Below are 56,833 nucleotides of genomic sequence, written 5' to 3'. Positions count from 1 at the left end.
CTGGAGTAGCTGGTCTCGCGCGGCGCGTACTCCTGCCGCCCGTCGACGCGGCCGCCGACCCGCTCGACGATGGCGACCGCGTCGGCCGCGGCCTCGAGCGGCGCGTCGACCGTCAGGTAGAGGTAGCCGGTCGTGACGATCGAGCGGTCGCCCGCATCCGGGTCGCCGCTCTGCTCGCCGTCGAGGTCGCCGCCGGCTCCACCGCCGTCCTCGGCGACCGGGGCCTCCTCGCCGAAGTCGGGTGCACCGATGCCGGGCATGCCGCCCGAGTCGCTCGACTCGCTGACCGCGGCGCAGCCGCCCAGCAGAAGGGCGGCGAGGGAGGCCACCACCAGGAGGCCGGCGGGGCGGGGCAGCAGGCGTGGAGTGCTCATGCCGCACACGGTAGACCCGCACGAGAGCCCGGCACCACCCAACGTTTCGCGGCGATACGCGATCGTGACCGCTCGGCTGCCCGTTCGCGAACCTGTGCCGTACCCGTGAGAACCCAGAGCGATGGGAGGGAAAGTCACCATGCCCCGGCGCCGGCGGATAACTTCTGATCATTCCTACGCGACTAGGGGTGGACGCGAAGGACGAGGGGGTCGGCTCAGCCGGCCCCCTCCTCTCTTTCCGGGGACCTCGTGCCGCATCCGTCATAATCGGCGCATGGCTGGCTGGCGATGGTGGCGACGGGATGCCCCGCTGCTGTCCGTCACCGCCGACACCGGTTCCGGGCCGGTCGTGGTGATGATCCACGGCATCGCCTCCTCCTCGGTCACCTTCGTGCACCTCGTGCCGCTGCTCGAGGCCGATCACCGCGTCATCACCATCGACATCCTCGGCTTCGGCGCCTCGCCGAGCCCCGAGGGGGCGACGTACACCCTCGATGAGCACGCCGCAGCTCTCGACCGCACGATCCGCTCGCTGGGCCTGCGCGCGCCGTTCACGCTCGTCGGCCACTCTCTCGGCAGCCTGATCGCCGCGCGCTACGCCTCGACCCATCGGCGCGCGCTGAACCGTCTTGTGCTCGTCTCCTCGCCGATCTACCTGCCGCCCGCCGTGCTCGGCGACCCGCTCGACCGCGCCAGCATGGGCGCCTACTTCACGGTCTACGAGTTCCTCCGCAGCAACCCCGTCTTCACGCAGCGCACGGCCGCCGCCCTCGCTGCCGTGGCACCCATCAAGAACGTGCTCGAGCTGACGGAGAAGAACTGGCAGCCGTTCATGCTCTCGCTGCAGAACGCCATCGAGTCGCAGACCACGCTCGCCGACCTCGCGCGAGTGGCCGTGCCCGTCGACCTGGTCTACGGCGCCCTCGACCCCTTCCTCGCACCGGGCGGGCTGACGATCGTGCAGCAGCTGCGGCACGTGCGCACCCACCGCGTGCCGGGGGTCGCGCACCTCGTGCGGCCGAAGCTCGCGCAGGCCGTCGCCCGCGTGCTGCGCGAGCCGCCCGCCGCGCTCGACTGAGCGCCCGCACGGCGCCCCCACCCGCCGGTGCCCGCGGCCCGCGCCGCCTAGGCTGGAGGGCATGAAGACCTCCGTTCTCGGGCGCACCGGCGCCACGGTTTCCGCGATCGGCCTCGGCACCTGGCAGCTCGGTGCCGACTGGGGCGATGTCTCCGAGAAGGATGCCCACGCGGTGCTCGACGCGGCCGTCGAGTCGGGCGTCACGATCTTCGACACGGCCGACGTCTACGGTGATGGCCGCAGCGAGTCGATCATCGGGGCGTACCTGCGCCAGCATCCCGATGCCGGGGTGTTCGTCGCCACCAAGATGGGCCGCCGCCTGCCGCAGGTGCCCGAGAACTACTCGACCGCGAACTTCCGGGCGTGGAACGAGCGCAGCCTGAAGAACCTCGGCGTCGACACCCTCGACCTCGTGCAGCTGCACTGCCCGCCGACGCCCGTGTACTCCACCGACCGGGTCTACGACGACCTCGATCAGCTTGTTGACGAGGGCACGATCCGGCACTACGGCGTGAGCGTCGAGACGGTCGAGGAGGCCCTGACGGCGATCGCCCGGCCGAACGTCGCGAGCGTGCAGATCATCATCAACGCGTTCCGGCTGAAGCCGCTCGACGCCGTGCTGCCCGCCGCGATGGAGGCCGGCGTCGGCATCATCGCCCGCGTGCCCCTCGCCTCGGGCCTGCTCAGCGGGCGGTACACCGCTGACACCGTCTTCGCCGCCGACGACCACCGCACCTACAACCGCGACGGCTCGCACTTCGACCAGGGCGAGACGTTCTCGGGCGTCGACTACGCCACCGGCGTCGAGGCCGCGCAGGAGTTCGCGGCGCTCGCCGCCGAGCACGGCCTCGCCCCGGCGACGGCTGCACTCGCCTGGCTCACCGAGGTGCCGGGCGTCAGCACGGTGATCCCCGGTGCGCGAAACCCCGAGCAGGCGCGCGCCAACGCCGCCGCAGGATCGGTCGCCGAGCTCGGCGCCGAGTTCCACGCCCGCGTCGTTGAGCTGTACGACCGGCGCATCCGTGCGCTCGTCCACGATCGGTGGTAGTCGACCGATGACCACGCGCTCCACCCCTGGCGCGAACCCCGGCCCCCGCGAGGGCTCCGGCTCGTCGGCCGAACGGCGCGGCCTGGGCCGCACGTTCGCGAACGTCTTCACGGCCAACCTCGCGTCGAGTCTCGGCGACGGCATCGCCCGCACCGCCTCGCCGCTGCTCGCCGCACGGCTCACCGACGACCCCGTGCTCATCGCGGGAATCGGCGCGGTGGCGATGCTGCCGTGGCTGTTCTTCGCCCTCCCCGCCGGAATCCTCGTCGACCGGATGGACCGCCGTCAGGCTCTCGCTCTCGCCGCCGGGGTGCGCACGCTGCTCGCCGTCGCGCTCGTCGTGCTCGTCGCGATGAACGCGCTCACCATCTGGTGGCTCTACCTCGTGATCTTCGTCTACGGCGTCTGCGAGACCCTCTACGACGGGGCCATCCGCGCGGTCGTGCCGAGCGTCGTGTCGAAGCAGAACCTGCCGCGCGCCAACGCCCGCATCGAGGGTGCCGAGCTCGTGGTGCAGAACTTCGCGGCGGCCCCGCTCACCTCGGCCCTGTTCGCCGTCGCCGTGCTCATCCCCATCGGCGGACTCGTCGCGGCGTTCGGCCTCGCAGCCCTGCTGGCCGCGCTGCTGCCCGCCGTTGCCTCGGGCAGGCAGTTCCACGCGGCCGTCGCGACCGGCGAGGTCGCCGAGGTCGTGCCGTTCCGGCGCCAGCTCGCCGACGGCTGGCACTTCATCATGGGCAACCGCATGCTCCGCACCCTGTGGTTCGTCAGCATCCCGGTCGCGATCCTGTTCTCGGCATCGGGGGCGACTCTCGTGCTGTTCGTCCTCGACACGCTCGCCATCCCGGAGGCGGCGTTCGGGCTGTTCCTGCTCTCCGGTGCCGTCGGGGGAATGCTCGGCTCGGTCGTGGCCTCCCGCCTCGCCCGCCGCTTCGGGCTCGGACCGGTCATGGCCGCGATGAACCTGCTTGCCGGAATCCTGGTGCTGCTCACGGGGCTGTTCCCCGTGCCGATCGCCGCGATCATCCTCTTCGCGCTCGGAGCGTCGACGACGACGATCTGGAACGTGCTGATGATGTCGTTCCGTCAGGCGATCATCCCCGGCCGGCTGCTCGGCCGCGTGCACGGCACATGGCGCACCCTGCTGTGGGGCACGATGCCGATCGGCTCGCTGCTCGGCGGCACGCTCGCGCTCATCGACCTCACCGTGCCGTGGATCGTCGGCGGAGCGGGCATCACGGTGCTCGGGCTGATCTTCTATCGCTTCCTGATGACGCTGCCCAACCCGGAGGACATCGACAACGGGGATGCGCCGCCGCCCATGACCGGAGCGAATCCGGTCGTGCCGGCCGCCTGACCGGAGGCCGCGCGTGCTCTACGACCTCACCCGCCACCCCTTTCCGCCCGCTGCGCGGCGGATGGCGCTCGGCGCGCGCACCGTACTCGCCGCCGCGGGCGAGCAGCGCTTCGTGCGCGTGCGCCTCGTCGAGGCCGAGCCCGGAGAGCTGTCGGGCTTCATCGCGCCCGGCGGCGGCGACCACGTGCGTGTCGAGGTGGTCGACGGAGCCGACCGCACGGAGACGATCGTCGCGCACTCGGTCGAGGAGGGCTGGGTCGACCTCGACGTGCTCGTGCACGGTGGCGCGCGACCGGGCGTGATCGGGCCCTGGGCGGCGGAGGCTCCGATCGGGTCGCCCGCCGTGATGCGTGGCCCAAAGGGCTCGGTCGTGCTCACCGGCACACCCGGGGAGGTCGTGCTGGCGGGGGACGACAGCGCCCTGCCCGCGATCCGCCGCTATCTCCGGATGCTCGGCCCGAGCATCACCGGGCACCTGCTGCTCGAGACCGGGTTCGACCCTGCTGCGCTCGGCCTCGTGATGCCGCGGGGGTTGCGCGTGAGCATCCTGGCGCCCGACCCGCAGGCTCCGAGCGCAGCGCTCGCCGCGGCGCTGGCCGCTGTACCACCACCGACCGACCCGCTCGAGCGCTTCGTCTTCGCGTGCGGCGAGCAGTCGCTCGTCGCCCCGGCCCGGGCCGCCCTCGCGGCCTGGGGCATCGACGTCGAGCGCGCCGTCGCGAAGGGCTACTGGCGCCGCTGACCGGGCGGCCGTCGCCCTCAGACGTCGGCGAAGGCGAGCAGGTGATGCAGGGTGGCCTCGGGGTCGTCGCGGTGAACGCTGTGCCCGGCGCCCTCGATGACGACGGCCGACATCCGCGGATTCGCCGCGAGCACCTCCTCGGCGAGCGGCCCGGTGAACATCGCGCCGCGCGCCGGGTCGGCGGCCAGCACCAGAGTCGGCGGGGTGAGTCGGGCGACGTGGCTCCGGACATCCCAGTCGTCATTGTCGAGCACCATGCGCTCGAGCGCGAAGCGCGACGCCCCCTTCGCCGCCCGCACGCGGAACTCGACGTCCAGGGGGTGCCAGTGCGGGAACTCCGCGGCGATGCTCTCGACGGTCGCGGCATCATGATTGGCGAGCTGCCCGGCGAGCACCGCGTCGCGAACGGCCTTCTCGAGCGCGATCGCCGGGTCGAGCAGCACGAGCCGTCGAGCCCAGGCTGCATCGAGCGCGGCCGCCTGCGCCACCGCGGCCCCGCCGATCGAGTGCCCCACCACGAGGTCCCAGCTCGCGCCGCCCTCGGGACGGGTGCCCAGCAGGTCGTCCGCGATGTCGTCGATGCGGTAGCGGGATGCCCGCGGCGCGTCGCCGTGCCCCCGCAGGTCGACGGCGGTGGCCGACCAGCCGCGCTCCGCGAGCCCCTCGGCGAGCCGCCACTGCGTCTGCGCCGATGAGCCGAGGCCGTGCACGAGTAGCGCGCGTCGGGAGGAATCGGCGGGGCCCCAGTGCAGCCGGGGGAGGGTCACCGTGCTCATGGGCTCGACCCTACTCGGCGCGGCCGGCGTCGCCGCGAGAATCCTGAGCGCGGGAATCGAGGAGAGTCCCGCGGGGTTGGGCCCAGCATGTCCCGCGTCATGATCATCATCGGTTCCGTCCGCCCCGGCCGCATCGGCCTCCCCGTCGCGCACTGGGTGCGCGACCGCGTCGAGGCCGCCGGCCACGAGGTCGACCTCGTCGACCTGGTCGAGCTGAACCTGCCGTTCATGGACGAGCCCGAGCACCCTGCGAAGCGCGCCTACACGAAGCCGCACACGATCGCCTGGAGCGCCCGGGTCCAGCAGGCCGACGCGGTGCTGCTGGTGAGTCCCGAGTACAACCACAGCTACAGCCCGGCGCTCAAGAACGCGCTCGACTTCCTCATGCTCGAGTGGCAGGGCAAGCCGGTCGGCGTGGTCAGCTACGGCGGCGGCTCCGGCGGCCTGCGCGGCGCCGCGGCGCTGGATGCGGTGCTCACCACCATCGGACTCGTGCGGGTGCCCGTCGACGTCGCCATCAACTTCCCGCACGCGCACGTCGCCGAGGGCGTCTTCACGCCCGACCCCAAGCACGACGCGACCCTGACCAAGATGGTCGAGGCTCTCGGCCGCTACGCCGAGGCGCTGACGCCGCTCCGCGCGCTCTAGCTGACGGTCTCGACCGGCTCCGTGTCGGGCAGGGGCGATGCGTCTCGCCCGCGCAGGTCGGGGTGCCAGCCGCGGAACAGGATGGCCACGAGCATCCCGATCACGGCGAAGGCGATGGCCGCCCAGAAGCCGCCGATCGCGCCGAAGCCGTCGATCAGGAAGCCCGCGATGGCCGAGCCGAGCGCGGCGCCGATGAGCTGCCCGGTGCCGAGCCAGCCGTAGGCCTCCGCCGTCTCGCTGAACTTCACGCTGGCCGAGACGATCGCGAACATGACGGCGAGCACCGGCGCGATGCCGATGCCGGCCACGATGAGCGCCAGCGCGAGCCACCAGAACTCGAGGGCGAACGGTGCGAGCAGCATGCCGACGACGACGATCGCGAAGCGGTTCGCCATCGCCCACGGGCCGATCGGCAGATGCCCCATCGACAGGCCGCCGACGAGCGAGGCGATGGCCCAGAGCCCGAACAGGATGCCCGCCTCGGTGCCGCCCTCGCCGAACACGGCGACCACCCCGACCTCGATCGAGGCGGCGGAGCCGATGAGCAGGAACCCGCCCACAGTGGAGAGCACGACCGCGCGGTTCTTGAGCACCATGCCGAGCTTCCGGCGGCTCGGCGGAATCCGCACCTTGCCGACCTCGGGAGAGGCGATGAACCAGATGCCGCCGCCGACCATGAACGCGCCGGCGACGCTCAGCGCGGCGACGGGGGAGAACTGGGTCGCCAGCACCACGGTGATGAACGGGCCGGTGACCCAGATGATCTCCTGTGCCGAGGCGTCGAGCGAGAACAGGGGGGTCAGTTGCCGGCCGGAGACCATCTTCGGGTAGATGGTGCGCACCGCGGGCTGGATCGGCGGGGTGGCGAGGCCGACGATGAGGCCCACCAGCATGTACGCCCACAGCGGCAGCAGGAGGAACGCGATGACGAAGACCCCGGCCGCGCAGATGATGAGGGTCACGATGAGCACCGGGCGCATCCCGAAGCGGCCCATCCAGCGGCTGGTGAGGGGGCCGGCGACGGCCTGGCCGACGCTCGTGGCGGCGAGCACGAGCCCGGCGGCGCCGTACGAGTCGAAGATGCGCTCGATGTGGATCAGGAAGGCGAGCGAGAGCATCCCGGAGGGCACGCGGGCCGTCAATTGGGCAGCGATGATGCGCGCCACGCCGGGCGTTCTCAACAGGTCTCGGTAGCCGCTCACAAGGGTTTCAGCCTACGGCCCGCGGGGTGTCGGAGGTTGCCCACAGGCTGTGGAGAAGTCGGCGGAGTTATGCACAGCTGGGGACGACACGCCCACTACATATTGGGTGGGAACTTTGTCAGACCCCCGATATATAGTGATGGAGCCGCGCGAGGGGATCAGCGCAGCAGGCCCGGATTTCCGGGCTTTTTCCGACAGCAGGCGGCTGAGCACGGCCGCGAGAGACCAGGGCCGGCGAGGCCCCGAGAGGGAGAGTGGGCACGTGAGCAGCATCACCGTGGTGAAGCGCGATGGAAGCCGTGAGCCGTACGACGCCAACAAGATCAACCTGGCGATCGAGCGCGCGGCCGAGGGCCTGCCCGACCAGGTCGCGTGGGTCACGCAGATCGCGAGCGAGCTCGAGCTGACGCTGTTCGACGGCATCACCACCCAGCAGCTCGACGAGGCGGTGATCCAGGTCGCCCTGCAGAACGTCAAGGACGACCCCGCCTTCGACGTCGTCGCCGCGCGCCTGCTGCTCAAGACCATCTACAAGCGCGTTCTCGGCGACTACGAGAACGCCGCCGAGCTGCGCGAGCTGCACCGCGCCCACTTCGCCGACTACATCCGCCGCGGCGTCGACGAGGTGCTTCTCGACTCGCGCTTCCCCGAGCTGTTCGACCTCGACGCCCTCGCCGACGTGCTCGACCCGCAGAACGACGAGCTGCTGAAGTACATCGGCGTCGTCACCCTCAACAACCGCTACGGCATCAAGGCGCGCAACGGCGAGCCCCTCGAGACCCCGCAGTACTTCTGGATGCGCGTGGCCATGGGCCTCTCGCTCAACGAGGCCGACCCCACCTCGCACGCCATCGCCTTCTACTCGAAGATGTCGAAGCTCGAGTACCTCGCCGCCGGCTCGACCCTGGTCAACGCGGGCACCAGCTACCCGCAGCTGTCGAACTGCTTCGTCATGGAGATGCAGGACGACATCGAGCACATCGCCAAGAGCGTGCGTGATGTCATGTGGCTCACGAAGGGCACCGGCGGAATCGGCCTCTCGGTCACCAAGCTGCGCGCCCAGGGCTCGCCCATCCGCTCGAACAACACCACCTCGACCGGGCCGATCCCGTTCATGCACACGATCGACTCGGTGCTGCGCGCGGTCAGCCGCGGCGGCAAGAAGTTCGGTGCCCTGTGCTTCTACATGGAGAACTGGCACATGGACTTCCCGGAGTTCCTCGACCTGCGTCAGAACTCGGGTGACCCCTACCGCCGCACCCGCACCGCCAACACCGCGGTCTGGATCAGCGACGAGTTCATGAAGCGCGTGCAGAACGACGAGGACTGGTACCTCTTCGACCCGCTCGAGGTCGCCGACCTCAACGAGCTGTACGGCAAGGAGTTCTCGAAGCGCTACGCCGAGTACGTGGCGATGGCCGAGCGCGGCGAGCTCAACATGTTCAAGAAGATCGGCGCCCGCGAGCAGTTCAAGCAGATCCTCATCTCCCTCCAGTCGACCAGCCACCCCTGGCTGACCTGGAAGGACACGATCAACAACCGCGCCATCAACAACAACACCGGCACGATCCACCTGTCGAACCTCTGCACCGAGATCTGCCTGCCGCAGGACCGCGACAACATCTCGGTCTGCAACCTCGCCTCGATCAACCTCTCGCAGCACCTGATCCAGGACGAGCAGGGCGGCCGCATCGACTGGGCGAAGATCGACGAGAGCGCCCGCCAGGCGGTGCGCCAGCTCGACAACCTGATCGACATCACGGTGTCGAGCGTCGACGAGGCCGACCACGCCAACCAGACCAACCGCGCCATCGGTCTGGGGGTCATGGGCTTCACCGACGTCGTCGAGAAGCTCGGCTACTCGTACGACTCGGAGGAGGCGTTCGACCTCATCGACGAGATCATGGAGCACGTCTCGTACGCCGCCATCGACGAGTCGGCCGACCTCGCCCGCGAGCGCGGCTCGTACCAGAACTTCGCGGGCAGCCGGTGGTCGCAGGGCCTCGTTCCGATCGACACGATCGACCTCACCGAGGCCGACCGCGGTGTCGAGGTGCAGGTCAACCGCACCACGCGTCTCGACTGGGATGCCCTCCGCGAGAAGGTCAAGGGCGGCATGCGCAACGCCACCCTGATGGCGATCGCCCCGACGGCGTCGATCGGCCTCGTGGCCGGCACGACCCCGGGTCTCGACCCGCAGTTCTCGCAGATCTTCAGCCGCTCGACCAGCTCGGGCAAGTTCCTCGAGGTCAACCGCAACCTCGTCGAGGCGCTGCGCGAGCGCGGGCTGTGGGAGCGCGTGCGTGAGGACATCCTGCGCAGCCAGGGCGACATCCAGGGCATCACCGCGATTCCCGAGGAGATCCGCGCGGCCTACAAGACGAGCTTCCAGCTCTCGCCCTACGCCTTCCTCGAGGTCGCGGCGCGGGCGCAGAAGTGGATCGACCAGGCCATCAGCCGCAACATGTACCTCGAGACCCGCGACGTCGACGACATGGTCGACATCTACACGGCCGCGTGGAAGAAGGGCGTGAAGACGACCTACTACCTGCACATGAAGCCGCGCCACACCGCCGAGCAGTCGACGGTCAAGGTCAACAAGGCCGAGGCCATCGCCGGCACGGGTGCGCCCAAGAAGGGCTTCGGCGCTGCCGCCGGCGCGTCGGCGGGCGATGCCGCTGCCGAGCCTGCTGCGGCGCCCGCGCGCAAGGGCTTCGGCTTCGGCGGCGCGGTGAAGGCGGGCGAGTGATGTCCGACTCCACCCCGTCCAGCACCCTCACCACCACAGAGCTTCTCGGCTACCAGGTTCCGATCGACCCGATGGACGAGCTGCAGTGCGAGAGCTGCCAGTAGGCGGCTCGTCGCACCATCCACCCCACACACCTATCAATCCGCTCCAGAAGCAGAAAGACGCGAACACATCATGGGAATCCTCGGAACCGGAATCCAGGAAGGCCTGCTGCTCAAGCCGGTCACCTACAAGTGGGCTATGGACCTCTACGACCAGGCGGTTGCGAACACCTGGTTCCCCAACGAGGTGCAGCTCGGCGAGGACATCGCCGACTTCAAGAAGATGACCGATGAGGAGCGCCACGCGATCACGTTCCTCATGTCGTACTTCAACCCGAACGAGCTGCTCGTCAACAAGGCGCTCGCGTTCGGCGTCTACCCCTACGTCAAGGCTCCCGAGGCGCACCTCTACCTCGCGAAGCAGATGTGGGAGGAGGCGAACCACTGCATGAGCTTCGAGTACGTGCTCGAGACCTTCCCGATCGACCGCGCCGCGGCCTACGACAGCCACATCGACGTGCCGTCGATGGCGCGCAAGGAGGAGTTCGAGGTCACGTTCATCCGCCGCATGACGGAGGACACGCTCGACATCACGACGACCGAGGGCAAGCAGGACTTCATCCGCAACCTCGTCGCCTACAACGTCATCCTCGAGGGCATCTGGTTCTACTCGGGCTTCATGGTCGCGCTGTCGTTCCGTCAGCGCAACCTGCTGCGCAACTTCGGTTCGCTCGTCGACTGGATCGTGCGCGACGAGAGCCTGCACCTCAAGTTCGGCATCAACCTCATCCTCACGGTGCTGGAGGAGAACCCCGACCTGCAGACGCCGGAGTTCGCCGCCGAGATCCGCCAGATGATCCTCGACGCCGTCGAGATGGAGGAGGCGTACAACCACGACCTCCTGCCCAACGGCATCTTGGGCCTCAACGCCAACTACATCAACCAGTACGTCAAGTACCTGGCCGACCGTCGCCTCGAAGAGCTCGGTTTCGAGCCCGAGTACAACGTGTCGAACCCGGCGAAGTGGATGGCGACGGCGAACGACACCCTGCAGCTCGTCAACTTCTTCGAGTCGACGAACACCTCGTACGAGGTCAACGCCAAGACCTCGGCCTAGCCCCGGCGCTCGCGCCCTTTCCCACCCCCCAGTCCGCGGCCCGTGCCTCACGCAGATCTGCTCTTCCTCGGAGGAGTCGTCTACGCGGGGCCGGGCCGCGGTGCTGTTCCGTCGGCCGTGCAGGTCGCGGTCGTCGACGGCCGCATCGCGGCGGTGGACGCCGACCTGAGCGCGTGGCGCGGCCCTGCCACCGAGGTGGTCGATCTGGCGGGCGGGATGCTGCACGCGGGTTTCGTCGACGCGCACATCCACCCCATCCAGGGCGGCCTCGAGCGGCTCGGCTGCGATCTCAGCGAGGGCTCGTCGGCCGAGGACTACGCGCGGCTCATCGCGGACTTTGCGCAGCTGAACCCGCCCCGAGGCTGCGACGCCTCGCGCGCCTGGATCACCGGCGGCGGCTGGGCGATGAGCGCCTTCGCCGGCGGCACGCCGAGTGCTGCCGAGCTCGACGCGATCGAGCCCATCCGACCGGTCTTCCTCTACAACCGCGACCACCACGGCGCCTGGGCCAACTCGGCCGCACTCGCGCTCGCGGGTATCGCCGCCGACACGCCGGACCCGGCCGACGGTCGCATCGAGCGGTTGCCCGACGGCAGCCCGCAGGGCACGCTGCACGAGGGCGCCGCCGGGCTCGTCGCCGCGGTCGCCCCGGCCGCGACGCCCGACGACGAGTACGCCGCCCTGCTCGAGGCGCAGCGCTACGCGCACTCGTTCGGCATCACGGCGTGGCAGGACGCGATCGTCGGCGACTACTTCGGTGCTTCGGACACCGCGTTGGTGTACCGCCGCGCCCTCGCCGCGGGGCGCTTGACGGTCGACGTCGTCGGCGCCCTGTGGTGGGATCGCGCTCGCGGAGTCGAGCAGGTGCCCGAGCTCGTCGCACGCCGCGAGGCGCACTCGGCCGAGCTGGGGCCCGCCTCCCGCTTCAGGCTCAGTGCCGTGAAGATCATGGCCGACGGGGTCGTCGAGAACGGCACGGCGGCGATGCTCGAGCCGTACCTCGGGGCGGCGGGCGAGAGCGAGCATCCGACCGGCATTGCGTTCGTCGGCGGGCAGGCGCTCGTCGACGCGATCATGGCGCTCGACGCCGCCGGCTTCAGCGCCCACGTGCACGTGATCGGCGACCGCGCGGTGCGCGACGCGCTCGACGCGTTCGCGGCGGCCGCGTCCGCGAACGACTGGGCGACTCGGGCGCCGACGGATGCCCGCCGCCACCACCTCGCCCACCTGCAGTTCGTGCACCCCGACGACGTGGCGCGCTTCGCCGAGCTCGGCGTCACCGCCAACATGCAGGCGCTCTGGGCCTGCAACGAGCCCCAGATGCGCGAGCTCACGGTGCCGCTCGTCGGCGCCGAGCGCGCGGCGACGCAGTACCCCTTCGCGAGCATCCTGCGGGCCTCGGCCCCTTCGCGTCTCGACCAAATGACGGAGAATCTCGGGGTCGAGGTCGAGTTCACGGCGCGAGGGAGGCAGGACTCCGTCATTCGGCAGGACGGTCGCCCGGTCGGGGTGGATGCTCGCCCGCGCCTGTGCGCCGGCAGCGACTGGCCCGTCTCGACTCCCGACCCCTGGCAGGCCATCCACGTCGCGGTGAACCGCACGCTGCCCGCCGACGACCCCGAGCACGACCCCGAGACCCTGCTCGCGCACGAGGCGCTGACTCTCGCCGAGGCCCTCGACGCCTACACCGCGGGCTCAGCGTTCATCAACGGGCGAGGGCCGGGCGACGCCGAGGTCACGGGCATCATCGAGGTTGGCGCGGTCGCCGACCTGGCCGCGACGGACCGCGACCCGTTCGCGGGGACCGTGGCGAGCATCCACGCGACGCGAAACGTCGGCACCTGGGTTGCCGGGCGTCGCGTGTTCGGCTGACCTTACGCACTCACGGTCCCCCTCCACCGACAAGTGCTACCGTGTAGCACATGGAGCGGATCGGGGTGCGCGAGCTGCGGCAGAACGCGAGCACGTACCTTGACCGCGTGAAGCAAGGCGAGTCGATCGAGGTGACTGAGCGCGGGGTGCCGGTGGCGATCATCGGGCCCGTGCCGATGGTGAAGAAGTCACGAGTGCAAGAACTGATTGACGAAAGGCGCATGACGCCGGGGCGCGGGGGCTCCGCCGCGTGGCTCGCCGCGAATCCTCCCACCCCGATCAACCCGGAGTACGGCGGGCCGTCGATCGCTGACCTTCTCGATGAACAACGCGAAGAGCGGCTCTAGGTGCTGTATCTCGATACGTCTGCCGCGGTGAAGCTTCTGATCGACGAGAAGGAGTCGTTCGCACTTCGGGCGTACCTGAGTGACCACGACTGGGCTTCCAGCGCACTGGTGCGGACCGAGCTGGTGCGGGCACTCCTTCGCGTCGACCCCTCCGTCGTGCCACGGGCGCTCGACCTGCTCGCGCAGGGCAACCTGCTGGTCATCGACACCCCGGTGCTCGACACGGCAGCGCGGCTCTCGCCGCCGTCACTGCGCAGTCTCGACGCCATTCACCTCGCCAGCGCACTGGAGCTGCGCGACGAGTTGACCGCGTTTGTTGCCTACGACGACCGCCTGCTGGCCGCGGCGTCGGCGCTCGGGATGCCGGTCGCATCTCCAGTCCGCTGATCAGAGTGCTGAAAGCGGCAGCGTTGAACGCGGTAGGCGGCGACTTTCCCTTACGCGGTGGCCGTATCGTGACATTTGATCATGAAGGCCACTTTGCGCAGGTACGATGCCCTCATGACGAACCGGTCCACTCGCGCGATGGCTTCGCTCACCGTTGCAGTCGCCGTCATTGTCGGTGTCGGCGGGTGCACTGGAGCCGAACCTGGCCCGCCGCCCCCTCCGCAGCTGTCTGAGCAGGAAATGGATGCGGCGTACGCCGAGTTTCTCGACCAATCGTGGCAGCGAGTTGAATCGGCGTTTCCCGACGCTGAGCGCCCCGACGTTGACCTTGTGCGGTTCATCGATCAATCGGAATGGGCCGAGGTGATCGTCGCGTGTTTGGTCGAGCAAGGGGTCGACGCAAAGGTCAGCAACGACGGCCAAGGCGGATACGAGAGTCAAGGCGTGGTGGGCCAGGAGCTCTCCATGGCCATCGCTGCCTACGTCTGCGACGCCAAGTACCCGGTCGACCCGTCCTTGACGCAACCCCTGACCGACGCAGAGTTGGACTACGTCTACGACTACTTCGTCAACGTCCTCAATCCGTGCCTAGAGCGGGAGGGCATCGAGGTGACCGAGCCCCCTTCTCGCCAAGCCTTCAAGGATTCGTTGTTGACGGTCGACTCGTGGACGCCCTACTTGGCCGTGTTGGAGAACCCTGGTCAGGATGAGTGGACTCGACTGAATCGAGTGTGTCCTCAAGCCGCGCCAGGTCTGCGCGGGTCGTAGCCCATGACTTGATCGTGATAGAGGGTCGGGTGATGCCCCGCTTCTGAAGGCCTCTGTGGGCACTGGTCCACAAGTTCATAGAACTCTTCGTTCAACGGGCTCTCTATAGCCAACTCGGTGCAGGGGGGCAACCTCTCTCTGCTGGGTAGTCCTGCGCGCAGACCGCGAGTGACGATGGTTCGCCGATCCGGAGTTCCGCATCTTCGGGACAGCGAATCAACTCGACCGTGTACTACAAGTGGCGCAACTTAAGCTGACTCTGCGTGGGAGGGCCTGGGCGTGTCTCCTAACTGCTTCAGCCAGAGTGTGATGGCACGCAGGACGGCTCCACCGCGGTAGGTGAGGGCGAGTTTGTCGTAGCGGGTGGCGAGTCCGCGCCACTGCTTGGTGTCACTGAATCCGCGTTCGACGACGTTGCGGTGGCGGTAGTCGATGACGTCATAGCTCACCGGTCGGCCGCCGTGCGAACCGCGTCGGCTGCGGTGGCCGCGCTGGTCGGCGGGCTCCGGGATGACGGCGACGATGCCCCGGCTGCGCAGGTGGTGCCGGATCGCCCGCGAGGAATAGGCCTTGTCGGCGCGCACTCGATCGGGGCGGGACCGCGGTCGACCCGGACCGCGACGGGCGACGTGGAGATGCGCCATCAAGACCGGGAACATCGGCGCATCGCCGGCCTGTCCAGGCCCGACGAGCACCACAAGCGGCAGCCCGTGGCCGTCGACCAACTGGTGGAGCTTGCTGCTCAAACCTCCACGTGACCGGCCAATTCCATGATCAGCAGGCTCCCTGCGCAGATTCCTGTAATTCGACAGGTCCCCCTGTGTCCCGGGTGAGATTCGTCGAGTGCTGATGAGCCCGGTTGACCGTCGAGTCCACACTGACCGACCAGTCGATCTTGCCCACGGAGTCCGCTTCGCTCAGCAGCTCGGCGTGGATTTTGTCCCACGTGCCGTCGCCGGAATAGCGCCTGTGTCGCTTCCACGCCGTCTGCCACGGACCAAACTCCGCCGGCAGGTCACGCCACGGCGAGCCCGTCCGGAACCGCCAGATGATCGCCTCGACCACCCGCCGATGATCCTGAAAAGGTCGACCGCCCTTCGCCGAGGCCGTCGGCATCAACGGCTCCAAACGAGACCAAGAAGAATCAGAGAGAAGACGAGTGCGCGACATCCCTCAACCCTGCCGCCGATCAAACCAAAAGGTTAGGAGACACGCCCTAGTAGCCCGGGTCGATGGCGTACTGCGCGCGGATCGGGAAACTCTCTATAGCCTGGAGTTTGAGCGGCCACTGTCACTCGACAGGTTGCGGAGCAGACCGATTAGAACGAGTGTCGAAGCGATAGTTCACCAGGGAAGTGAACCGTTGGTTCCCTCGTATAGTTGGCCCGAGTGGCCAGCCACTGGGAGAGGCAACGGGCGGACGAACATATCCCCCACAACCCAAAGTTCCGCGGCTGGAATTTGCGTTTATTGCCGCGGAACTCTGGCCGGGCTTTCGTTCGGAGTATCGACTTGGAGCCGTTGTGACGCGCCTAGATTTCGCTCGAAGCGCAGCTGCAGATGGTTCTGCGCATCGCACAACTTACATTGCGTGGACAGCCGATCAACCGCAAAACCAGCGTGCGTTCGAGACCGCTCCAGGTCCGTTGTCCACGTAAGCGCTGACTGCGGAGCTGTTGTTTGTCCACCTCGTGACCTTTGTCTCGGGAAGCAGCAGGATCCAGTAGGTGCGAACTTGGTTCGCGCTAGTGGCGTACTGCTGCTTGACGTGGTTCGTGACCAAGTTCGAGCTGGCAGAGGTGTGGCCCACGCCGCTCAAGCAGTAGTACGCGTTGATGAACACTTTCGCCGCATACGCTGGGGTTGCCCCCAGCCCTACGACAAGCGCGACCGTGGCTAGCGTCGTCGTAAGGGCGGCTGTGTCGACGACGCTTGAGTTCTGGACGGTTCCGACGCTGGAAAAGTGAACGGTTGCGGGCAGTCTAGCCAGCGGTGTTGTCGGTCGTGGTGCGACTGCTGGGGAGACTGTCGATGCCTCGGCCGCGCAGTCGGTAGCTGGCGCCCTTGAGGGTGAGCACGTCGGCGTGGTGCACGATGCGGTCGATCATCGCCGCGGCGACGGCTTGGTCGCCGAAGACGTTGCCCCAGCTGGAGAACGGCAGGTTGCTGGTCAAGATGAGCGAGGCGTGTTCGTAGCGGGAAGAGACGAGTTGGAAGAACAGGTTCGCGGCGTCTTGCTCGATGGGGAGGTAGCCGACCTCATCGACGATGATCAGCCCGTAACGCCGCAACCGCGCGAGCTCTTGCGGGAGGCGACCTTGCCGGTGGGCGTCGGTGAGGCGGGTGACCCAGTCCGTCGCTGTCGCGAAGAGCACGCGATGCCCGGCGCGGGCCGCGACGATCCCGAGCGCTGTCGCGAGGTGCGTTTTGCCGGTGCCGGGCGGGCCCAACAGCACCACGTTGCGAGCCTCGGTGAGGAAGGCCCCCGAGGCCAGTGCTGCGATCTGCTGACGTGTTGCCGGTTGAGCGTCCCAGTCGAAGTCTTCCAACGTCTTGCGGGTCGGCAAGGCTGCGGCTTTGATCCTCAGCTCTGCTCCGGAGGCGTTCCGAGCGGACACCTCGCGCTCCAGCACGGCGGCGAGGTAGTCCTCGTGCGTCCAGCTGGCATCTCGGGCTTGGTCAGCCAGGCGCGTGGCGGCCTCCACGATCCGGGGCGCTTTGAGCGCGGCGGCGAGATAGGTGATCTGCTTCACCGACTCCGAGGACGTCTTCGAGGTTGCCATCAGCTGACCTCACCGGTCAGGCCGAATGCGCGGTCGTAGTCGCCAAGGTCGCGGGCCAGATCATCAGCAACGCGAACCGGGCGTGGCTCCTGAAACTGTTGACGCAAGCGTGCCGCACGCTCAACGTGGACCGGATCGGTGATCGTCATCCCCCGCGCCCACGCTCGGGGGTGATCGGCGACCAAGCGTCCCGCGGCGCGAACCCGGACGCGGTGCAGGTCCGCGGTGACATCGACGAGTTGACCGATCACGCTCGGATCGACGGAGTAGTCGTTGGTGTCCAACCGAACGTAGTAGTCGCGTCCCAACCGGATCCTGGAGCGCCACCCCAAATGCAACGGGATTGGCGGCAGGGGCAGCATCGCGGCACGATCAGCATCGATCCTCTCGATCGGGCGCGCCTTGATCGTGCGCACCACCCGCGAGTTCGCGCGAGTGAGCCAGTCGGAGAACTGAGTGTTGAAGTCCGCCGGGGAGATGAAGGAACGGCCGGGCATGAATGAGGTCTCGAACCAGCCGTTGCGTCGCTCCACGATGCCCTTGGACTCCGGATCTCTGGGCGGCAACAACACCAACCTCGTCGCCAACGTGCCCATGAAGGAGGCAACACCATCGGCGCCAGACCGACCCCGGCCGATGCCAGGCTCGTTATCCCAGATCAGTCTGCGCGGCACGCGACCCAACTGCTGGATCAGCTCCCACGATGCCAACAAGAGATCCTCCGTCTTGCGAGTCGGGATCATCGTGGCGACGGTGAACCGGGAATGGGCGGCGGTGATCACCAGCACCGGCAGCAGCTTCAGCGTGCCGTCCTCCAACAGGATCTTCCGCGGCGGGAACCACAGATCACACTGCGCAGCATCTCCTGGCTCCCAGGTGAGCCGGTCCGCGGGATCAATCCGGCGATGATCCGGCCTCAGCCGCTTCACGTTCTGACGGAACCAGCTCATCGACCCCGTCCACTCGACCCGCTCCGCGAGCACCACAGCCGGCAACTCGGGATTGTCTTCCAACAGTTGCCGCACCCGCGCCTCGACGGGGCTGAAGGACGACGAGGCAGGTTTGCGCTGATACCTCGGCGGGGAATCTGACTGCACCGCCTTCACCACCGTGGTCCGCGATATCCCCAACCGCGCCGCGATCCGCGCCTTCGGCACGCCCTCCGCAGCCAACCTCCGAATCAATGCCCAATCTTCCAAAGTGATCACTCTCCAATCGTCGAGTGTTCACTTTTCAAGCGTCGATACTGTCCAATTTTCGAGCGTTGTCGACATGCGGTTCAGATCGTAGTGGCCCATCGGTCCCTCTCTCGCCGGTCACACAAGGCTGCCAACGGTATCCCCCATTGTCGCAATCATGTCGAATGGCAGTAGCTGGCAACGATGGAAAGGCCTACTCAAGATTCGAGAGCGCTGGCAAGCAGTGGCGGCGCCCAAACGCTGCAAGCGTGAGCGAGCTTTGTGGAAAAACGGTTAAGGGACTTCACCATCAGAAGAGGCATTCAACAGATGCACGATTCGGATTCCCATCCACTTCCCCTGCGGCCGGTTGCACTACTGCCGACGATCCCGCGTCTGAGACGAGTCATCTCCGAGAACTGGAGGGTTGGCGCGCCGACGCGTCAGGACAGCAGTGAACCGAGTTGCTCGAGCGCGGGTGCGGAATCGAACCCGTCAGGGTCGTACATTTTCTGAAGGGTGAGCCCGGCGATAGCCGCGAGGACGATATCCGCGGCGTCCTCGGCCGGATACCCGCGATCCAGAGTCCACGAGCGGAGCTGGTCAGCGATCGCCGCGCGGGCGTGGGCGATCGCGGTGAACGCGACGTCACGGACGTCTTGACGTCGCTGAGCCACCGGGAAAACCTGGACGACCTCCATCGTCGCCGGCTCCAGGACTCGAGCGAGTTCGCGACCATCGTAGTCGGTGACGAGGCGGTTCCACATCTCGGGCGCGGTGATCGCGACGACCCACCGGTGGACCGCATCCATTGCAAGGGCTTCCACGAATCCGAGCTTGCTGCCGAAGTGATAGCCGACCGCGGGCCGTGCCTCGCCGGAAGTGCGGGCGAGTGATTCGAGTGACAAACCGCGCAGCCCGTTGGATCGGAGGATCACATGGCCGGCGTCGAGGAGTCGTTGCGCCGTGCGGTGGATCGCCGGCGGCTCCGGCATCGCATCAGCGGGGCGTGCACCTGGGTCGTGCGCCGCGGCACGGAAGTCTCCTGGACTTGGCTCACGCCCCCTGGCGAGCTTTTTCCTGAGCAAAGAACGCAGAAGCTCGAACCCGGGCGTCGGCGACGCGGCGTCTGCGGTCATCAGCTGAAGAAAGGACAGACCCTCGGCGACGGCGAGCACGAGCGCGGCGAGTGCTTCGGTTTCGTCGCTCGAGCGAGAGGGGTGTGCCAGTAGCGGGACGTTGAGTTCCATCCGGTAACCGCGGTAGATTTCCGCGATCTCGACTCGGGTGTCCGGTTTCCGCACCACACCGGACACCAACCCGAAGTACCGCTGGTAGCGCTGCGGGTCCTCAGCGATCGATGCGTGGAAGTCGACCAACGCATCGACCCGACTGGCCGCGTCGTCAGGCAGCGAAGCGATCGTCGCCAAGAACTCCACATCGATGTCATGCCAGAGGGAGTCGAGCAGCAGCGCCTCGAGCCGGTCCATCGTGGAGAAGTGGTACAGCACCACCGAGGTCGCCTCACCCGCCTCCCGAGCGATCGCCCGCAACGTGAGTTTGTCGGCGCCGTCGCGGTCGACGACTCGTTGCGCGGCCTCAAGCACCTGCCGGGCACGCGGAACGAGCGGCTCACCGATCTGTGACCGGGTGTTCCTGAACCGCTTGATCGAACTGGTTCGAGGCTGTCGCATGAATCTACGAGTCTGCGGTGCGCCTGAGATGTTGTTTCCCCTGATCAGATGATGATTAGGTGTGGCCGTGAATGTGCGTTCGAGTGATCGGGATCAGGGGTTTCTGCTGCCGCCGTCGGTGCGGGACTGGCTTCCGGAGGATCATCTGGCGTTCTTCGTGATCGATGTGGTCGCGGAGCTGGATCTGGCCGCGTTCTATGCCGCCTTCCGTGCGGATGGGCGCGGTGGGGCCGTTTACGACCCGGAGGTGATGCTCGGCGTGCTGATCTAAGCGTACTGCACCGGTGAGCGCTCGTCGCGTCGGATCGAGCGGCGTCTGGTGGAGGACGTCGCCTACCGGGTGATCGCGGTGAACGAGACTCCCGATCACGCGACGCTGGCGCGGTTCCGGGCGCGGCATCAGGACGCGATCGCCGGGTTGTTCTCGCAAGTCCTCGGGCTCTGCGTGAACGCGGGGCTGGTCGATGCGGGGCTGGTCGCGATCGACGGGACGAAGATCGAAGCGGACGCGTCGTACTTCGCCAACCGCACCCGCGACGAGTTGGCCGCGCAAGTCCTCGCCGAGGCCGCTGCCACCGACGCCGCCGAGGATGACTTGCTGGGCGACCGCGCCGGCTCTGAGCTGCCCGACGACTGGGCGGGCGGGCAGGGCCGACGGGAGCGGATCCGGGCCGCACTGGCGGAGCTGGAGGGCCAGCCGGCGCGCGACTACGAGGCCAGGTTGGCGGAGCGGGCGGCGAAGGAAGCCGCCACAGGGAAGGGCCTGACCGGTCCGAAGCCGAGGCCCGACACCGCCAACCGACCAGGGCCGCGGAAGGCGAACACGACCGACCCGCACTCGCGGATCATCGCTACCGGAGGGTCGGGGGTGATGCAGGGATACAACGCGCAGACCGCCGCGACGACCCAGCAGATCGTCGTCGCCGCGGAGGTCACCGCGACCACGAATGACCAGCCCCACTTCGTCCCGATCGCCATGGCGGTGTCGGAGAACCTCGCCGAAGCCGGCGCCGGGAAGGTCGGGACGTTCGTCGCCGACGCGGGCTACTGGACAGGCGCGAACGGCACCGCCGACGTCGGCGCGGAGGTGTTGATTGCCACGCGGAAACCACCCTGGAGGCAGGCTGAGCGACCGGACGACCACAAGATCACGATCCTCGCGAAGGTCAACCGCGGGGAGCTGTCGCAACGACAGGCCGGGGACATCCTCGGCGTCTCCTACACCTGGGTCAGAGACATGACCAAACGCTACTTCGGCAAAGACGGCCCCAGACAAGCCCGCACCGCCCAGCCCGAACCCGACGAATGGATTCCCGTGATCGAACGACTCGCCCGCGGAGAGATCTCCAAACGCGCCGCCACCGACGAGCTGCAGGTGTCCGCGGGCAGGGTCAACACCATGCTCGCCCACGTCCGAGGCGAGGCCGTCGATCCCGAGATCGCCCGCCACGCCATGGACGCCAAACTCGCCACCGAAGCCGGCACCGACGCCTACCGGAAACGACAGCACAGCATCGAACCCGTCTTCGGGAACGTCAAAGGCAACCTCGGCTACCGACGCTTCACACGACGAGGCATGACCGCCGTCCACGCCGAATGGCGCCTGATCTGCAGCGTCCACAACCTACTCAAGCTCCGCACCGCGACCACCGCCTGACCAACAGGGCCACCCGGCCCCGCGGACCCCGCCGCGACAGAGGCCACGCGGATTCATGCGACAGCCTCGTTCCTGCTGAGGTCATCACGACTATCTAACCCTGTCCCTGTCGCTGCCCGGCTTCACTCGAACGCACGCCCATTTGACACAGGACGAACAAGTGCGTAGGTTTCTGCTGATCGATCAGCATAATACTGTAGGCGTGTCCAGCGCCTTCGACTGATTCCCACAACCCGGCCTTTCCAATGGAGGAGAGACATGTCTGCCAAGGATCACATCACCGATGGAGCTGAACCGAAGCGGCTGCGAGGCCGCCTCGGGCTTTGGGCTATCGTCTTCATCGTCGTGGCTGGTGCTGCGCCGCTCACCGTCGTCGGCGGCCCGGTACCGCTGGCGTTCGCGATCGGTAACGGGGCGGGCGTCCCGGCGATGTTCATCATCACCGGCGCGATCCTCGTTCTGTTCGCGGTCGGCTTTACCGCGATGGCGAAGTACGTGCGAACCGCCGGCGCGTTCTACTCCTACGCGCACGAAGGCATCGGCCGCCGCGTCGGTATCGGCACCGGGTACGTCGCGCTGCTGTCGTACCTTTCGCTTTACGTCGGTATGTTCGGGCTCCTCGGCCCGGCGATCGGATCGCTCGTGCACTCGCTCGGCGGCCCGGATCTGCCCTGGTGGAGCTGGTCCGTGATCGCGCTCGTCGCCGTCGGCGTCGTTGGCTACCGCAGCATCGAGTTCTCCGGCGTGATCCTCGGCGTCCTCCTTATCGCCGAAGTTATCGTGGTCATCGTTCTGGACACCGCGATCGCCTTCACCGGCGCGCACGGGCAAGGTCTGTCCACCGGATTCCTAAACCCCGAAACGATCTTCTCCGGAGCCCCCGGCGTGGCGTTTCTGTTCGCGATCCTCGGCTTCATCGGCGTCGAAGCGACCATGGTATTCCGCGACGAAGCCCGCGACCCGGACAGGAACATGCCCCGCGCCACCTACATCTCCGTCATCTTCATCGCCGCGTTCTACGCGGTCACTAGCTGGCTCATGGTGAGCGGTGTCGGCGAAGCCACGATCGTCGGCGTCGCCGCAGAGTCGCCCGACACCCTGCTCCCGGACCTCATGGAACAGTATGTCGGCAAGCTCGGCGCGGACATCGTGCTGGCGTTGTTCGTGACGAGCATCCTCGCCTGCATACTCACGTTCCACAACATCGTCGCACGGTACGTCTTCTCGCTCTCCGCTCGAGACCTCCTGCCTCGCAAGCTCAGTGCAGTCCACCCCCGATTCGGCTCGCCGAGCACGGCGTCGGTCATGGTGAGCTTCGCGGCCGCCATCGCGATCATCCTCGCCGTCGTGCTGGGACTCGACGCCGTCGGAGAGTTCTACACCTGGCTCGTCGGACTCGCTTCGCTCGGCTACGTCGTGCTGCTCGTCGTCACCACCGCCGCCGTGATCGCATTCTTCGCCCGCCACCGCGAGATCCCGATGCATCCGTTTAGGAAGCTCATCGCCCCGCTGCTCGCACTCGTCGGGCTGTTCGCGGCGCTCGTTTTGATCCTCGTCAACCTGATGACCCTCGTCGGCGACAATGTCGTCGTCGCCGTCTCGGTCATCGTGCTGCTGATCGCCGCGTTCCTGCTCGGCCCGATCGTGGGCGCCCTCCGACCGAACTCCGCGAAGCAGGAACCGATCACGACAAGCGCCACCCCCGCCGTGACCGTTCCGTCCGCACAGCAATAGTCATCATTACCCAACAAGGAGCACCAAATGCCCATCACCGAACGCAAGTACACCGCCGCTGCGGTCCAAGCCGCACCCGTCTGGTTTGACCTGCAGGCGACCGTCGACAAGGCGGTCGCGCTCATCCAGGAGGCTGCCGCGAACGGGGCACGTCTCATCGCGTTCCCCGAGACCTGGGTGCCCGGCTACCCGTCCTACATTTACGGGTCGGCCGAATGGGACCACGCCGAGTCGAAGGAAGTCCATCGGCTGCTGATGGAGAACTCCCTGACCGTTCCGGGCCCGGAGCTCGACCGGATCCGCAAAGCAGCCGCCGAGGCTAACGCCATGATCGTCATCGGGATCAACGAGCGCGAGGACCGGTACTCCCGCGGAACGCTCTACAACTCGATGGTGTACATCTCGGACACCGGCGAGCTTCTGGGCGTGCACCGCAAACTGATCCCCACTCACGCGGAGCGGATGATCTGGGGGTCTGGCGACGGAAGCGGTCTCCACGTCTTCGACACCAACCTCGGCCGAGTAGGCGGCCTCATCTGCTGGGAACACTGGATGCCGCTCACCCGGTACGCCATGCATGCCCAAGGTGAGCAGGTGCACATTGCCACTTGGCCGGAGGTCCCGGAACTTCATCATCTCGCCAGCCGGAGCTACGCCTTCGAAGCGCGAAGCTTCGTCATCTGCGTCGGCTCCTATCTGACGCTAGATCAGATCCCAGAGGAGTTCCCGCGCCGTGAAGCGATGCTCGCCGGCGGCGACTTCGGCGGAGAGCCCGGAGTGCTCCTCCCCGGAGGCTCCGGTATCATCGGTCCGGACGGCGACTGGGTCAGCGGCCCTGTCGCGAACTCCGAAGTGATCGTCTACGGCGAGATCGACCTGGACCGTGTCAACGAGGAACAACTCGCGTTCGACGCGGCCGGACACTACAACCGGACGGACATCTTCCAGCTGACTGTCGATGACCGTCCCCAGTTCCCCGCCCTATGGCTGAGTGAACAGCACGGCAGTGCCGGATCGGTCGACCCGGTCCGGGAATCTGGCTCTTCGTCATGAAGCGGGGGTAGCGGTCGTGCGCCAGGGTTTGTGGCCGCCGGCGGCGAGCAGGATGCGGAGTCGGTAGTTGTTGAAGTTGCGGAATCCGTGGGCGAGTCGGCGGGTCTTTTCGATGATGAGGTTGATCGCTTCGGTGCCGCCGTTGGAGACGCCGCCGGTGTCGAAGTAGGCCAGGAACTGTTGTCGCCAGTTCCGCAGGGTCCGGCCGAGGCGGGCGATCTCGGGGATCGGGCAAGTGTGGAAGCCGTCGAGGATCTGCTCGGCGATGAGGCGTCCGTCTGCTGCCCGGTCCTGGTGATAGACGGAACGCAGCTGCTGGTAGCAGTGCCAGGCGATCTCGACCTCGCAGGTCGGGTCGCCGGCGACCAGCGCGGCGCGGAGGCGGGCGTGTTGCCGTTCGGTGAGGTGTTCGGCTCCGTGGCGCAGCAGCCCGCGGATGGCGTAGAGCGGGTCGCCCTTCCGGCCGCGATGGCCGAGGGTGTCCTGTTGGACGCGTTGCCGGACCTCGTCGAGGGCCTTCACCCCGAGCCGGACGACGTGAAATGCGTCGAGCACCGCGACCGCGTCGGGCAGTTCGTCACGGATGGCGTTGGCGTAGCCGCGGAACGGGTCCAACGCGGCATGCTCGACCGTCGGCACGAATCCTTCAGGTGTGGTGCGCAGCCAGGCGGCGTAGGCGGTGCCGGACCGGCCGGGAACCACATCGAGCAGGCGGGCCCGCACCTGCCCGTGTTCGTCGCGGGTCAGATCGACCATCGAGGTCACCGCCCGGTCGTAGCCGCGCCGGGACGGCTTCCAGATGTGCTCATCGACGCCGAGGGTGACCACCCCGCCGAGCCGATCAGGATCATCGAGGCCATCACCGGCGTGCTGAGCGATCGCCCGCCAGAGTGTATGCCAGCCGACCCGCAACCGCCGGGCCAGCGCCGCGACGGTTGTGTCGTCCGTTTGCAGCATCCCGACAGCCCAGCCGACCGCTCGAGCCGTGACCTTCGCCCGCGCCATCGCGAACGGGTGCGTCTCGGAGAACGTCCTCACCGAGCAGCCGCCTTCGTGGCATCGCCAGAGCCGCTTGGACCAGCGCACCCGCACCGGCAGCCCGAACGCCGGAGCGTCCGCAAGCTCATGCACCCGCCGCCCCCGCCCCTCCGCAAGGACCCCGCAACCCGGGCAGCCGACCGCGTCATGGCCCGTCTCGATGTCGAGGACGAGCACGTCAGCGCGCGCGACGACCCCGGTCACATGGAACCCGTCGATCGCGAACACGGCGCAAGCAGACGCGCACGAAGCGCACCCAGAAATAGAGTGAGACACGTCGAGGTCTTTCCGTTGGAGGAGTGTAGGAACTCCCATCGTGGAAGACCTCGACCCCCACCCCCGACCGCCACGCCCGCGACCCTCACCCCCGCTTCATGACGAAGAGCCGACTAAGCGCTGAGCTGCTTGCGGATGCGCTGCACCGAGATCGGGCCCTGCGCGCCGAGCGGCTGCGCGAAGAGAGAGAGGCGCAGCTCTTCGAGCATCCAGCGGGCCTCGCGGATGCGCGGCTCGGGGTCTGCGGCGACGGGCAGCGTGCCGCCCGCCGCGGTGTAGAGCTCCACGGCCTGCTGCACCTCGAGCATCCACGCGCGGTCGCGGCCGAGATTGTCGGCGAGGCGCTCGACGCGGTGGCTGATGCCGCGCAAGTAGACGACGAGTCGCGGGAGGCGGGCGAGGCCCGTGCGTCCGATGAATCCGTCGTGCACGAGGGCGTTGAGCTGCTCGCGCGCGTCGGCGAGCGGCGCCATGAGCTGCAGACTCGAGCTGCGCCCGATGAGCACGTCGACCTCGCGCGCCGCCGCCAGCACGGCCGCCGTCGTCGCGACGATGCCGAACAGGCGGTCGGGCAGGCCGGCGTTGACGCGGTCGCGCAGGGACTCGAACTGCTCGCGAGACCAGGGGAGAGCATCCGGGCCATCAGAGAGCTCGGCGTCGATCACGGCACGCAGCGAATCGTCGATGAGCGCGGCCGTCGAGCGGTAGGGCGAGGCGCCGAGGCTGAGCTTCTCGGCACTCGTCAGGTGCTCCTGGATGTACGCGAGCGGCGACGGAACCCCCAGCTGCACGAGCCGGCGAACTCCCGCACGGTGCGCGGCCACCTGGTCGGCGACCGAGGTCTGCAGCCGGATCGCCACCGAGCCGCCCTCGTCGACGAGCGCGGGGTACGCGCGAATCGTCGTCTCGCCGCGGCGCATGTCGAGCTGGCGGGGCAGGGTGCCGCCGGCACCACCGTCGCCCCCCGATCCCGTGCCGATGGTGTCGTCCCACACCGTGATGCCGCCGCGCTCGATCGGGCTCTTCGCCGCGGCGCTGGCGACTTTCGCGACCGAGTCGCGCGTGCGCTCGCGCAGCTTCTGCTGCAGGGCCGTGAGGTCGGTGCCGCGCGCGAGCTTGCTGCCGCGCTCGTCGACGACCGCGTAGCCCATGCGCAAGTGCGGGGGCAGGCGGTCGAGGTCGAAGTCGTCGGGGTCGACGGGCGTGAAGGTCTGGCGGCGGATCTCGGTGGCGAGGAACTCGGTGATCGAGAGCTCGCGCAGGTCGGCCCCGGGCGGCACCGCGGCCAAGAGTCGAGCGGCCCAGTCGGCCGCGGGCACGACGTTGCGGCGAATCGCCTTCGGCAGCGTCTTGAGCAGCGCGGTCACGAGCTCGAGCCGCAGCCCCGGAACGAGCCAGTCGAATCCCGCCGTGTCGAGACGGGGCAGCAGCGGCAGCGGCACGGTGACGGTGACGCCGTCGTCGGCGGCACCGGGCTCGAAGCGGTACCCGACCGTGAGGGTCTGATCGCCGAGGGTGAGCCGGGTCGGGTAGGCGTGGTCGTCGACCTCGGGCTCGTCGGCCTCGATGAGGTCGGCCCGCTGCAGCGTGAGCAGTTCGGGATGCTCGCGGCGAGCATCCCGCCACCACCGCTCGAAGCGGCGCACGTCGGTGACGTCGTCGGGGATGCGCTGCTCGAAGAACTCGACGAGCCGCTCGTCGTCGAGCAGGATGTCGCGCCGCCGCTGGCGCTCCTCCAACTGCTCGAGCTCGCGCCGCAGCCGCGCGTTGTCGCGCACGAACTGGGTGAGGCGCTTGTCGAGCCGACTCATGTCCCACTCGCCCTCGACGAGCGCGTGGCGGATGAACAGCTCGCGCGCGAGCGGCGCGTCGATGCGCGACAGCTGCACCCGGCGACGGGGCACGATCGGCACGCCGTACAGCGTCACCTTCTCGTCGACGACCGCGGAGCCCTGGCTCTTCTGCCAGCGCGGCTCGCTGTACTGCTTCTTCGCGAGGTCGCCGGCAAGCGCCTCGGCCCAGGCGGGGTCGATCGCGGCGACCGTGCGGGCGAACAGCCGGCTGGTCTCGACGAGCTCGGCGGCCATGACGGCGGCGGGCGGCTTCTTCGCGAGGCCCGAGCCGGGGTAGACGACGAAGCGACGCCCGCGCGCTCCGAGGAACTCGCGGCCGCGGGCGGGGCGGGTGTCGCCCTTTGCGTCTTTTCCGCGGGCACCCTTCTGGGTGGTGCCGGTCGGGGCCTCGCGGTCGTCGCGCAGGCCGATGTGGCTGAGCAGGCCCGAGAGGAGGGCGCGGTGGATGGCCTCGGCGTCGGACGACTCCGGCAGCCCGTCCTTCAGCGAAGCGCCCTTGGGCCGGTGCTCCTTGGGCAGCAGCCGCAGCACCTGCCGCTCGACGTCGGCCCACTCGCGCACGCGCAGGTAGTTGAGAAACTCGGCGCGCACCTCTTTGCGGAACTGGTTTCCGCTGAGCTCGGTCTGCCGCTTCTGCAGGTGCCGCCACAGGTTCAGCAGCGTGATGAAGTCGCTCGTCGGGTCGCGGAAGCGGTTGTGCAGCTGGTCGGCCGTCTCGCGCCGGTCGGCGGGCCGCTCGCGCGGGTCTTGGATGCTCAGCCCTGCGACGATCGCGACGACCTCCCGCACCACCCCGAGCTTCTGGGCCTCGACGACCATGCGCGCGTACCGCGGGTCGAGCGGCAGTTGCGCGATGGCGCGGCCGGTCTTCGTGATGCGCAGGTCGCCGCGCCCGGGCTCCAGCGCGCCCAGCTCGCGCAGCAGCTCGAGCCCGTCGGCGACCCCGCGCTTGTCGGGCGGCTGCAGGAAGGGGAAGCGCTCGATGTCGCCCAGCCCGAGCGCGATCATCTGCAGGATGACGGCGGCGAGGTTGGTGCGCAGAATCTCGGGCTCGGTGTACGCGGGCCGCCGCTCGAAGTCGGCCTCGGAGTACAGCCGGATCGCGATGCCGTCGCTCGTGCGCCCCGAGCGGCCCGAGCGCTGGTTGGCGCTCGCCTGCGAGATCGGCTCGATCGGCAGCTGCTGCACCTTCGAGCGCGTGGAGTAGCGGCTGATGCGCGCCGTGCCGGTGTCGACGACGTAGCGGATGCCGGGCACGGTGAGGCTCGTCTCGGCGACGTTGGTGGCGAGCACAATGCGGCGGCGGATGCCCGCGGGGGGTCGCTCGAAGACCCGGTGCTGCTCGGCCGCACTGAGCCGGCCGTACAGCGGCAGCACTTCGGTGGCGGCGCCGCGCGGGCCCTGGCGGGCGAGGTGCCCGCGGAGGGCATCCGCCGCGTCGCGGATCTCGTTCTCGCCGCTGAAGAACACGAGCACGTCGCCGTCGCCCTCGCGGCCGAGCTCGTCGACCGCGGCGATGACGCCGTCGACCATGTCGATCGCCGCACCGGGGGTGGCCGGGCCGTCGTCGTCGCTGTCTGGGTCACTGCTCTGGTCGGCACGGGGGTTGTCGGTGTCGGCCCCGTCGGGAACGAGCGGCCGGTACCGGATCTCGACCGGGTAGGTGCGCCCGCTCACCTCGATGATCGGCGCGGGCGTGCCGTCGGCGGCGCTGAAGTGCCGCGCGAAGCTCTCAGGGTCGATGGTCGCGGAGGTGATGACGACCTTGAGCTCGGGCCGACGGGGGAGCAGCTGCTTCAGATACCCGATGAGGAAGTCGATGGTGAGGCTGCGCTCGTGCGCCTCGTCGATGATGATCGCGTCGTAGGCCCGCAGCTCGCGGTCGCCGCGAAGCGCGGCGAGCAGGATGCCATCGGTCATGAGCGTCACGCGCGTGCCGGCACTGACCTGGTCGGTGAACCTGACCTTGTAGCCGACGAGCCCCCCGAGCTCCGAGCCGAGCTCGTCGGCGACGCGCTCGGCGATCGTGCGGGCGGCGATGCGGCGCGGCTGGGTGTGAGCGATGCTCTCGCGCCCGAGCTCGAGAAGAATCTTCGGCAGCTGCGTGGTCTTGCCCGACCCGGTCTCGCCCGCGACGATGACGACCTGGTTCGCGGCGATCGCGGCGGCGATATCGTCGCGCCGCTGCGACACCGGCAGGTCCGGCGGGTACGTGATCGCCAGCCCCGGGATGCGGGGCGCGGGTCGATCGTCGGGCGCAGTCATGAGCCCTCCAGTCTAGGCGCCGCCCACCCCCGTGCTCCCGCCCGCCCCCGCGCTCCCGCCCGCCCCCGCGCTTGCCTCCCGCCGGGCCCTGCCCGCGCCTCAGCCCGCGCCTCGGCCCGCTTCTCTTCCTGTCGCCTCACCGCTCCTTCCCGACCGCGCCGTGGGGTTCGACATCCTCGATTTCGCAATGTGCCTCCCGCGGCACGTGCCGCGAGAGGCACATTGCAGAAATGGAAACTCTCTTTCTGCTCGCCCACCCGGTTCGGTGGCGCATCATCGAGATCCTGGCGAGCGGTGAGCATGCGGCCGGCCAGATCGCCGACGCCGTGCAGAGCGAGCGCGGGATTGGCAGGGAGGGCATCTCGAAGCATCTCAATCGCCTCGCCCGGGCCGGCCTCGTCACCACGCGGATCGATCAGAACGCCCGCGTCTATCGCCTGAGTCCGCGCGTGATCGGCGCCATCGCAGGCCTCGTCGACCACCTTCTGGCGCTGCGCGTGCCATCGTTCTACGACGAGCTCGACCTGGATGGCCGCGAGATCGACATGCACGACGCCGAGGCCCCTCTCACGCACGCCGAGGACGACGAGGGTGGATGCTGGTGTATACGAAAGACGCACGAAATCCGCGCGATCTAGCGCTATCGACGGTCAATGTATACATTGAGGGGATGAGCACGGCCGCCGATCGCGCGTTCGACGCCCTCCGGGCGGCGATCGTCGACGGCGAGCTCGCGCCAGGTGCCCCGCTCACCGAGGTCGAGCAGGCCGCGCGGCTTGGAGTGAGTCGCACCCCTGTGCGCGAGGCCTTCGCCCGCCTCATCGCCGCCGGGCTTGCGACCGAGCGCGGCCCCCGCACGCTCGTCGTCAGCGAGATCGAGCCTGATGACGTCACCGCGCTGTTCGAGCTGCGCGCCGCGCTCGACGAGCAGGCCGCCCGGCTCGCGGCGCGGCGGGTGGGAGAGCGAGCCACCGGGGCAGTGTGGGGTGGCGGGGCAGTGTCGGGTGGCGGGGCAGTGTCGGGTGGCGGGGCAGTGTCGGGTGGCGACGCAGAGTCGGGTGGCGACGCGGCGCGGGCGCGGTTCGCCGAGCTCGCCGCGCGCTTCGCGGCCGTCGATGCGACGACCCTCGCGGCCGACGACCCGCAGCGCCACGGCTACTACGCCCTCGTCGCCGAGTTCGACGCTGCGCTCGACGAGAGCCTGAGCGGCAGCCCCTACCTCGCGACGGCGATCCAGAGCACGCGCGTGCACCTCGCGCGCGTTCGCCGCCTCGCCCGCGACGACGACGACCGCCTGGCGCGCAGCGCCGCCGAGCACGGCTCCATCGCCCGCGCCATCGCCGACGGCGACCCCGAACGCGCGGCCGCCGCGACCCGGCTGCACCTGCACGAAGCCCTCACGAGCATCCACGCCCACCTGCCGCGCAGCGGCGACGACACGAAAGAGCGACCATGACGACCACCCACACCGTGCGCACCTACAAGAGCAGCGAGCCCCTCGCCGCCGCCGACCAGCTCGCCGGCAAGCTCGCGGCGCTCGCCGCCGAGCAAGACCGACCCCTCGACCAGCAGGCCGTCGACATGGTCATCAACCGCGTCATCGACAACGCCGCCGTCGCCGTCGCGAGCCTCGACCGCGCTCCGGTCATCAGCGCGCGGGGGCAGGCCGAAGCCCACCCGTACACGCCCGGCGCCACCGTGTTCGGCACGCCCGCCGACACCCGCTACAGCCCCGCGTGGGCCGCCTGGGCCAACGGCGTCGCCGTGCGCGAGCTCGACTACCACGACACCTTCCTCGCCGCCGACTACTCGCACCCCGGCGACAACATCCCGCCGATCCTCGCCGTCGCCCAGCACACCGGCGCCGACGGAGCGCAGCTGCTCAAGGGGCTGCTCACCGGCTACGAGATCCAGATCGACCTCGTGCGCGCCATCTGCCTGCACGAGCACAAGATCGACCACGTCGCACACCTCGGCCCGAGCGCCGCGGCCGGCATCGGCACGCTGCTGCGACTGCCGACGGAGACGATCTTCCAGGCCATCGGCCAGGCCCTGCACACGACGACCGCCACACGGCAGTCGCGCAAGGGCGAGATCTCGACCTGGAAGGCGCACGCCCCCGCCTTCGCCGGCAAGATGGCCGTCGAAGCCGTCGACCGGGCCATGCGCGGCCAGACCAGCCCGAGCCCCATCTACGAGGGGGAGGACGGGTTCATCGCCTGGCTGCTGAGCGGCCCGGATGCTCGCTACGAGGTTCCGCTGCCGGACAGCGGTCAGCCGCTCACGGGCATCCTCGACAGCTACACGAAGGAGCACTCCGCCGAGTACCAGGCGCAGGCCTGGATCGACCTCGCGCGCCGCCTCGGTACCGAGCGCCCCGAGCTGCGCGACCCCGCGAACATCGCGCGCATCGTGCTGCACACGAGCCACCACACGCACTACGTCATCGGCTCCGGCGCGAACGACCCGCAGAAGTACGACCCCACCGCGAGCCGCGAGACGCTCGACCACTCGATCCCGTACATCGTCGCCGTCGCGCTGCAAGACGGGCGCTGGCACCACGTCGACTCGTACGCGCCCGAGCGCGCGGGCCGCCCCGACACGGTCGCCCTCTGGCAGAAGATCACGACGACCGAAGACGCCGAGTGGACGCGCCGCTACCACTCCCTCGACCTGCGCGAGAAGGCGTTCGGCGGCCGCATCGAGATCGAGCTGACCGATGGCACGCGCGTCGTCGACGAGATCGCTGTCGCCGACGCGCACCCCCTGGGCGCGCGGCCCTTCGGTCGCGCCGAGTACGTGGGCAAGTTCCGGATGCTCGCGGAGGGCATCCTGAGCCCCGACGAGATCGACCGCTTCCTCGATGTCGCCCAACGCCTGCCCGAGCTCAGCCCGGCTGAGCTCGGCGGCCTCACCGTGACAGCCGCCCGGCCACTGCCCGCCGCCCCGAAGGGACTCTACTGATGCTCTCCACCACCACCACGCCGAGCCAGCGCCGCCAGGCGTTCCGCGCGGGGCTCGCGAGCGGGCGCCTGCAGGTGTTCCCGGGCGCGTTCACGCCGCTCAGCATCCGCCTGATCGCCGACAAGGGCTTCGACGGCGCCTACATCTCGGGCGCCGTCATGGCCGCCGAGCTCGGACTGCCCGACATCGGGCTCACGACGCTCAGCGAGGTCGCCCACCGCGCCCACCAGATCAGTCGGATGAGCGACCTGCCGACCCTCGTCGACGCCGACACCGGATTCGGCGAGCCCATGAACGTGGCCCGCACGGTGCACGAGCTCGAAGACGCGGGGGTCGCGGGCCTGCACCTCGAAGACCAGGTCAACCCCAAGCGCTGCGGGCATCTCGACGGCAAGGCGGTCGTCGACCTGGACACGGCGGTCAAGCGCATCCGCGCGGCGGTGGATGCGCGCCGCGATCCCGACCTCGTGATCATGGCGCGCACCGACATCCGCGGCGTCGAGGGAATGGATGCCGCGATCGACCGCGCGAAGGCCCTCGAGGCCGCCGGCGCCGACGCGATCTTCCCCGAGGCGATGGGCACGCTCGCGGAGTTCGAGCAGATGAGGAAGGCCGTGAGCGTGCCGATCCTCGCCAACATGACCGAGTTCGGCAAGAGCGAGCTGTTCACCCACCAGCAGCTCGCCGACGTCGGCGTCAACCTCGTGATCCACCCCGTTTCGCTGCTGCGCATCGCGTTCGGCGCGATCGAGCGGGCGCTCGACACCCTGCAATCGACCGGAACCCTCGACGGCGAGGTCGCGGGCATGCAGACTCGAGGCAGGCTCTACGAGCTGCTCGACTACGAGGCGTACAACGCCTTCGATTCGGACATCTTCACGTACACCGGCCGCTGACCCACAAGGAGACCGACATGCTCGACGACATCAAGAAGGGCCTGGCCGGCGTCGTCGTCGACGTCACGGCGATCTCGAAGGTCAACCCCGACACGAACTCGCTGCTGTACCGCGGGTACCCCGTGCAGCAGCTCGCCGAGCGCTGCACGGCCGAGGAGGTCGCCTACCTGCTGTGGCACGGCGAGCTGCCGAACGCGCAGCAGCTCGCCGAGTTCGAGACGCTCGAGCGCTCGCTGCGGCACCTGAACCCCACGGTGAAAGACGCGATGGATGCGCTGCCGCTGAGCGCGCACCCCATGGACGTCGTGCGCACCGCCGTGAGCGTGCTCGGCGCGCTCGACGAGTCGCTCACGACCGACGGCACGTGGATCGACGGCGACCTGACGCTCGAGCGCAGCATCCGGATGTGGGCGCAGCTGCCCGCGATCGTCGCCTACGCCCAGCGGCGGATGCGCGACCAGGAGCTCGTCGAGCCGCGCGACGACCTCGGCTACTCGGCGAACTTCCTGCACATGACCTTCGGCGAGGTGCCCGAGCTGGTCGTCGTGAACGCCTTCGACGTGTCGATGATCCTGTACGCCGAGCACTCGTTCAACGCGTCGACCTTCACGGCCCGCGTGATCGCCTCGACCCTGAGCGACGTCTACTCGGCGGTGACGGGTGCGATCGGCGCGCTCAAGGGCCCCCTGCACGGCGGCGCGAACGAGGCGGTCATGCACGTCTTCCGCGAGGTCGGCACAGCGGATGCGGCGACCGGGTGGCTCGCCGACGCCCTCGCCGCGAAGCGCAAGATCATGGGCTTCGGGCACCGGGTCTACAAGAACGGCGACTCGCGCGTTCCGACGATGAAGGCCGCGCTCGAGACCCTCGTCGCGCACTACGAGCGACCGGAGGTGCTCGACCTCTACGACGCGCTCGAGCGGGCGATGGACGAGGCGAAGGGCATCAAGCCGAACCTCGACTACCCGTCGGGCCCGGCCTACGACCTCATGGGCTTCGAGACCGAGATCTTCACGCCGCTGTTCATCGCCGCCCGCGTGACGGGCTGGACGGCGCACGTGCGCGAGCAGCTCGCCGCGAACGCCCTCATCCGCCCGCTGAGCCTGTACACCGGGCCCGACGAGCGCGCGGTGCCCAGCCGCGACTGAGCGGGGTGGGGGAGAATGGGGTCATGACTGACGCGATCCCGACTCCCTTCCTGACCCTGCACGACGGCCACCGCATCCCGCAGTTCGGGCTGGGGGTCTGGCAGGTCGACGATGCCGAGGCCGAGCGCGTCGTCGGCGAGGCGATCGAGGTCGGCTACCGCCACATCGACACCGCGCGCGTCTACAAGAACGAGACGGGCGTCGGCAAGGCGATCGCGGCGAGCGGGGTGCCGCGCGACGAACTCTTCATCACGACCAAGCTGTGGAACAGCGACCAGGGCCGCGACACGGCCCGCGGTGCGCTGGAGGCAAGCCTCGAGCGTCTGGGCCTCGAGCAGGTCGACCTCTACCTCATCCACTGGCCGGCGCCGAAGTACGGCAAGCACGTCGAGACCTGGGAGGCCCTCATCGAGCTGCGCGAGGCGGGTCTCGCCCGGTCGATCGGCGTCTCGAACTTCCTGCAGACCCACCTCGACGACCTCGCCGCGGCGACGGATGTCGTGCCGGTGGTCAACCAGATCGAGCTGCACCCCGCCTTCCAGCAGCGCGACCTGCGCGCGTTCCAGGCCGAGCGGGGCATCCTGACCGAGTCGTGGAGCCCGCTCGGCAGCGGCAACTACGACCTCGCCGAGCTGCCCGGCTTCGCCGCGATCGCCGAGCGGCACGGCAAGAGCGTGCAGCAGATCGCGATCCGCTGGCACCTGCAGGAGGGCCTGATCGTCTTCCCGAAGACGACTCGTCGCGAGCGGCTCATCGAGAACGCCGACGTCTTCGACTTCGAGCTGTCGGCCGACGAGATGGCGACGATCGCAGCCTGCGACCGCGACCAGCGCGTGGGTGCGCACCCGCTCAACACCGACTTCTAGAGGTTCGCGGTGTCCTGGCGGCCGTGGCGCATCACGGCGTGGTGGGCCAAGGCCCTCTTCGTCGTCATCGGTCTGCTCGCGGGGTGGCCCGTAGAGGTAGTGGTCCTCGCCGCCGGTTCGAGCGCTGAACTCGCGCTGTCGGTGGGCATATTCGTGACTCTCGTGTTCCTCATCGTCGGCGCGCGTGTCTTCCGAGTGGCCGGTGAAAGCGCTGAGCCTCGACCCTGGTGGCAGTTCACGGGGAGGCATCGTTGGAGTCTCGGAGTCGCTACTGCCGTTGGTGGTGTTCTCGTGATCTACCTGATCACTGCACCGGCCAGCGAGTACAGCCTTGCCGAGGACGTGATCTCCTTCACAGCGTGGCTGCTCGTCGGCGTGGCCTATCTGAACTCGGGGGTTCGCCTCCGCCGGGTGGCTGGTTCGTCGCCCACCGAGCACCCGTGACGGGTCAGGGAGATAGCCCCTTCCAGAACTGCGGATGCGAATGAACACGGTTCAGGTCGATCCGCAGTTCTGGAAGGACAGCCAGCCGAATGAGTGCGCAGCGTCTCGCCACGCGCTCGGCGAGGCACGCAGCACCCGGCATGGGCGGCGCGCTCTTCGCCGTCCCGCGCGTCGCCTCGCCGTGATGGCGAGCCGACGGCGGCGGGATGCGGGCTCGCGCTAGAGCGCGACCTCGGTGCGCACGCCCAGGGGTGTGGCGGCGAGCAGCGGCCCGCCCGCGGACGAGTTGAGCCCGGCGAACTCGCGCTCGAGGGCGTCGCGGCCCTCGCTGAAGTGCGTCCACTGGTCCACGTGCAGCCCCACGACCCGCCGTGCACCGAGCGCGAGCGCCGCGGCCCGCGCGCGCTCGGCCGTGAGGGTGAGGGGTGCGTCGATGTCATCGACGCGGGCGGCTCCGGCGAACAGGAGCGCCGCATCCACGTGCCCATAGCGGGCGGCGACCGCCTCGACGACCGTGACCTCCGAGTTGTCGCCCGAGACGTAGACGGTCGGCTGCCCGGGGGCGTGCAGCAGAAAGCCGCACACGGGCCCGAGCCTCTCGGCCCACTGATCGGGGCCGTGCTGCGCGGGCAGCGCGATGAGTCGAGCGCCTTCGGGTGCGCGGTCGGCGACGGCCGACCCCACGACGGTCGGGTCGTCGAGCGTGATCGCCTCGTCGTCGTCGAGCCCGATCACGCGGGCCGTGCCGCCGCGCGCCGCGAGGTCGCGCGCGCCGGCGGCCGTCGTGACCACGAGCGGCAGGGAGATCGCGAGGTCGCGGCCCGCGAGGTCGAGGTTGTCTTCGTGGTGGTGGTGCGACACCAGGGCGGCGTCGATGTGCCCGAGGTCGGCGGCGGCTACCGCGGGCGGCGCCGTCTTCTCGAGCGCATCGGGCTCGTCGCCGTACCGCCGCGGCTCATCGAATGTCGGATCGAGCAGCAGACGCAGCCCCGCCCACTCGAGCAGGGCGGTGGGCCCGCCGACGACGGTGACGGCGATGGATGCGGAGATCGTGGTCATGCTGCGACCCTAACTCCGCGCCCCGAGAGAACAGACGGTCAGCGCACCTGCTTCTTCGCCGAGATGACCCCGGTGTCGAAGCCCATGAGGTGCAGACCGCCGTGGAAGCGGGCGTGCTCGACCTTGATGCAGCGGTCCATGACGACCGTGAGGCCCTTCGACTCGCCGTAGCGCGCCGCCTCTTCGTTCCAGATGCCGAGCTGCACCCACACCACGGGCGCACCGACGGCGAGGGCGTCGTCGATGACGGCGGGGATGTCGCTCGCCTTGCGGAACACGTCGACGATGTCGGGCACCTCGGGAAGCGAGGCGAGATCGGGGTAGGCGGGCTGCCCCAGGATCTCGGTCGCGTTGGGGTTGACGAAGTAGACGCGGTAGCTGCTCGACTGCTGCAGGTAGGTGCCCACGAAGTAGGAGCTGCGCGCGGGGTTCGGCGAGGCGCCGACGATCGCCACGCTCTTCGCGCGGCGCAGGATGCCCAGCCGCTCCTTCGCGGAGGGCCCCACCCACGTGCGCTGCGACTTCAGCAGCTTCGCCAGCGGCGAGCTCGCGGGGATGGCGCAGGTGAGCCCGTTCGCGAGGGTGACGGTCGCCGTGTCGGCCTGGGTGCCGGTGGTCGAGTCACTCATGCCGAGGCTCCCTTCAGCGCCGCATCCAGAGCCTGATCGAGGTCGTAGATGATGTCGTCGGCGTCCTCGATGCCCACCGAGAGGCGAACGAGGCCGGGGTGCACGCCGCCGTCGACGAGCTGCTGCTCGGTGAGCTGCGCGTGCGTCGTCGAGGCGGGGTGGATGATGAGCGTCTTGGCGTCGCCGATGTTGGCGAGGTGGCTCGCGAGGGTCACGTTCTCGATGAGGCCCTGGCCGACGGCGCGGCCGCCCTTCACGACGAAGCCGAACACCGAGCTCGGGCCGAGCGGCAGGTACTGCGCGGCGCGGGCGTGGTGTCGGTGCGACGGCAGACCCGCCCAGTTGACCGTCTCGATGCGCGGGTCGGCCTCGAGCCACTCCGCGACGCGGCGCGCATTGTCGACGTGCGCCTGCATGCGGTACGGCAGCGTCTCGACGCCCTGCGCGAGCAGGAAGGCCGAGTGCGGGGCGAGCGCCGGCCCGATGTCGCGCAGCTGCTCTGCCCGCAGGCGGGTGAGGAAGGCGTACTCGCCGAAGTTGCCGTACCAGGTGAGCCCGCCGTAGTGGGCGACCGTCTCCTCGAACAGCGGGAAGTTGTGGTTCGACCAGTCGAAGCGCCCTGACTCGACGACGACGCCGCCGAGGGTGGTCCCGTGCCCGCCGAGGAACTTCGTGGCCGAGTGCACGACGATGTCGGCGCCCCACTCGATCGGGCGGCACAGGTAGGGGGTCGCGATGGTCGAGTCGATGACGAGCGGCAGGTCGGCGGCGTGCGCCACCTCGGCGAGGCCCGCGATGTCGGCGATATCGCCGGAGGGGTTCGCGATCGTCTCGGCGAAGACGAGCTTGGTGCGGCCCGGGATGATCGCCGCGGCGTAGTCGGCCGGGTCGTCGCTCGCGACGAAGGTGGTCTCGACGCCGAAGCGGCGCAGGGTCACGTCGAGCTGCGTGATCGAGCCGCCGTAGAGGTTCGACGAGGCGACGATGTGGTCGCCCGCGCCCGCGAGCGAGGCGAAGGTGACGAACTGCGCGCTGAGGCCGCTCGAGGTCGCCACAGCGCCGAGGCCGCCCTCGAGGCTCGCCACGCGCTCCTCGAAGCTCGCGACCGTGGGGTTCGCCAGCCGCGAGTAGATGTTGCCGTACTTCTGCAGCGCGAACCGGGCGGCGGCATCCTCGGTCGAATCGAACACGAAGGCGCTCGACTGGTAGATCGGCAGGGCGCGGGCACCCGTCGCCGAGTCGGGAACGTTGCCGGCGTGCACGGCGCGCGTGCGGAAGCCATAGTCGCGGTCGGCCATGGCCTCAGGCTAATCGCAGTGCGCAGACGCCGGGCACGTGCGCGTTACGCGGCGTAACCTTCGGTCGCGAACCCGCCGTGCGGTGGACGTCACATCGTGGCCGATCCGCCGAGCGACGGATCCGCATCCGTCGTTCGCCGCCGTATCGTGGCGGTCATGACGACGGATGCTCAGCCCACGCCGCCCGCACCCCTAGCCCCGACCGCCCGCGCCGAGCGCGCCCTCGCCCCCGACGTGGCGCGCGGCCTCGTGCTGCTCGGCATCGCCGTGGCGAACGTGCCGTTCTTCCTGTACGGTCGCGAGCTCGGCCTGCTGTTCAAGCCGGTGACGGATGCCGCGGCCGACCCCTGGGTCAACGCCCTCGTCGCGACCCTCGCCGACAACCGCAGCTACCCGCTGTTCGCCCTGCTCTTCGGCTACGGCATGACCCAGCTGCTGACCCGTGAGCACGCGCGCGGCACCGAGTGGCCCCAGGCGCGTCGACTGCTGCTGCGCCGCAACGCCTGGCTCATCGCCTTCGGCGCCGCGCACGGCGTGCTGCTGTTCTTCGGCGACATCCTCGGCACCTACGGACTGCTCGGCCTCGCGCTCGTGCTGCTGATCCGCGCATCGGGGCGCACGCTGGCGATCGTCGGGGGCCTGGCGTTCGGGTTCCTCGTGCTCGTCGGCGTGGCCGAAGGTCTGAGCGGCCTTCTCGCGCAGGTCGGTGCGAGCATCCCGAGCGCGGCGGCCTTCAACTCTGCCGGGGCCGAGACCTACCCGCTCGCCGTGCTCGCGCGCCTCGGGGAATGGACGCTCGGGATGCTCTCCGTGCCGTTCGGCGGGCTCGGGCTGCTCGCGCCGATGATCCTGGGCATGTGGGCGGCGCGGTACCGCGTGCTCGAGCAGCCGTTCGAGCACCGACGGGCACTCGCGCTCGTGGCGGGAATCGGCCTGCCGGTCTCGGTGCTCGGCGCGCTGCCGATCGCGCTCGCACTGCTCGGCGTCATCGAGCTGTCGGCGATCGTCGAGCCGTTCGCCGCCATGCTGCACGCCGCGACGGGCGCCGTCGGCGGTGCCGCCTCCGTCGCGCTCATCGCCCTCATCGTCGGCGGGCGCGGCCGCGGCGGCGAGCTCGGCGCCCCCACCGCGAAGCCGGGAGGGCCGCTCTCGCGGCTCCTCGCCGCCCTCGGGCAGCGGTCACTGAGCGGCTACCTCACCCAGTCGGTCGTCTTCGTGATCGTCTTCGCTCCGTACGGGTTCGGCCTGGGCGGCAGCGCCAGTGTCGCCGAGGCCACCCAGATCGCGGTCATCACTTGGCTTGCGACGCTCGTGCTGGCGGGGCTGCTGGCCGCGGCCGACCGCAGCGGACCCGCCGAATGGCTGCTGCGCCGGGCCGTGTACGGGCGGCTACACCCACGTCGGTAGCCAGTACCGCAGCCGCAGCTGGTCGATCGGGATCGGCGCACCCGTCCACAGCGGCAGGAAGAACAGGCTGATCAGCGCGGCAAGGGCGAGCATCCCGATCACGATGATGCGGCCGGTGCGGCGGTGCCCGGGCGAGGCGTCGGCGGGGCCGAGGATCGCGCCGAGCATGATCGTGAGCGCCAGCAGGAGGAACGGCGTGAGCACGATCGTGTAGAAGAAGAACATCGTGCGCTCGGGGTACAGCAGCCACGGCAGCCACCCGGCCACCACCCCGGTGAGCACCAGCGCGATGGCCCAGCCGCTCGCGGGCATCGCGGCGGGGCGGGCGATGCGAGCGCGGTCGAGACCGGTTCGCGCCGCTCGCCCGCGCGTGATCAGTTCGACGACCGCCCACGCGACGAGCGCGACGACGGCGGCGACGGCCAGGTACCAGATCAGCGGGTTCGGGATGCCCGAGATGGCTTCGGCGGTGCCGTCGCCGCGGTCGATGTAGTGCATGTAGGTCGGGCGTAGCAGCAGGGGCCAGCCGATCGCGGGTGCCTCGTAGTTGTGCTCGCTCGTGACGCCGACGTGGTAGCCGTAGATTGCCACCTGGTACGCCCACCAGTTCTGCAGGGCGTCGGGCAGCAGCCCGAACGGACCGGCGAGCCGGTTGTCATCGGTGACCTCGCGGGCGCGGCCGTAGCCGCCGCTGGTCATGAACCAGCCCGTCCAGGTCAGCAGGTGGGCGGCGAGCGCGGAGGGCAGCAGCAGGATCGCGCTGATCGGCGCCTGCCGCAGCAGCGTGCCGCTCGCCCACAGGGCGATGCCGGCGCGACGGCGCTCGATCGCATCAGCGACGACAGTCAGCACGGCGAAGGCGGCGAGCAGGTAGAGGGCGCTCCACTTCACGCCGATCGCGAGGCCGAAGACGATGCCCGCCGCGACGAGCCAGGGGCGGCCCCATAACGCCGGGCCCCAGTCGGTCGAGCGCTGCCGCCGGCCCGGCACCGCGGCGCGACGGTCGGCGAGCCAGGCGTCGAGCGCGCCCCGCACCTGCCGCCGGTCGAGCACCAGCAGGATCACCGCAAGCACGACGAGCAGCGCGAGCACCCCGTCGAGCAGGGCGACCCGGCTCATGACGATGGCGTTTCCGTCGATGGCGATGAGCAGCCCCGCGATGCCCGTGAGCACGAGGCGCCCGAGCAGCAGGTGGGCGAGCACCATGACCAGCCCGACGAGGGCGATGCCCGCGAGGGCCGTGCCGAGCCGCCAACCGGCGGGGTTCTCGGGGCCGAGAAGGGCGAGCCCGAGGGCGATCACCCACTTGCCGAGAGGCGGATGCGCGACGAATGCCGCGAGTTCGCTCGGGCTGCCCGGGGTGCCGGCGGCCCAGTTGGAGTTCGCGTCGTCGGGCCAGCGGCCCTCGTACCCCAGCTGCCGCAGCGACTCGGCATCCTTCACGTAGTACGTCTCGTCGAAGACCAGCCCGCCGGGGGCGTCGAGCCCGATGAGCCGGGTCGCCGCGGCCACCCCGAGCACCGCGGCCGGAACGGCGATGCTCAGCACGCGCGCGGATGGTGAGCGCTGGTGCGTCGCCTCGGGTCGTTCCGCCGTCACCCGCCCATCGTAGGCCGGGGCATCTCAGTGGTCGTGACTCAGGTCTGCCGCGCGCTCGACCGCCCATCGCACACCGTCGCGCCGAGCGGGTTTCCCGCTCTCGCAATGTGCCTCTCACGGCACGTGCCGCCAGAGGCACATTGCGATTTGGGCACATCTCGTCGCGTCGCCTCGCCGGGTAGCCGGGCGCTGACGGGTAGGACTCGGCACCCCGCCGGTGCCGTAGAGCGAGCGGGTGGGAAGATGGCCGCATGATCGTGCTCGCCGCCACGCCTATCGGCAACCTCGGCGACGCGAGCCGCCGCCTGGTCGAGGCGCTCGAGAACGCCGAGCTGATCGTCGCGGAGGACACCCGCACGGCCGTGCAGCTGATGCGCGCACTGGGGGTCGAGAACCGCCCGGCGCTGGTCGCCTTGCACGAGCACAACGAGCGGCAGAAGGCGGCCGAGCTGGTCGAGCGGGCGCGCGCTACCGACGTGCTCGTGCTCACCGATGCGGGGATGCCCGCCATCAGCGACCCCGGCTACGTGCTCGTCGAGGCCGCCATCGCCGCCGATGTCGCCGTGACCGCGCTGCCCGGCCCGAGCGCCGTGCTCACCGCACTCGTGCTGAGCGGCCTGCCGACCGACCGCTTCGTCTTCGAGGGATTCCTGCCCCGGTCGGGCCGCGCGACCGCGCTGCGGGCCCTCGCCGCCGAGCCGCGCACGCTCGTCTTCTTCGAGTCGCCGCACCGCATCGGTGCCGCGCTCGCGGACGCGCGCGATGCCTTCGGCCCCGAGCGGCGGGCCGCCGTCTGTCGCGAGCTCACCAAGAAGTTCGAGGAGGTCGCGCGCGGCAGCCTCGCCGAGCTCGCCGAGCGGTTCAGCGACGGTGCTCGCGGTGAGATCGTGCTCGTGGTGGCGGGGGCGCCGGCGGGGGCATCCGCCGACCCGGATGCGGCGCTCGCCGACGTGCTGGGTCGCGTCGCCACGGGAGAGCGCCTGAAGGATGCCGCCGCCGCCGTCGCCGCCGCGACCGGACTCGGCCGCCGCGAGCTCTACGAGGCCGCGCTCGCCGCTCGCCGCCCGTAGGGGCTCACACGGCACGCCGCTCGGTAGCCGGCGAGGGTCCGCGGCCTGGGCTACCCGCAGCTGTCGACGAGGTCGAGCGTGACGGGCGCACCCTGCGGCTCGCCGTCAACGGTGAGGGTCAGGCCGGCGACACGCCCCGGCTCGGTACCGGTGCGCTGCACCTCGACGCCGACGAAGGCGGCAGCATCCGGTTCGATCGCCTGACGATCGAGGTCGACGCCGCCGAACGCGGCGCGGCCCCCGTCGTCGAACAGCACGGCGGTGTCGCGGGCTTCCTCGTCGATGGCCAGGAAGGTGTCGACCAGTACCACGCCCGTCGACCCCTCGGCCAGGGCGGCGGCGTCGATCACGATCGGCTCGCCGGAGGTGTTGCTGACGCCGACCGCGATCGTGCCGCGATCGCCCTCGAGGCAGCCGCCGAGCCCCAGCGGATCGTCGGGCGAGCCGCTGCAGCTGCTCAGGGCGAGGGCGGCGACGAGCGGGATGACGGCGAGAGCGGAACGACGGGTCACAGCCAGCACGCTAGCGCGTGCCGCAGTGCGCCCAGGGCGCGACGAAGCCGACCTCGGTCTCGGAGGTGCTGGTCGTCGAGAACCACCCGTCGTCGTACTGCACGCGCAGCCCCTCGATGCCGGCGTATTCGCGGTAGTCGGCGGCGTGCAGGTGCAGGACGATGCTGACGGCCTGGAAGGGACCGATGACCGTGCCGTCGAGCGGCTGCCGCTCGCGCCACAGGGCCAACTGATCGGGGGTGAGCTCGCCACCCGGGGCCAGGCCGAATCCCACCTCGGGGGCCGTGAGGGGCACGACGCTGATCTCGGCGATGGAGGCGTTGATGAGGCGGACGGGGTCAACGTCGCGCAGGATCACGCTGCGCGGCGACTCGTTGACGACGGTCGTTCCGACCAGGGCCATGAAGCCCTCGTCGCTCGTCCGGTTCTCGACGCAGCGGTCGATGAGCCCGCCGTAGACGGTCAGCGGCGGCGCGCTGCCCGCGCAACCGCTGAGCGCGACAGCCAGTGCCGCGCCCACGATCCCCCCTGCGAAGAATCTAGTGATCCTCACGAGCGGCAATGGTACCGCTTAACGCACGGAACCGCGCCGGTAGGCTGGAGCACACCATGGGTGCCGCCGACCGCTTCTACATCTGCACGCCGATCTTCTACGTCAACGACGTGCCGCACATCGGCCACGCCTACACGGAGGTCGCCGCCGACGTGCTCGCCCGCTGGCACCGCCAGTCGGGGGTCGACACCTGGTCGCTCACCGGCACCGACGAGCACGGTCAGAAGATTCTGCGCACCGCGGTCGCCAACGGCGTCACGCCGCAGGAGTGGGCGGACAGGCTCGTCGAGTCGGCGTGGAAGCCGCTGCTCGACACCATCGACATCGCCAACGACGACTTCATCCGCACGACCGAGCAGCGCCACGAGACGGTCGTGCAGCAGTTCCTCCAGAAGCTCTACGACGACGGCTTCATCACCGAGGGCGAGTACGAGGGCTACTACTGCGTCGGCTGCGAGGAGTACAAGCAGAACGACGACCTCGTCGACGGTGTGGGCGAGTTCGCGGGGCAGCGCGTGTGCGCCATCCACGGTCGTCCGATCGAGGTGCTGAAGGAGAAGAACTACTTCTTCGCGCTCTCGACGTTCCAGCAGAAGCTGCTCGACCTCTACGAGTCGCAGCCCGACTTCATCCAGCCCGCGAGCCTGCGCAACGAGATCGTCTCGTTCGTGCGGCGCGGCCTCGACGACCTGTCGATCTCGCGCCAGAGCTTCGACTGGGGCGTGCGCATCCCGTGGGACGACAGCCATGTCACCTACGTGTGGTTCGACGCCCTGCTCAACTACATCTCGGCGATCGGCTGGGGCAGCGACGACGAGAACTTTTCCCGCCGCTGGCCGGCCGTGCAGCTCGTCGGCAAGGACATCGCGCGGTTCCACGCCGTCATCTGGCCCGCGATGCTCATGGCCGCGGGGCTGCAGCCGCCTGCCAAGGTCTTCGGCCACGGCTGGCTGCTCGTCGGCGGCGAGAAGATGTCGAAGTCGAAGCTGACCGGCATCGCCCCGCACCAGATCACCGAGGTCTTCGGCAGCGACGCATTCCGCTACTACTTCATGAGCGCGATCTCGTTCGGGCAAGACGGCTCGTTCTCGTGGGAGGACCTCGCCGCCCGCTACCAGGCCGAGCTCGCCAACGGGTTCGGCAACCTCGCCTCGCGGGTCGTCGCCATGATCGGCAAGTACTGCGACGGCGTCGTGCCCGCCGCCCCTGAGGTCACCGACGCCGACCGTCGCATCGAGCAGGTGGCGGCGGATGCTCTCGCCGGCGCCCAGCGCGCCCTCGACGTGTTCGCCATCCACGACGCGATCGCCTCGATCTGGACCCTCGTCGACGAGCTCAACGGCTACCTCACCGAGCAGGAGCCCTGGAAGGTCGCGAAGGATCCCGCCCTCGAGGGTCGGCTCCACACGATCCTCGCCACCGCCGCTGAGGGCCTGCGTGCTCTCGCCGTGCTGCTCTCGCCCGTCATGCCGCAGGCCACGCAGAAGCTCTGGGTGGCGCTGGGCGCCGAGGCCGCGCTGGGCGGGCTGCGCGCGCAGAGCATCCCGGATGCCGCCCGCTGGGGTCAGCTGCCCGCCGGCGCCCAGACGCAGCCGCTCGAGGCGCTCTTCCCGCGCATCGAGGCCGAGTAGGGCGAGACCGCTCAGCCGCCCGCGGTACGGTCATTGCGGAGGCGATACCGTGACTGAGCAGCTCGACCCCGCCGCGCTTGATCCGCACGTGCGCGCCCGCGCGATCATGGAGGGCACGACGCGCGACCTCAGCTACCCGCCGAGCCCCGAAGCGCTGACGGTGCCGGTCTACGACAACCACACTCACCTCGAGATCGCCGACGGCGAGAACCCGCTGCACTACCGCGAGCACCTCGATCGGGCATCCGCTGTCGGCGTGCGCGGCGTCGTGCAGGTGGGAACCGACGTGCTCACGAGCCGCTGGTCGGCCGCGGTCGCGGCACGCGAGCCGCGGGTTCTCGCCGCCGTCGCCCTGCATCCGAACGAGGCTCCGGCGCTCGCCGAATCGGGCGAGCTGGATGCCGCTCTCGCGGTCATCGACGAGCTGGCCGCGCAGCCCCGCGTGGTCGCCATCGGCGAGACCGGCCTCGACTACTTCCGCACCGAGCCGGGGGGCGGACGCGACGCGCAGCTCGCCGCCTTCGAAGCCCACATCGCCATCGCGAAGAAGCACGGCCTGGCACTGCAGATCCACGACCGCGACGCGCACGACGACATCGTGGCGACGCTGCTGCGCGTCGGAGCCCCCGAGCGCACGGTCTTCCACTGCTTCAGCGGCGACGCCGACCTCGCCCGCGTTCTCGCCGACAACGGCTGGTACGCGAGCTTCGCCGGAACGGTGACGTTCAAGAACGCCGCGAACCTGCGTGAGGCGCTCGAGGTGATGCCGCGCCAGCTCGTGCTCGTCGAGACCGACGCGCCCTTCTTGACCCCGCACCCGTTCCGCGGGCGGCCGAACGGGCCGTACCTCATGCCGCACACGGTGCGGGCGATGGCCGAGCACCTCGGCACCGACGTGCCGACGCTGTGCGCCCTCATCGCGTCGAACAGCGAGCAGGTCTACGGCACGTGGGACGCCGAGCCGGTGACGGCGCCGGGCGACCCCTGGGCGGGCCCCGACGAGGTTCCGGGCTCGCCGAGCGAGCTGGCCGCAGCCGCGCAGGCCGCCGCGCTCGACGCGGCCGACGAGGGCAGCCCCGACCACCACCCCGGCCCCGACTACCCGGGCGAGCGATGAGCGGCCTGCTGGGGCCGGCCGAGGTGCGCGACCTCGCCGCCCTGCTCGATGTGACGCCGACCAAGAAGCTGGGCCAGAACTTCGTGCACGACGCCAACACCGTGCGGCGCATCGTGGGGACGGCGGCGCTGCTGCCCGGTGAGCCCGTGCTCGAGGTCGGCCCGGGGCTGGGCTCGCTGACGCTCGGACTGCTCGAGGCGGGGCATCCCGTCGTCGCGATCGAGGTGGATGCGCGGCTCGCCGCTCAGCTGCCGCAGACGGTCGGCGCACTCCAGCCCGAGGCCGCGCTCGCCGTCGTCACCGCCGACGCGCTGCGCGTGGATGCCGTGCCCGATGCGCCCGGCGGGCACCGCCCGACCGCGCTCGTCGCGAACTTGCCCTACAACATCTCGGTGCCGGTGCTGCTGCACCTGCTCGCGCTCGAGCCGGGCGTCCGCCGCGTGCTCGTCATGGTGCAGGCCGAGGTCGGCCACCGCCTCGCGGCCGAGCCGGGCTCGAAGGTGTACGGCGGGCCGAGCGTGAAGGCGGCCTGGTACGGGCAGTGGCGGGTCGAGGGGCAGGTGAGCCGGCAGGTGTTCTGGCCGGTGCCGAACGTCGACAGCGTGCTCGTCGGCATGACCCGTGCCGACGCCCCCGGAACCGAAGCCGAGCGCCTGCGCGTCGGCGAGCTCGTCGACGCCGCGTTCGGGCAGCGGCGCAAGATGCTGCGGCAGGCGCTCGCCGAGGTGTACGGCTCAAGCGCGGCGGCCACGGCCGCCCTTGAGGCGGCGGGGCTCGACCCGACGGCGCGCGGCGAGCAGCTGGGGCTGGCTGAGTTTGTGCGGCTGGCGCGCTCCGAGCCCGTGGGCGGGCGGCCGGGGGGCGGCGCGGCGTGAGCCCCGCATCCGCGCCCCGCGCTCTGACGCCCGCAGCGACGATCGTCATCGTGCTGGCGGGAATCGGGGCGGGGACGCTCATCGGGGCGCTCGTCCCCACCGCGGCGGGCGTACCCGACGGGGTGCTGCTGGTGGTCGTCGCGCTGGCGATCGCGATCACCCTGCTCGATGTTCCGCTCGCCTCGTTCGGCCGGGCCGTGCTCGATCGTCGCCTGCTCGGGGCCGTGCTGCTGCTGAACCTGGCCATCGCACCGCTGCTCGCCTATGTGCTGAGCCGCATCCTGGTGAACGATCCCGACCTGCAGGCAGGGCTGCTGCTCATGCTGCTGGCGCCCGGGGTCGGTCTGGTCGCGACGTTCCTGCGCCGCGCGGGCGGCGCGGTCGAGGCGCTGCTGGCGCTCGCGCCCCTGCTGCTCGTGCTGCAGGCGATCACGGTGCCGGCGTTCATGCTGCTGTTCACCGCGACCGAGAACTTCATCGCGCTCGACGGCTCGCGCCTGCCCCTCTTCGTGCTCGCGGGCATCGTTGCGCCGGCCGCGCTCGTCACCGTGCTGCAGATGCTCGGGCTGCGCGCGCCGCGCCTGGGCGGCGCGCTCCGGCGCGCATCGGTACTCACGGCCCCCGCGACCGCTGTCGCCGCCGGTGTGGTGGCCGCCGTGCTCATCCCGCGTGCAGGCGAGCGGGTCGCCCTGCTCGAAGCCGTCGCACCCCTGCTGGGCGTCTATCTCATCGTGCTGGCGCCGGTGAGCATCCTCATCGGCACGGCCTTCGGGCTGCCGATCTCGCAGGTGCGGTCGGTCGCATTCAGCGGCGCAGCGCGCAACGGTCTGCTCGTACTGCCGGTCGCCCTCGCCTTCCCCGACGGGTTCACCGTGGTCGCGCTCGTCGTGGTGCTGGGCATCGCGATCGACGTCGTCGGGCTCGGCATCTACCGGCTCGTCGTGCCGAGCGTCACCGCCCAGTCGCGCAGCGTGCTCACCCCCGACTGAGCGGCGCGCGCCTCCCCGGCCCCCGCGGCGACGTCACAAATCACGGAACTCGGGGTGCCCACACCTCGTTCTGGCGCGTGTCGAGGCGCTCGAAGCTTCGAAAGTCCGTGATTTGTTGCAGCGCCGACGGCTCAGGCGCGCTCGAGCAAAGTGATGACCTCGAAGTGGCTCGACTGCGGGAACATGTCGAGCACGCGCGCCCGCGCGACCCGGTACGAGGGCATCGCGGCGAGGTCGCGGGCGAGCGATTCGACGTTGCAGCTGCTGTAGACGACGTGCGCCGGGCCGCGGCGCTCGAGCCACCCGGCGAGGTCGGCTCCGAGCCCGCGGCGGGGCGGGTTGACGATGACGAGCGCGGGCACCGCATCCGGGGCCGCCGCCAGAGCGAAGGCGGTCGCGTCGGCGGCGACGAAGCGGATGCGGCGCCGATCGTCGGCGGCGGCGAACAGCGCGTCGCGCGCGAGCTCGGCGCTCTCCACCGCGTCGGCCGAGACCTCGACGCCGAGTACTGTGCGCGCCGAGCCCGCGGGGCCCGCGCTGTGCAGCGCGAACCCGCCGACGCCGCAGTAGAGATCCCACACCGAGGCCGGTTCGAGCGCGTCGACCCAGTCGCGCGCCTGCCGGTAGAGAGCCGCGGCGATGGCGGTGTTGGTCTGCACGAAGCTCTGCGGCCGCACCTGCAGGGTCACGTCGCCGACGCCCATCGGCAGCACGTCCCGCTCGGTGAGCACGTGCTCGACCTCGCCCTCGAGCACCGCCTTGTGCTCGGGCAGCAGGTTCGCGGTGATGACGGCGAGCGGCGGCAGGGCATCCTGCAGCCAGGACAGGTGACGACGGATGCGCGCCACCGCCCCCTCCGTGCGCACGACGTACCGCACCATGAGCGCCCCGTCGCCCGCCTCGGTGACGATCAGGTGCTTGAGCTCGCCGCGCCGGGCCGGAACCTCGTACGGCGCGAGGCCCATGCGGGTGATGCTCGCGATGAGCGCGGGGAAGGCCGCGAGGATGCCCGGCGCGATGATGCCGCAGGTGCGCAGGTCGACGCCGCGCCCCGCGGCGTCGAGAATGCCGAGGGTCGGAGCGTCGACCGTGCCCCCGACGACCATCTTCGCCTTCGCGCGGAAGCCGCTCTCGGAGCTCGCCACCGCGGGCAGCCAGTGCGCTGCGCCGAACGGCGCGAGCAGCCCGCGCGCGAGCGCCTCCTTGCCGGCGACCTGCTCGGCATAGGGCTGCCCCATGAAGGTGCACGAGCGGCACACGCCGGCGTCGAAGTAGTGGCACTGCATGGTGGGCCCAGGCTAGCCGCGCGCGGCATAGGGTGGAGGCATGAGCTCGGGGGCGCGCGATCAGGCGGTGCACGTTCGGGCGCCCGGCAAGATCAACGTCTTCATGAAGGTCGGTGCGCTGCAGGACGACGGCTACCACGATGTCGCGACCGCGTACCAGGCGATCTCGCTCTTCGAGGAGGTCTCCGCCCGCCCGGCCGACGACTTCTCGGTGCGCTTCAGCGGGCCGATCGATACGCGCGGTCTCGCGACCGATGGGTCGAACCTCGCTATCAAGGCCGCCCGCCTGCTGGCGCGCGTCGCCGACTACCGCGGCGGGGTGGCGCTCGAGATCGAGAAGCACGTGCCGATCGCGGGCGGTATGGGCGGCGGCTCGGCCGACGCGGCGGCGACGCTCGTGGCGTGCGACCACCTGTGGGGCACGGGGCTCAGCCGCGACGAGCTGCACGACCTCGCGGCCGAGCTCGGGGCCGACGTGCCGTTCGCGCTCATGGGCGGCACCGCCGTCGGCACCGGTCGCGGCGACCAGCTGTCGCCCGCGCTCGCGCAGGGAACCTTCCACTGGGTACTTGCCCTCGCCGACGTCGGCCTGAGCACGCCCGAGGTGTACGCCGAGCTCGATCGGCACCGCGATCGGCACGTGCACGACATCGCGCCGCCCGTCGAACAGCCGACCGTCGACATTGAGGTGCTGCAGGCGCTGCGCGCGGGCGACCCGCACCAGCTCGCCGAGTACCTCTACAACGACCTGCAGGCTCCGGCGCTGCACCTCGAGCCGAGCCTCGCCGCGACGCTCGAGACGGGCGAGCTGCAGGGGGCGCTCGCTGGCATCGTGTCAGGGTCGGGCCCGACGGTCGCCTTCCTGGCGGCCGATCAGGATGCCGCGCTCGAGCTGCAGGTCGCGCTCAGTGCGTCTCGGCTGACGGTGCTGCGGGCGACGGGTCCGGTTCACGGCGCACGGGTCGTCGCGGGCTGACGCCGAGAAGGCTCAGCAGCACGATCGCGATCGCGCCGCCGACGAGGGCGATGTCGGTCACGTTGCCGACGAAGAACCCGAAGTAGTCGATAAAGTCGACGATCTCGCCGCGCGCGAAGCCCGGCTCGCGGAAGAGCCGGTCACCCAGGTGGCTGATCGCCCCGCCGAGCAGCGCGCCCGCCGCGAGCGCCCACGGCACGCTTGAGATGCGCGAGACGAACACCGAGATGCCGATCACGGCCGCCGCGGCGACCAGCGTGAGGATCCAGGTGAAGTCGCCGCCGATACCGAACGCGGCGCCGGGGTTGTAGACCAAGCGCCACTGGATCCACTCGCCGATCACGGGCACACCCACGCCGCGTTCGAGGGTGGCCTCGGCCCAGAACTTCGTGCCCTGGTCGAACACGATGATGCCCGCGGCCCACAGGAGGGTCCACGGCAGCACGCGGCGGATGGGCAGCGTCTCGATCGGCTCGGCCGCGGCCTCCGCATCCGTCGTGGTCGCATTCTGGTCGGCGGGCTCGCGCTCGGGCGCTGCGGCGTCGGTCATGCCCTCCATTCTGCCGGATCGAGGGCGCTCAGCCGCGCGCCGTAGGCTTGACCCCCGATGGCCCACCTCCTGGGAGCCGAGCAGCTCCGCGTCGAATACCCCACCCGTGTCGTGCTCGACGGGGTGACGATCGGCATCGGCGACGGCGACCGCATCGGCGTCGTGGGGCGCAACGGCGACGGCAAGTCGACCCTGCTGCGCATCCTCGCCGGAAAGCAGCAGCCCGATGCCGGCCGCGTCACGCGCCGCAGCGGCATCACGCTCGGCATGCTCGACCAGGCCGACGAGCTCGCCACTGGGCGCACGGTGCTCGAGACCGTCGTGGGCGATCGGCCCGAGCACGAGTGGGCCGGCGATCGGAACGTGCGGGATGTTCTCGCCGGGCTCATCGCGGACATCCCAGGCCACACGCTCGTCGACGACCTGTCGGGCGGTCAGCGCCGCCGCGTGGCCCTCGCCGCGCTGCTCAGCCGCGAATGGGACATCGTGGTGCTCGACGAGCCGACCAACCACCTCGACATCGGCGGGGTCGCCTGGCTCGCCGAGCATCTGAAGCGGCGCTGGCCGGCCGGGCAGGGCGCCCTGCTCGTCGTCACCCACGACCGCTGGTTCCTCGACGAGGTGAGCCTTGACACGTGGGAGGTGCACGACCGCATCGTCGAGCCCTTTGAGGGCGGCTATGCGGCCTACGTGCTGCAGCGCATGGAGCGCGACCGCCAAGCCGCGACGGTCGAGGCCAAGCGCCAGAACCTCATGAAGAAGGAGCTCGCCTGGCTGCGCCGCGGGGCGCCGGCGCGCACGTCGAAGCCGAAGTTCCGCATCGAGGCGGCGAACGCGCTCATCGCCGACGTGCCGCCGCTGCGCGACACCGTCGAGCTCACCCAGCTGGCCACCTCGCGGCTCGGAAAGGACGTCATCGACCTGCTCGACGCCTCGGTGTCGTACGGTGACCGCGCGGTGCTGCACGGCATCGAGTGGCGCATCGCGCCCGGTGAGCGCACGGGAATTCTCGGCGTGAACGGCGCCGGCAAGTCGACGCTGCTGAAGCTCATCGACGGTTCGCTCGAGCCGACGAGCGGTCGGGTGAAGCGCGGCAAGACCGTTGTCGTCGCGACCCTCGACCAGCAGCTGGCAGACCTGCGCGCGGTCGAGAACGAGCGCGTCAGCGCCTTCGTCGCCGGCAAGCGCGCGAGCTACGTCGCCGGCGGCAAGGAGCTCACACCGGGCCAGCTGCTCGAGCGGCTCGGCTTCACCTCGGCGCAGCTGTCGACCCCGGTGAAAGACCTCAGCGGTGGGCAGAAGCGCCGCCTCCAACTGCTGCTGATCCTGCTCGACGAGCCGAACGTGCTCATCATGGACGAGCCCACCAACGACATGGACACCGACATGCTCGCCGCGATCGAAGACCTGCTCGACTCGTGGCCGGGCACCCTCATCGTGGTGTCGCACGATCGCTACCTGCTCGAGCGCGTCACCGACCAGCAGTACGCCGTGCTGCCCGGGCCGGACGGGGTCGGCCGCCTGCGGCACCTGCCCGGCGGGGTCGACGAATACCTGCGCCTGGCGGCGACCGCGGCCGGGCCGGCGCAGGGTGCGGGTCGCGCCACCGTGGCCTCGGTGACGGGCGCGAGCGCCGCTTCCGTGGATTCGCGAGGCTCCGGCGCAGCATCCCCCGACCGTTCCGTGGATTCGCGAGTGCCCGATGCCGCGCCCTCCGCCCCGGCCCTCTCCGGCGCCGAGCGCCGCGCCGCCGAGAAGGAGCTCGCGAGCATCGAGCGCCGCATCGAGAAGCTCACCGCGCAGACGGATGCCCTGCACGTGCTGCTCGCCGAGCACGACATGAGCGACTACGAGGGTCTCGCCGCGCGCAACGCCGAGCTTCAAGCCGTGCAGGCCGAAGTCGAGCAGTTGGAGCACCGCTGGCTCGAGCTGGGCGAGCTGCTCGGCTAGCGCGCGCGAGCGGGCGCTGCGCTACTTCGTCTGCCCCATGAGCAGATCGAGCCGGTACCCGTGCTTGGTCTGCACCACCGCGACCGGGATGCGCGGCTTGGCCCCGCGCCCGTCGAGCCGCCGCACGGCCTCGTCGTAGAGGCTCTCGAGCCCGCGCGGCACGAACCCGACCGGCCCGCTGACGCGACGGCCCGAGAAGATCCGCACCTCGATGGGCGCGTCGACGCGCTCCTGGTCGAGCGTGCGGGCGGGGGTCGCCGTGGTGAGCAGTTCGGGGTCTTCGCCGGCCAGGGCGGCGAGCTCGTCCTGGAACGGGTCGCTGTTGGCGAGCCGCATGGTGACCTTCGCGTTCTTCGGCACGAGCACGCCGACGTAGTCGTCGAACGAGCCGGAGCCGCGGTCGGTCTTCGGCAGGCTCTCGTCGACCGGGCTCGACTTCTTCCAGAACGCCATGCGCTCGATGCTAGTCGGGCCGACCCTACGATTGAGGGGTGAACCCGCTCGACGCCATCGCCATCGCGGCGGAGGTGTTCGCGTGGCTCACGCTGCCGATCGGCATCGTGCTGCTCTCGATCGGCCTCGCCCGTCGCGGCTGGTCGCGGCGGTACGTCGCCACGAAGGCGGTCGTCGCCGCGGCGGACGCGCACGAGGTCACGCTGCGCTGGTTCGGCGATGGGGGAGCGGTGCACGAGATGCGGGCCGAGCCCAGCGCGCAGGCCGCGACCGTGGGAGACGCCCGAACGGTGTGGGTGCATCCCAGCCGGCCGGATGAAGCGCGCGTCGACGACCCGTCGCACGACGGGCGCATCCTCACCACCCTCGGGTGGATCCTCAGCGGCACCGGCGTTGTCGCCGTCGTGCTGTCGACGCTGCTGCCCCTGCTCTAGAGCTCGGCGGCCTCGTCGTCGAAGTCGGCGCTCAGCGTGCGCAGCAGCCCAGCCAGGCGCTCCTGGTCGGCGCGGCTCAGGCGCTGCAGCAGCGCGGCCTCGCCGACCATGAGCTGGTCGATGGCGCGGTCGACGCGGCGACGGCCCTCGTCGGTCATCCGCACGCGGATGCTGCGGCCATCGTTCGGGTCGGTTCGCCGCTCGACGAGGCCGCGGGTCGCGAGCCGGTCGATGCGATTGGTCATGGTGCCGCTCGACACGAGCGTCTGCTGCAGCAGGGCCTTCGGGCTCAGCTCGTACGGGTCGCCCGCGCGGCGCAGGGCGGAGAGCACGTCGAACTCCCACGACTCGAGCTCGCTCGCGGCGAAGGCCTGCTTGCGCGCCAGGTCGAGGTGCCGCGCCAGCCTGCTCACCCGCGACAGCACCTGCAGCGGCTCGACGTCGAGCTCGGGCCGCTCGCGGCGCCACGCCTCGACGATGCGGTCGACTTCGTCGCGGGCGGTCATCTGCCCATTATCCCGCCCTGGGTGCCGCGGGCCGTCCCGGCCCTCCTCCGCCCCGCCGCTGCGCCGGATGCCCGCCCGCCGCTCGGGAGCACCCGGGCCCGCTCTGGCAGACTGGCAGGGCGTGCCCGGCACGCGGTCCGCTTTGGTGTAACGGCAGCACGACGGCCTTTGGAGCCGTGAGGTCCAGGTTCGAATCCTGGAGGCGGAGCGGCGCAGTGCTCACCGTCTTCGCGAGAGTCGCACTTTCTGTCGTCTGGCGTGGAAGCTTTCGCCACTCCTGACAGAAACGGCGCCACTCGCAGCGCCATCGTCGCGCGCCAACGCGCACGCACGCGGGTCGTGCGGCCGCGAACGACCTGCGCCACAATGGTCGTAGCGGTGCACCGTCGCCCGCGCCAAGGAGGCAGTGTGAGCATCCCGATCGCCGTCGCCACCCCTCTCGCCGAGCGCGCGTTCATCTCGGCCCTCGACCTGTTCAAGGTCGGCATCGGGCCGTCGAGCTCGCACACCGTCGGGCCGCTGCGAGCCGCCCGCGCCTTCGTCGACGGGCTCGACCGCGATGGCCTGCTCGAGCGGGTCGCGAGCGTCGAGTGCATCCTGTTCGGCTCGCTCGGCTCGACCGGGGTCGGCCACGGCACGCCGGGCGCCGTGCTGGCGGGCCTCGCCGGTTACGCGGTCGAGACGGTCACGCGCGATGACGTCGAGCGGGTCACCGCCGAGGCCGAATCCGGGATGCTCCGCCTCGCCGGCCGCCACCCCATCACGCTGCGCACCGCACCCTCGTCGCCGCTCGGGCAGGTGCGCGCCACCGGCACCGTCATCCCCGCCCCGGCGGGTGCGGGCGACACCGTCGACTCGTGGCTGATCTTCGCCCCGCGCGAGGTCAAGCCGCGCCACCCCAACGCCCTCACCCTCTCGGCCCGTGACGCCGCGGGCGCGCTGCTCGCCGAGTCGACGTACTACTCGGTCGGCGGCGGCTTCGTCGAGCGCGAGGGCGACGATGACGGCCCGGGGGCTGGCAGCACGCCCGTGCCGTACCCCTTCGACACCGCCGTCGAGCTGCTGCGGTTGTGCCGCGCGAACGCCCTCAGCATCGCCGAGCTCGCGCGCGCCAACGAGGCCGCCGTGCGCGGCGAGGCCGCGACGAGCGACGCGTTCGCCGCGATCGCGCAGGCGATGGACGACTGCATCGACGCCGGGCTCAGCGCCACGGGCACCCTGCCGGGCGGCCTCAACGTTCCGCGCCGCGCCGCGGGCATGGCCGAGCGGCTGCGCGGTCTCGACGCGGCGGGCGAGCGCGACTGCTCGCTCGAGTGGCTGCAGGCCTACGCCATCGCGGTCAACGAGGAGAACGCGGCGGGCGGCCGCGTCGTCACCGCGCCGACGAACGGGGCCGCGGGCATCATCCCCGCGGTGCTGCGGCACGCCCTCGACGTCATCCCCGTGCCCGACCGGGCGCGGGCGCGCGAGGAGTTCCTGCTGGTCGCCGCTGCGATCGGCAGCCTCATCAAGGCCAACGCGAGCATCTCGGGCGCCGAGGCGGGGTGCCAGGGCGAGGTTGGTTCGGCCGCCTCGATGGCAGCC

The 56,833-nt window shown here is 70.1% G+C and carries 51 protein-coding genes, 1 tRNA gene and 1 pseudogene (2 of these 53 cut by a window edge); 34 read left to right on the top strand and 19 right to left on the bottom strand.

Annotated features, from left to right (window positions below; translation table 11 throughout):
- On the bottom strand, positions 1-374 hold the 5' end (the start) of the coding sequence (locus BJ959_RS05265; protein ID WP_165879063.1) for a DUF4349 domain-containing protein. It extends 538 nt beyond the left edge of the window; the window shows 374 of its 912 coding nt (coding positions 1-374); its start codon is at positions 372-374; its stop codon lies off the left edge, out of view.
- A 274-nt stretch (positions 375-648) separates the two neighbouring features.
- Here BJ959_RS05265 and BJ959_RS05260 point away from each other — a divergent pair, with 274 nt between their 5' ends.
- The 4 genes from BJ959_RS05260 to BJ959_RS05245 all read left to right on the top strand — a co-directional run bounded on the left by BJ959_RS05260 (position 649) and on the right by BJ959_RS05245 (position 4,599).
- Positions 649-1,452: an alpha/beta fold hydrolase gene (locus BJ959_RS05260; protein WP_153983032.1), complete on the top strand. Its 804-nt coding sequence runs from the start codon at positions 649-651 to the stop codon at positions 1,450-1,452.
- Between the two features lie 61 nt (positions 1,453-1,513).
- Entirely contained in the window at positions 1,514-2,500 is a 987-nt protein-coding gene (locus BJ959_RS05255) for an aldo/keto reductase (protein ID WP_153983031.1), read from the top strand.
- Positions 2,501-2,507: 7 nt separating this feature from the next.
- Positions 2,508-3,857 (top strand): MFS transporter, encoded by a 1,350-nt coding sequence (locus BJ959_RS05250; RefSeq protein ID WP_153983030.1) that lies wholly within the window; start codon positions 2,508-2,510, stop codon positions 3,855-3,857.
- A gap of 13 nt (positions 3,858-3,870) precedes the next feature.
- Positions 3,871-4,599, top strand: a complete 729-nt coding sequence (locus BJ959_RS05245) for an SIP domain-containing protein (protein ID WP_153983029.1) — start codon at positions 3,871-3,873, stop codon at positions 4,597-4,599.
- A gap of 17 nt (positions 4,600-4,616) precedes the next feature.
- Here BJ959_RS05245 and BJ959_RS05240 read toward each other — a convergent pair whose 3' ends face one another.
- A complete protein-coding gene (locus BJ959_RS05240) occupies positions 4,617-5,375 on the bottom strand; it encodes an alpha/beta fold hydrolase (protein WP_153983028.1) in 759 nt (252 codons plus the stop codon).
- 99 nt (positions 5,376-5,474) lie between these two features.
- Here BJ959_RS05240 and BJ959_RS05235 point away from each other — a divergent pair, with 99 nt between their 5' ends.
- The gene (locus BJ959_RS05235; protein WP_207949363.1) at positions 5,475-6,023 is read left to right on the top strand and encodes an NADPH-dependent FMN reductase; all 549 of its coding nucleotides are present in this window, start codon (positions 5,475-5,477) and stop codon (positions 6,021-6,023) included.
- On the opposite strand, the gene BJ959_RS05230 is transcribed toward BJ959_RS05235, so the two are convergent.
- The gene (locus BJ959_RS05230) at positions 6,020-7,225 is read right to left on the bottom strand and encodes an MFS transporter (protein ID WP_153983026.1); all 1,206 of its coding nucleotides are present in this window, start codon (positions 7,223-7,225) and stop codon (positions 6,020-6,022) included. The genes BJ959_RS05235 and BJ959_RS05230 overlap by 4 nt on opposite strands.
- A 262-nt stretch (positions 7,226-7,487) precedes the next feature.
- Here BJ959_RS05230 and BJ959_RS05225 point away from each other — a divergent pair, with 262 nt between their 5' ends.
- The 6 genes from BJ959_RS05225 to BJ959_RS05200 all read left to right on the top strand — a co-directional run bounded on the left by BJ959_RS05225 (position 7,488) and on the right by BJ959_RS05200 (position 14,506).
- Positions 7,488-9,974, top strand: a complete 2,487-nt coding sequence (locus BJ959_RS05225; RefSeq protein ID WP_197075230.1) for a ribonucleoside-diphosphate reductase subunit alpha — start codon at positions 7,488-7,490, stop codon at positions 9,972-9,974.
- A gap of 174 nt (positions 9,975-10,148) precedes the next feature.
- Entirely contained in the window at positions 10,149-11,132 is a 984-nt protein-coding gene (locus BJ959_RS05220) for a ribonucleotide-diphosphate reductase subunit beta (RefSeq protein ID WP_153983025.1), read from the top strand.
- A gap of 42 nt (positions 11,133-11,174) precedes the next feature.
- Positions 11,175-13,004 carry an amidohydrolase gene (locus BJ959_RS12610; protein ID WP_341800058.1) on the top strand — a complete coding sequence of 610 codons (1,830 nt, stop codon included), beginning with the start codon at positions 11,175-11,177 and terminating at the stop codon, positions 13,002-13,004.
- 50 nt (positions 13,005-13,054) lie between these two features.
- A complete protein-coding gene (locus tag BJ959_RS05210; protein ID WP_153983024.1) occupies positions 13,055-13,351 on the top strand; it encodes a type II toxin-antitoxin system Phd/YefM family antitoxin in 297 nt (98 codons plus the stop codon).
- Entirely contained in the window at positions 13,352-13,738 is a 387-nt protein-coding gene (locus BJ959_RS05205; RefSeq protein WP_341800057.1) for a type II toxin-antitoxin system VapC family toxin, read from the top strand. It abuts the gene before it with no gap.
- 114 nt (positions 13,739-13,852) lie between these two features.
- Positions 13,853-14,506, top strand: coding sequence for a hypothetical protein (locus tag BJ959_RS05200; protein WP_153983023.1), 654 nt, complete (start codon positions 13,853-13,855; stop codon positions 14,504-14,506).
- Between the two features lie 248 nt (positions 14,507-14,754).
- Here BJ959_RS05200 and BJ959_RS05195 read toward each other — a convergent pair.
- From BJ959_RS05195 to BJ959_RS05180, 4 genes are all read right to left on the bottom strand, one after another.
- Positions 14,755-15,676, bottom strand: a protein-coding gene (locus tag BJ959_RS05195) for an IS5 family transposase (protein WP_153983022.1) whose coding sequence is annotated in 2 segments (ribosomal slippage) — positions 14,755-15,315 and positions 15,317-15,676 — 921 coding nt in all. Because the reading frame shifts where the segments join, the coding sequence is not laid out codon by codon here.
- An 812-nt stretch (positions 15,677-16,488) separates the two neighbouring features.
- Positions 16,489-17,289: an IS21-like element helper ATPase IstB gene (istB, locus tag BJ959_RS05190; protein WP_152584343.1), complete on the bottom strand. Its 801-nt coding sequence runs from the start codon at positions 17,287-17,289 to the stop codon at positions 16,489-16,491.
- On the bottom strand, positions 17,289-18,497 hold the full coding sequence (istA, locus tag BJ959_RS05185) for an IS21 family transposase (protein WP_183321862.1): 1,209 nt from the start codon (positions 18,495-18,497) through the stop codon (positions 17,289-17,291). Before istA ends, istB begins: the two co-directional genes overlap by 1 nt.
- Positions 18,498-18,910: 413 nt before the next feature.
- Positions 18,911-20,161, bottom strand: coding sequence for a TetR/AcrR family transcriptional regulator (locus BJ959_RS05180; protein ID WP_153982673.1), 1,251 nt, complete (start codon positions 20,159-20,161; stop codon positions 18,911-18,913).
- Positions 20,162-20,222: 61 nt separating this feature from the next.
- Between BJ959_RS05180 and BJ959_RS05175 the strand changes: the two genes are divergently transcribed.
- The 5 genes and pseudogenes from BJ959_RS05175 to BJ959_RS05160 all read left to right on the top strand — a co-directional run bounded on the left by BJ959_RS05175 (position 20,223) and on the right by BJ959_RS05160 (position 24,605).
- The gene (locus BJ959_RS05175; RefSeq protein ID WP_153982672.1) at positions 20,223-20,432 is read left to right on the top strand and encodes a hypothetical protein; all 210 of its coding nucleotides are present in this window, start codon (positions 20,223-20,225) and stop codon (positions 20,430-20,432) included.
- A gap of 15 nt (positions 20,433-20,447) precedes the next feature.
- A pseudogene (locus BJ959_RS12825) lies at positions 20,448-20,546 on the top strand (hypothetical protein); the annotation flags it as partial.
- A 486-nt stretch (positions 20,547-21,032) separates the two neighbouring features.
- The gene (locus BJ959_RS12600; RefSeq protein ID WP_243739023.1) at positions 21,033-21,818 is read left to right on the top strand and encodes a transposase; all 786 of its coding nucleotides are present in this window, start codon (positions 21,033-21,035) and stop codon (positions 21,816-21,818) included.
- 258 nt (positions 21,819-22,076) lie between these two features.
- Complete coding sequence (locus BJ959_RS05165; protein ID WP_153982670.1) at positions 22,077-23,552, top strand: APC family permease; 1,476 nt, start codon at positions 22,077-22,079, stop codon at positions 23,550-23,552.
- 27 nt (positions 23,553-23,579) lie between these two features.
- Positions 23,580-24,605, top strand: a complete 1,026-nt coding sequence (locus BJ959_RS05160; RefSeq protein WP_153982669.1) for a carbon-nitrogen hydrolase family protein — start codon at positions 23,580-23,582, stop codon at positions 24,603-24,605.
- Here BJ959_RS05160 and BJ959_RS05155 read toward each other — a convergent pair.
- Both BJ959_RS05155 and hrpA read right to left on the bottom strand, forming a co-directional pair.
- Positions 24,600-25,958: an ISL3 family transposase gene (locus BJ959_RS05155; protein ID WP_153982668.1), complete on the bottom strand. Its 1,359-nt coding sequence runs from the start codon at positions 25,956-25,958 to the stop codon at positions 24,600-24,602. The two genes, BJ959_RS05160 and BJ959_RS05155, sit on opposite strands and share 6 nt — an antisense overlap.
- A gap of 74 nt (positions 25,959-26,032) precedes the next feature.
- Positions 26,033-30,037, bottom strand: coding sequence for an ATP-dependent RNA helicase HrpA (gene hrpA / locus BJ959_RS05150; RefSeq protein ID WP_153982667.1), 4,005 nt, complete (start codon positions 30,035-30,037; stop codon positions 26,033-26,035).
- Between the two features lie 230 nt (positions 30,038-30,267).
- On the opposite strand from hrpA, the gene BJ959_RS05145 reads away from it, so the two are divergent.
- From BJ959_RS05145 to BJ959_RS05115, 7 genes are read left to right on the top strand one after another with little or no spacing between them, the layout of a single operon-like run.
- Positions 30,268-30,675 (top strand): ArsR/SmtB family transcription factor, encoded by a 408-nt coding sequence (locus BJ959_RS05145; protein ID WP_153982666.1) that lies wholly within the window; start codon positions 30,268-30,270, stop codon positions 30,673-30,675.
- 32 nt (positions 30,676-30,707) lie between these two features.
- Positions 30,708-31,493, top strand: coding sequence for a GntR family transcriptional regulator (locus tag BJ959_RS05140; RefSeq protein WP_153982665.1), 786 nt, complete (start codon positions 30,708-30,710; stop codon positions 31,491-31,493).
- Entirely contained in the window at positions 31,490-33,001 is a 1,512-nt protein-coding gene (locus BJ959_RS05135; RefSeq protein WP_153982664.1) for an MmgE/PrpD family protein, read from the top strand. The genes BJ959_RS05140 and BJ959_RS05135 overlap by 4 nt, the downstream gene beginning before the upstream one ends.
- Positions 33,001-33,897 (top strand): methylisocitrate lyase, encoded by an 897-nt coding sequence (gene prpB / locus BJ959_RS05130; RefSeq protein ID WP_153982663.1) that lies wholly within the window; start codon positions 33,001-33,003, stop codon positions 33,895-33,897. The genes BJ959_RS05135 and prpB overlap by 1 nt, the downstream gene beginning before the upstream one ends.
- Positions 33,898-33,914: 17 nt before the next feature.
- The gene (locus BJ959_RS05125; protein ID WP_153982662.1) at positions 33,915-35,045 is read left to right on the top strand and encodes a bifunctional 2-methylcitrate synthase/citrate synthase; all 1,131 of its coding nucleotides are present in this window, start codon (positions 33,915-33,917) and stop codon (positions 35,043-35,045) included.
- 23 nt (positions 35,046-35,068) lie between these two features.
- Complete coding sequence (locus tag BJ959_RS05120) at positions 35,069-35,911, top strand: aldo/keto reductase (RefSeq protein ID WP_183321882.1); 843 nt, start codon at positions 35,069-35,071, stop codon at positions 35,909-35,911.
- 9 nt (positions 35,912-35,920) lie between these two features.
- Positions 35,921-36,355, top strand: coding sequence for a hypothetical protein (locus BJ959_RS05115; protein ID WP_153982661.1), 435 nt, complete (start codon positions 35,921-35,923; stop codon positions 36,353-36,355).
- 219 nt (positions 36,356-36,574) lie between these two features.
- Here BJ959_RS05115 and BJ959_RS05110 read toward each other — a convergent pair whose 3' ends face one another.
- Genes BJ959_RS05110 through BJ959_RS05100 form a run of 3 tightly spaced genes read right to left on the bottom strand, consistent with a single transcriptional unit; the run spans position 36,575 to position 39,341 of the window.
- Positions 36,575-37,414: an MBL fold metallo-hydrolase gene (locus BJ959_RS05110; RefSeq protein WP_153982660.1), complete on the bottom strand. Its 840-nt coding sequence runs from the start codon at positions 37,412-37,414 to the stop codon at positions 36,575-36,577.
- Between the two features lie 38 nt (positions 37,415-37,452).
- Entirely contained in the window at positions 37,453-38,043 is a 591-nt protein-coding gene (locus BJ959_RS05105; protein WP_153982659.1) for a CoA-binding protein, read from the bottom strand.
- The gene (locus BJ959_RS05100; protein WP_153982658.1) at positions 38,040-39,341 is read right to left on the bottom strand and encodes an O-acetylhomoserine aminocarboxypropyltransferase/cysteine synthase family protein; all 1,302 of its coding nucleotides are present in this window, start codon (positions 39,339-39,341) and stop codon (positions 38,040-38,042) included. Before BJ959_RS05100 ends, BJ959_RS05105 begins: the two co-directional genes overlap by 4 nt.
- Before the next feature lie 96 nt (positions 39,342-39,437).
- On the opposite strand from BJ959_RS05100, the gene BJ959_RS12970 reads away from it, so the two are divergent.
- Positions 39,438-40,748 carry a DUF418 domain-containing protein gene (locus BJ959_RS12970; protein ID WP_153982657.1) on the top strand — a complete coding sequence of 437 codons (1,311 nt, stop codon included), beginning with the start codon at positions 39,438-39,440 and terminating at the stop codon, positions 40,746-40,748.
- Here BJ959_RS12970 and BJ959_RS05090 read toward each other — a convergent pair.
- Positions 40,731-42,347 carry a phospholipid carrier-dependent glycosyltransferase gene (locus tag BJ959_RS05090; RefSeq protein WP_153982656.1) on the bottom strand — a complete coding sequence of 539 codons (1,617 nt, stop codon included), beginning with the start codon at positions 42,345-42,347 and terminating at the stop codon, positions 40,731-40,733. The genes BJ959_RS12970 and BJ959_RS05090 overlap by 18 nt on opposite strands.
- A gap of 251 nt (positions 42,348-42,598) precedes the next feature.
- Between BJ959_RS05090 and rsmI the strand changes: the two genes are divergently transcribed.
- A complete protein-coding gene (rsmI, locus tag BJ959_RS05085) occupies positions 42,599-43,417 on the top strand; it encodes a 16S rRNA (cytidine(1402)-2'-O)-methyltransferase (RefSeq protein WP_153982655.1) in 819 nt (272 codons plus the stop codon).
- A 50-nt stretch (positions 43,418-43,467) separates the two neighbouring features.
- Here the strand turns inward: rsmI and BJ959_RS05080 are convergent, their stop codons facing one another.
- Together BJ959_RS05080 and BJ959_RS05075 are read right to left on the bottom strand one after the other, a co-directional pair.
- A complete protein-coding gene (locus tag BJ959_RS05080; RefSeq protein ID WP_153982654.1) occupies positions 43,468-43,929 on the bottom strand; it encodes a hypothetical protein in 462 nt (153 codons plus the stop codon).
- A 10-nt stretch (positions 43,930-43,939) separates the two neighbouring features.
- Positions 43,940-44,482 carry a hypothetical protein gene (locus tag BJ959_RS05075; protein WP_183321880.1) on the bottom strand — a complete coding sequence of 181 codons (543 nt, stop codon included), beginning with the start codon at positions 44,480-44,482 and terminating at the stop codon, positions 43,940-43,942.
- 56 nt (positions 44,483-44,538) lie between these two features.
- Here BJ959_RS05075 and metG point away from each other — a divergent pair, with 56 nt between their 5' ends.
- The 4 genes from metG to BJ959_RS05055 all read left to right on the top strand — a co-directional run bounded on the left by metG (position 44,539) and on the right by BJ959_RS05055 (position 49,094).
- A complete protein-coding gene (metG, locus tag BJ959_RS05070) occupies positions 44,539-46,113 on the top strand; it encodes a methionine--tRNA ligase (protein ID WP_153982652.1) in 1,575 nt (524 codons plus the stop codon).
- A 106-nt stretch (positions 46,114-46,219) separates the two neighbouring features.
- Positions 46,220-47,230 carry a TatD family hydrolase gene (locus tag BJ959_RS05065; RefSeq protein WP_153982680.1) on the top strand — a complete coding sequence of 337 codons (1,011 nt, stop codon included), beginning with the start codon at positions 46,220-46,222 and terminating at the stop codon, positions 47,228-47,230.
- Positions 47,227-48,105, top strand: a complete 879-nt coding sequence (gene rsmA / locus BJ959_RS05060; protein ID WP_153982651.1) for a 16S rRNA (adenine(1518)-N(6)/adenine(1519)-N(6))-dimethyltransferase RsmA — start codon at positions 47,227-47,229, stop codon at positions 48,103-48,105. Before BJ959_RS05065 ends, rsmA begins: the two co-directional genes overlap by 4 nt.
- Positions 48,102-49,094 carry a hypothetical protein gene (locus BJ959_RS05055; RefSeq protein ID WP_153982650.1) on the top strand — a complete coding sequence of 331 codons (993 nt, stop codon included), beginning with the start codon at positions 48,102-48,104 and terminating at the stop codon, positions 49,092-49,094. Before rsmA ends, BJ959_RS05055 begins: the two co-directional genes overlap by 4 nt.
- Positions 49,095-49,225: 131 nt before the next feature.
- On the opposite strand, the gene rlmC is transcribed toward BJ959_RS05055, so the two are convergent.
- Positions 49,226-50,380 (bottom strand): 23S rRNA (uracil(747)-C(5))-methyltransferase RlmC, encoded by a 1,155-nt coding sequence (gene rlmC, locus BJ959_RS05050; RefSeq protein ID WP_153982649.1) that lies wholly within the window; start codon positions 50,378-50,380, stop codon positions 49,226-49,228.
- Positions 50,381-50,420: 40 nt separating this feature from the next.
- On the opposite strand from rlmC, the gene BJ959_RS05045 reads away from it, so the two are divergent.
- Positions 50,421-51,356: a 4-(cytidine 5'-diphospho)-2-C-methyl-D-erythritol kinase gene (locus BJ959_RS05045; RefSeq protein ID WP_153982648.1), complete on the top strand. Its 936-nt coding sequence runs from the start codon at positions 50,421-50,423 to the stop codon at positions 51,354-51,356.
- Here the strand turns inward: BJ959_RS05045 and BJ959_RS05040 are convergent.
- Positions 51,286-51,906, bottom strand: a complete 621-nt coding sequence (locus tag BJ959_RS05040; protein WP_153982647.1) for a signal peptidase II — start codon at positions 51,904-51,906, stop codon at positions 51,286-51,288. The genes BJ959_RS05045 and BJ959_RS05040 overlap by 71 nt on opposite strands.
- Before the next feature lie 57 nt (positions 51,907-51,963).
- Here BJ959_RS05040 and BJ959_RS05035 point away from each other — a divergent pair, with 57 nt between their 5' ends.
- Positions 51,964-53,856 (top strand): ABC-F family ATP-binding cassette domain-containing protein, encoded by a 1,893-nt coding sequence (locus BJ959_RS05035; protein ID WP_153982646.1) that lies wholly within the window; start codon positions 51,964-51,966, stop codon positions 53,854-53,856.
- A gap of 21 nt (positions 53,857-53,877) precedes the next feature.
- Here BJ959_RS05035 and BJ959_RS05030 read toward each other — a convergent pair whose 3' ends face one another.
- Positions 53,878-54,309 (bottom strand): hypothetical protein, encoded by a 432-nt coding sequence (locus BJ959_RS05030; RefSeq protein ID WP_153982645.1) that lies wholly within the window; start codon positions 54,307-54,309, stop codon positions 53,878-53,880.
- 38 nt (positions 54,310-54,347) lie between these two features.
- Here BJ959_RS05030 and BJ959_RS05025 point away from each other — a divergent pair, with 38 nt between their 5' ends.
- A complete protein-coding gene (locus tag BJ959_RS05025) occupies positions 54,348-54,743 on the top strand; it encodes a hypothetical protein (RefSeq protein WP_047564919.1) in 396 nt (131 codons plus the stop codon).
- On the opposite strand, the gene BJ959_RS05020 is transcribed toward BJ959_RS05025, so the two are convergent.
- Positions 54,740-55,249, bottom strand: coding sequence for a MarR family winged helix-turn-helix transcriptional regulator (locus BJ959_RS05020; protein WP_153982644.1), 510 nt, complete (start codon positions 55,247-55,249; stop codon positions 54,740-54,742). The genes BJ959_RS05025 and BJ959_RS05020 overlap by 4 nt on opposite strands.
- A 136-nt stretch (positions 55,250-55,385) precedes the next feature.
- On the opposite strand from BJ959_RS05020, the gene BJ959_RS05015 reads away from it, so the two are divergent.
- Together BJ959_RS05015 and BJ959_RS05010 are read left to right on the top strand one after the other, a co-directional pair.
- Positions 55,386-55,457, top strand: a tRNA-Gln gene (locus tag BJ959_RS05015).
- 200 nt (positions 55,458-55,657) lie between these two features.
- Positions 55,658-56,833: the 5' portion of an L-serine ammonia-lyase gene (locus BJ959_RS05010; RefSeq protein ID WP_341800024.1), read on the top strand. It continues 312 nt past the right edge of the window; the window shows 1,176 of its 1,488 coding nt (coding positions 1-1,176); it begins with the start codon at positions 55,658-55,660; its stop codon lies off the right edge, out of view.

Origin of the sequence: Microcella frigidaquae (assembly GCF_014200395.1) — a bacterium.
GTDB classification, from domain to species: domain Bacteria; phylum Actinomycetota; class Actinomycetes; order Actinomycetales; family Microbacteriaceae; genus Microcella; species Microcella frigidaquae.
Note: the sequence above shows the minus strand (reverse complement) of the source record. Positions and strands in the feature narration are given on the sequence as shown.

Coding starts and splice junctions, on each gene's coding strand:
- BJ959_RS05155 (WP_153982668.1), bottom strand. CDS start 25,958: ATGGGAGTTCCTACACTCCTCCAACGGAAAGACCTCGACGTGTCTCAC.
- BJ959_RS05100 (WP_153982658.1), bottom strand. CDS start 39,341: ATGGCCGACCGCGACTATGGCTTCCGCACGCGCGCCGTGCACGCCGGC.
- BJ959_RS05120 (WP_183321882.1), top strand. CDS start 35,069: ATGACTGACGCGATCCCGACTCCCTTCCTGACCCTGCACGACGGCCAC.
- BJ959_RS05020 (WP_153982644.1), bottom strand. CDS start 55,249: ATGACCGCCCGCGACGAAGTCGACCGCATCGTCGAGGCGTGGCGCCGC.
- BJ959_RS05110 (WP_153982660.1), bottom strand. CDS start 37,414: ATGACCACGATCTCCGCATCCATCGCCGTCACCGTCGTCGGCGGGCCC.
- BJ959_RS05210 (WP_153983024.1), top strand. CDS start 13,055: ATGGAGCGGATCGGGGTGCGCGAGCTGCGGCAGAACGCGAGCACGTAC.
- BJ959_RS05220 (WP_153983025.1), top strand. CDS start 10,149: ATGGGAATCCTCGGAACCGGAATCCAGGAAGGCCTGCTGCTCAAGCCG.
- BJ959_RS05040 (WP_153982647.1), bottom strand. CDS start 51,906: ATGACCGACGCCGCAGCGCCCGAGCGCGAGCCCGCCGACCAGAATGCG.
- rsmA (WP_153982651.1), top strand. CDS start 47,227: ATGAGCGGCCTGCTGGGGCCGGCCGAGGTGCGCGACCTCGCCGCCCTG.
- BJ959_RS05165 (WP_153982670.1), top strand. CDS start 22,077: ATGTCTGCCAAGGATCACATCACCGATGGAGCTGAACCGAAGCGGCTG.
- BJ959_RS05125 (WP_153982662.1), top strand. CDS start 33,915: ATGCTCGACGACATCAAGAAGGGCCTGGCCGGCGTCGTCGTCGACGTC.
- rlmC (WP_153982649.1), bottom strand. CDS start 50,380: ATGCAGTGCCACTACTTCGACGCCGGCGTGTGCCGCTCGTGCACCTTC.
- hrpA (WP_153982667.1), bottom strand. CDS start 30,037: ATGACTGCGCCCGACGATCGACCCGCGCCCCGCATCCCGGGGCTGGCG.
- BJ959_RS05180 (WP_153982673.1), bottom strand. CDS start 20,161: ATGCGACAGCCTCGAACCAGTTCGATCAAGCGGTTCAGGAACACCCGG.
- rsmI (WP_153982655.1), top strand. CDS start 42,599: ATGATCGTGCTCGCCGCCACGCCTATCGGCAACCTCGGCGACGCGAGC.
- BJ959_RS05250 (WP_153983030.1), top strand. CDS start 2,508: ATGACCACGCGCTCCACCCCTGGCGCGAACCCCGGCCCCCGCGAGGGC.
- BJ959_RS05260 (WP_153983032.1), top strand. CDS start 649: ATGGCTGGCTGGCGATGGTGGCGACGGGATGCCCCGCTGCTGTCCGTC.
- metG (WP_153982652.1), top strand. CDS start 44,539: ATGGGTGCCGCCGACCGCTTCTACATCTGCACGCCGATCTTCTACGTC.
- BJ959_RS12600 (WP_243739023.1), top strand. CDS start 21,033: ATGCAGGGATACAACGCGCAGACCGCCGCGACGACCCAGCAGATCGTC.
- istB (WP_152584343.1), bottom strand. CDS start 17,289: ATGGCAACCTCGAAGACGTCCTCGGAGTCGGTGAAGCAGATCACCTAT.
- BJ959_RS05035 (WP_153982646.1), top strand. CDS start 51,964: ATGGCCCACCTCCTGGGAGCCGAGCAGCTCCGCGTCGAATACCCCACC.
- BJ959_RS05240 (WP_153983028.1), bottom strand. CDS start 5,375: ATGAGCACGGTGACCCTCCCCCGGCTGCACTGGGGCCCCGCCGATTCC.
- BJ959_RS05135 (WP_153982664.1), top strand. CDS start 31,490: ATGACGACCACCCACACCGTGCGCACCTACAAGAGCAGCGAGCCCCTC.
- prpB (WP_153982663.1), top strand. CDS start 33,001: ATGCTCTCCACCACCACCACGCCGAGCCAGCGCCGCCAGGCGTTCCGC.
- BJ959_RS05030 (WP_153982645.1), bottom strand. CDS start 54,309: ATGGCGTTCTGGAAGAAGTCGAGCCCGGTCGACGAGAGCCTGCCGAAG.
- BJ959_RS05160 (WP_153982669.1), top strand. CDS start 23,580: ATGCCCATCACCGAACGCAAGTACACCGCCGCTGCGGTCCAAGCCGCA.
- BJ959_RS05235 (WP_207949363.1), top strand. CDS start 5,475: ATGATCATCATCGGTTCCGTCCGCCCCGGCCGCATCGGCCTCCCCGTC.
- BJ959_RS05105 (WP_153982659.1), bottom strand. CDS start 38,043: ATGAGTGACTCGACCACCGGCACCCAGGCCGACACGGCGACCGTCACC.
- BJ959_RS05255 (WP_153983031.1), top strand. CDS start 1,514: ATGAAGACCTCCGTTCTCGGGCGCACCGGCGCCACGGTTTCCGCGATC.
- BJ959_RS05045 (WP_153982648.1), top strand. CDS start 50,421: ATGAGCTCGGGGGCGCGCGATCAGGCGGTGCACGTTCGGGCGCCCGGC.
- BJ959_RS05200 (WP_153983023.1), top strand. CDS start 13,853: ATGACGAACCGGTCCACTCGCGCGATGGCTTCGCTCACCGTTGCAGTC.
- BJ959_RS05140 (WP_153982665.1), top strand. CDS start 30,708: ATGAGCACGGCCGCCGATCGCGCGTTCGACGCCCTCCGGGCGGCGATC.
- BJ959_RS05145 (WP_153982666.1), top strand. CDS start 30,268: ATGGAAACTCTCTTTCTGCTCGCCCACCCGGTTCGGTGGCGCATCATC.
- BJ959_RS05065 (WP_153982680.1), top strand. CDS start 46,220: ATGGAGGGCACGACGCGCGACCTCAGCTACCCGCCGAGCCCCGAAGCG.